General features: G+C 69.8%; 60 protein-coding genes and 2 tRNA genes (2 of these 62 cut by a window edge). 48 read left to right on the top strand and 14 right to left on the bottom strand.

Features of this window, described 5'->3' with window-relative positions; all coding sequences use genetic code 11:
* Positions 1–1,008, top strand: the 3' portion of a protein-coding gene (locus tag AC4NN1_RS09520; RefSeq protein ID WP_020097915.1) for an extracellular solute-binding protein. It extends 330 nt beyond the left edge of the window; the window shows 1,008 of its 1,338 coding nt (coding positions 331–1,338); its start codon lies beyond the left edge, outside the window; its stop codon occupies positions 1,006–1,008.
* A 98-nt stretch (positions 1,009–1,106) separates the two neighbouring features.
* On the opposite strand, the gene AC4NN1_RS09515 is transcribed toward AC4NN1_RS09520, so the two are convergent.
* On the bottom strand, positions 1,107–2,471 hold the full coding sequence (locus AC4NN1_RS09515) for a cryptochrome/photolyase family protein (RefSeq protein WP_116228076.1): 1,365 nt from the start codon (positions 2,469–2,471) through the stop codon (positions 1,107–1,109).
* Positions 2,472–2,549: 78 nt separating this feature from the next.
* The gene (locus AC4NN1_RS09510) at positions 2,550–3,719 is read right to left on the bottom strand and encodes a diacylglycerol/lipid kinase family protein (RefSeq protein WP_018185584.1); all 1,170 of its coding nucleotides are present in this window, start codon (positions 3,717–3,719) and stop codon (positions 2,550–2,552) included.
* Positions 3,720–3,822: 103 nt separating this feature from the next.
* Here AC4NN1_RS09510 and serS point away from each other — a divergent pair, with 103 nt between their 5' ends.
* The 5 genes from serS to AC4NN1_RS09485 all read left to right on the top strand — a co-directional run bounded on the left by serS (position 3,823) and on the right by AC4NN1_RS09485 (position 7,636).
* Entirely contained in the window at positions 3,823–5,088 is a 1,266-nt protein-coding gene (gene serS, locus AC4NN1_RS09505; protein WP_020097918.1) for a serine--tRNA ligase, read from the top strand.
* A complete protein-coding gene (locus AC4NN1_RS09500; RefSeq protein ID WP_363456667.1) occupies positions 5,085–5,954 on the top strand; it encodes an HAD-IIB family hydrolase in 870 nt (289 codons plus the stop codon). Before serS ends, AC4NN1_RS09500 begins: the two co-directional genes overlap by 4 nt.
* 100 nt (positions 5,955–6,054) lie before the next feature.
* Positions 6,055–6,139: transfer RNA gene (locus AC4NN1_RS09495), tRNA-Ser, on the top strand.
* 68 nt (positions 6,140–6,207) lie between these two features.
* The gene (locus tag AC4NN1_RS09490; protein ID WP_018185581.1) at positions 6,208–7,473 is read left to right on the top strand and encodes an LCP family protein; all 1,266 of its coding nucleotides are present in this window, start codon (positions 6,208–6,210) and stop codon (positions 7,471–7,473) included.
* A 74-nt stretch (positions 7,474–7,547) separates the two neighbouring features.
* Positions 7,548–7,636: transfer RNA gene (locus tag AC4NN1_RS09485), tRNA-Ser, on the top strand.
* A 50-nt stretch (positions 7,637–7,686) separates the two neighbouring features.
* Here AC4NN1_RS09485 and AC4NN1_RS09480 read toward each other — a convergent pair.
* Entirely contained in the window at positions 7,687–9,150 is a 1,464-nt protein-coding gene (locus tag AC4NN1_RS09480; RefSeq protein ID WP_491955129.1) for an MFS transporter, read from the bottom strand.
* A gap of 100 nt (positions 9,151–9,250) precedes the next feature.
* Here AC4NN1_RS09480 and AC4NN1_RS09475 point away from each other — a divergent pair, with 100 nt between their 5' ends.
* The gene (locus tag AC4NN1_RS09475) at positions 9,251–9,985 is read left to right on the top strand and encodes a TetR/AcrR family transcriptional regulator (RefSeq protein ID WP_018185579.1); all 735 of its coding nucleotides are present in this window, start codon (positions 9,251–9,253) and stop codon (positions 9,983–9,985) included.
* 18 nt (positions 9,986–10,003) lie between these two features.
* Here the strand turns inward: AC4NN1_RS09475 and AC4NN1_RS09470 are convergent, their stop codons facing one another.
* Positions 10,004–10,318 (bottom strand): DUF7882 family protein, encoded by a 315-nt coding sequence (locus AC4NN1_RS09470; protein ID WP_018185578.1) that lies wholly within the window; start codon positions 10,316–10,318, stop codon positions 10,004–10,006.
* A 68-nt stretch (positions 10,319–10,386) separates the two neighbouring features.
* On the opposite strand from AC4NN1_RS09470, the gene AC4NN1_RS09465 reads away from it, so the two are divergent.
* The 8 genes from AC4NN1_RS09465 (at position 10,387) to AC4NN1_RS09430 (ending at position 18,538) form a co-directional block, all read left to right on the top strand.
* On the top strand, positions 10,387–11,091 hold the full coding sequence (locus tag AC4NN1_RS09465) for a TetR/AcrR family transcriptional regulator C-terminal domain-containing protein (protein ID WP_491955128.1): 705 nt from the start codon (positions 10,387–10,389) through the stop codon (positions 11,089–11,091).
* Positions 11,092–11,282: 191 nt separating this feature from the next.
* Positions 11,283–12,269: a MetQ/NlpA family ABC transporter substrate-binding protein gene (locus tag AC4NN1_RS09460; protein ID WP_018185576.1), complete on the top strand. Its 987-nt coding sequence runs from the start codon at positions 11,283–11,285 to the stop codon at positions 12,267–12,269.
* Between the two features lie 42 nt (positions 12,270–12,311).
* On the top strand, positions 12,312–13,376 hold the full coding sequence (locus AC4NN1_RS09455) for a methionine ABC transporter ATP-binding protein (protein ID WP_336125902.1): 1,065 nt from the start codon (positions 12,312–12,314) through the stop codon (positions 13,374–13,376).
* Positions 13,369–14,034, top strand: a complete 666-nt coding sequence (locus AC4NN1_RS09450) for a methionine ABC transporter permease (RefSeq protein ID WP_018185574.1) — start codon at positions 13,369–13,371, stop codon at positions 14,032–14,034. Before AC4NN1_RS09455 ends, AC4NN1_RS09450 begins: the two co-directional genes overlap by 8 nt.
* A complete protein-coding gene (locus AC4NN1_RS09445; RefSeq protein WP_491955127.1) occupies positions 14,031–15,212 on the top strand; it encodes an acyl-CoA dehydrogenase family protein in 1,182 nt (393 codons plus the stop codon). Before AC4NN1_RS09450 ends, AC4NN1_RS09445 begins: the two co-directional genes overlap by 4 nt.
* Positions 15,209–16,402: an acyl-CoA dehydrogenase family protein gene (locus AC4NN1_RS09440; protein WP_491955126.1), complete on the top strand. Its 1,194-nt coding sequence runs from the start codon at positions 15,209–15,211 to the stop codon at positions 16,400–16,402. Before AC4NN1_RS09445 ends, AC4NN1_RS09440 begins: the two co-directional genes overlap by 4 nt.
* 37 nt (positions 16,403–16,439) lie before the next feature.
* Positions 16,440–17,828 (top strand): NtaA/DmoA family FMN-dependent monooxygenase, encoded by a 1,389-nt coding sequence (locus AC4NN1_RS09435; RefSeq protein ID WP_491955125.1) that lies wholly within the window; start codon positions 16,440–16,442, stop codon positions 17,826–17,828.
* 116 nt (positions 17,829–17,944) lie between these two features.
* The gene (locus AC4NN1_RS09430; RefSeq protein WP_491955124.1) at positions 17,945–18,538 is read left to right on the top strand and encodes a fasciclin domain-containing protein; all 594 of its coding nucleotides are present in this window, start codon (positions 17,945–17,947) and stop codon (positions 18,536–18,538) included.
* 75 nt (positions 18,539–18,613) lie between these two features.
* On the opposite strand, the gene AC4NN1_RS09425 is transcribed toward AC4NN1_RS09430, so the two are convergent.
* The gene (locus tag AC4NN1_RS09425) at positions 18,614–19,591 is read right to left on the bottom strand and encodes an alpha/beta hydrolase (RefSeq protein ID WP_491955123.1); all 978 of its coding nucleotides are present in this window, start codon (positions 19,589–19,591) and stop codon (positions 18,614–18,616) included.
* 84 nt (positions 19,592–19,675) lie between these two features.
* Positions 19,676–20,710: a LacI family DNA-binding transcriptional regulator gene (locus tag AC4NN1_RS09420; protein ID WP_414685567.1), complete on the bottom strand. Its 1,035-nt coding sequence runs from the start codon at positions 20,708–20,710 to the stop codon at positions 19,676–19,678.
* 248 nt (positions 20,711–20,958) lie between these two features.
* Between AC4NN1_RS09420 and AC4NN1_RS09415 the strand changes: the two genes are divergently transcribed.
* From AC4NN1_RS09415 to AC4NN1_RS09330, 18 genes are all read left to right on the top strand, one after another.
* Positions 20,959–22,323, top strand: coding sequence for an ABC transporter substrate-binding protein (locus tag AC4NN1_RS09415; protein ID WP_491955122.1), 1,365 nt, complete (start codon positions 20,959–20,961; stop codon positions 22,321–22,323).
* Between the two features lie 3 nt (positions 22,324–22,326).
* Positions 22,327–23,286, top strand: coding sequence for a carbohydrate ABC transporter permease (locus AC4NN1_RS09410; protein WP_116228090.1), 960 nt, complete (start codon positions 22,327–22,329; stop codon positions 23,284–23,286).
* Positions 23,283–24,107 carry a carbohydrate ABC transporter permease gene (locus AC4NN1_RS09405; protein ID WP_018185565.1) on the top strand — a complete coding sequence of 275 codons (825 nt, stop codon included), beginning with the start codon at positions 23,283–23,285 and terminating at the stop codon, positions 24,105–24,107. Before AC4NN1_RS09410 ends, AC4NN1_RS09405 begins: the two co-directional genes overlap by 4 nt.
* Before the next feature lies 1 nt (position 24,108).
* Positions 24,109–25,032, top strand: a complete 924-nt coding sequence (locus tag AC4NN1_RS09400; protein WP_491955121.1) for a glycoside hydrolase family 68 protein — start codon at positions 24,109–24,111, stop codon at positions 25,030–25,032.
* A gap of 7 nt (positions 25,033–25,039) precedes the next feature.
* Positions 25,040–25,426, top strand: a complete 387-nt coding sequence (locus AC4NN1_RS09395) for a DUF1304 domain-containing protein (protein WP_018185563.1) — start codon at positions 25,040–25,042, stop codon at positions 25,424–25,426.
* Between the two features lies 1 nt (position 25,427).
* On the top strand, positions 25,428–26,411 hold the full coding sequence (locus AC4NN1_RS09390; RefSeq protein ID WP_311858877.1) for a Gfo/Idh/MocA family protein: 984 nt from the start codon (positions 25,428–25,430) through the stop codon (positions 26,409–26,411).
* Between the two features lie 200 nt (positions 26,412–26,611).
* On the top strand, positions 26,612–27,613 hold the full coding sequence (locus AC4NN1_RS09385; RefSeq protein WP_491955120.1) for an acyltransferase family protein: 1,002 nt from the start codon (positions 26,612–26,614) through the stop codon (positions 27,611–27,613).
* 46 nt (positions 27,614–27,659) lie between these two features.
* Positions 27,660–28,259: a DUF1349 domain-containing protein gene (locus AC4NN1_RS09380; protein WP_020097935.1), complete on the top strand. Its 600-nt coding sequence runs from the start codon at positions 27,660–27,662 to the stop codon at positions 28,257–28,259.
* A 116-nt stretch (positions 28,260–28,375) separates the two neighbouring features.
* Positions 28,376–28,522 carry a hypothetical protein gene (locus tag AC4NN1_RS09375; RefSeq protein ID WP_018185559.1) on the top strand — a complete coding sequence of 49 codons (147 nt, stop codon included), beginning with the start codon at positions 28,376–28,378 and terminating at the stop codon, positions 28,520–28,522.
* Positions 28,519–28,608 (top strand): K(+)-transporting ATPase subunit F, encoded by a 90-nt coding sequence (kdpF, locus tag AC4NN1_RS09370; protein ID WP_018185558.1) that lies wholly within the window; start codon positions 28,519–28,521, stop codon positions 28,606–28,608. Before AC4NN1_RS09375 ends, kdpF begins: the two co-directional genes overlap by 4 nt.
* Complete coding sequence (gene kdpA, locus AC4NN1_RS09365; protein ID WP_116228094.1) at positions 28,608–30,281, top strand: potassium-transporting ATPase subunit KdpA; 1,674 nt, start codon at positions 28,608–28,610, stop codon at positions 30,279–30,281. Before kdpF ends, kdpA begins: the two co-directional genes overlap by 1 nt.
* A 3-nt stretch (positions 30,282–30,284) precedes the next feature.
* On the top strand, positions 30,285–32,450 hold the full coding sequence (gene kdpB, locus AC4NN1_RS09360; RefSeq protein ID WP_491955119.1) for a potassium-transporting ATPase subunit KdpB: 2,166 nt from the start codon (positions 30,285–30,287) through the stop codon (positions 32,448–32,450).
* A 19-nt stretch (positions 32,451–32,469) separates the two neighbouring features.
* Positions 32,470–33,084, top strand: a complete 615-nt coding sequence (gene kdpC / locus AC4NN1_RS09355; RefSeq protein WP_491955118.1) for a K(+)-transporting ATPase subunit C — start codon at positions 32,470–32,472, stop codon at positions 33,082–33,084.
* 2 nt (positions 33,085–33,086) lie between these two features.
* Complete coding sequence (locus tag AC4NN1_RS09350; protein ID WP_311858885.1) at positions 33,087–35,600, top strand: sensor histidine kinase; 2,514 nt, start codon at positions 33,087–33,089, stop codon at positions 35,598–35,600.
* Positions 35,597–36,298, top strand: coding sequence for a response regulator (locus AC4NN1_RS09345; RefSeq protein ID WP_336125932.1), 702 nt, complete (start codon positions 35,597–35,599; stop codon positions 36,296–36,298). The genes AC4NN1_RS09350 and AC4NN1_RS09345 overlap by 4 nt, the downstream gene beginning before the upstream one ends.
* A gap of 79 nt (positions 36,299–36,377) precedes the next feature.
* A complete protein-coding gene (locus tag AC4NN1_RS09340; protein WP_491955117.1) occupies positions 36,378–37,523 on the top strand; it encodes a zinc-dependent alcohol dehydrogenase in 1,146 nt (381 codons plus the stop codon).
* Between the two features lie 20 nt (positions 37,524–37,543).
* Complete coding sequence (locus AC4NN1_RS09335; RefSeq protein ID WP_491955116.1) at positions 37,544–38,119, top strand: hypothetical protein; 576 nt, start codon at positions 37,544–37,546, stop codon at positions 38,117–38,119.
* 114 nt (positions 38,120–38,233) lie between these two features.
* Complete coding sequence (locus tag AC4NN1_RS09330) at positions 38,234–39,040, top strand: lytic transglycosylase domain-containing protein (protein WP_363456735.1); 807 nt, start codon at positions 38,234–38,236, stop codon at positions 39,038–39,040.
* Positions 39,041–39,058: 18 nt separating this feature from the next.
* Here AC4NN1_RS09330 and AC4NN1_RS09325 read toward each other — a convergent pair whose 3' ends face one another.
* Positions 39,059–39,250, bottom strand: a complete 192-nt coding sequence (locus AC4NN1_RS09325; protein WP_311869013.1) for a hypothetical protein — start codon at positions 39,248–39,250, stop codon at positions 39,059–39,061.
* Positions 39,251–39,627: 377 nt separating this feature from the next.
* Between AC4NN1_RS09325 and AC4NN1_RS09320 the strand changes: the two genes are divergently transcribed.
* The 6 genes from AC4NN1_RS09320 to AC4NN1_RS09295 all read left to right on the top strand — a co-directional run bounded on the left by AC4NN1_RS09320 (position 39,628) and on the right by AC4NN1_RS09295 (position 41,878).
* Entirely contained in the window at positions 39,628–39,918 is a 291-nt protein-coding gene (locus tag AC4NN1_RS09320) for a hypothetical protein (RefSeq protein ID WP_018185548.1), read from the top strand.
* Positions 39,919–40,008: 90 nt separating this feature from the next.
* Positions 40,009–40,326: a hypothetical protein gene (locus AC4NN1_RS09315; RefSeq protein WP_018185547.1), complete on the top strand. Its 318-nt coding sequence runs from the start codon at positions 40,009–40,011 to the stop codon at positions 40,324–40,326.
* A gap of 68 nt (positions 40,327–40,394) precedes the next feature.
* A complete protein-coding gene (locus AC4NN1_RS09310; protein WP_363456742.1) occupies positions 40,395–40,634 on the top strand; it encodes a hypothetical protein in 240 nt (79 codons plus the stop codon).
* Between the two features lie 122 nt (positions 40,635–40,756).
* Positions 40,757–41,305 carry a Dps family protein gene (locus AC4NN1_RS09305; RefSeq protein ID WP_018185545.1) on the top strand — a complete coding sequence of 183 codons (549 nt, stop codon included), beginning with the start codon at positions 40,757–40,759 and terminating at the stop codon, positions 41,303–41,305.
* Between the two features lie 7 nt (positions 41,306–41,312).
* A complete protein-coding gene (locus AC4NN1_RS09300) occupies positions 41,313–41,636 on the top strand; it encodes a DUF7882 family protein (protein WP_491955115.1) in 324 nt (107 codons plus the stop codon).
* Entirely contained in the window at positions 41,630–41,878 is a 249-nt protein-coding gene (locus tag AC4NN1_RS09295) for a hypothetical protein (protein WP_491955114.1), read from the top strand. Before AC4NN1_RS09300 ends, AC4NN1_RS09295 begins: the two co-directional genes overlap by 7 nt.
* Here AC4NN1_RS09295 and AC4NN1_RS09290 read toward each other — a convergent pair.
* Positions 41,868–42,197 carry a DUF7882 family protein gene (locus AC4NN1_RS09290; protein WP_018185542.1) on the bottom strand — a complete coding sequence of 110 codons (330 nt, stop codon included), beginning with the start codon at positions 42,195–42,197 and terminating at the stop codon, positions 41,868–41,870. The two genes, AC4NN1_RS09295 and AC4NN1_RS09290, sit on opposite strands and share 11 nt — an antisense overlap.
* 61 nt (positions 42,198–42,258) lie before the next feature.
* On the opposite strand from AC4NN1_RS09290, the gene AC4NN1_RS09285 reads away from it, so the two are divergent.
* On the top strand, positions 42,259–42,582 hold the full coding sequence (locus AC4NN1_RS09285; protein ID WP_018185541.1) for a DUF7882 family protein: 324 nt from the start codon (positions 42,259–42,261) through the stop codon (positions 42,580–42,582).
* A 201-nt stretch (positions 42,583–42,783) separates the two neighbouring features.
* On the opposite strand, the gene AC4NN1_RS09280 is transcribed toward AC4NN1_RS09285, so the two are convergent.
* Both AC4NN1_RS09280 and AC4NN1_RS09275 read right to left on the bottom strand, forming a co-directional pair.
* Positions 42,784–43,137: a DUF7882 family protein gene (locus tag AC4NN1_RS09280; protein ID WP_018185539.1), complete on the bottom strand. Its 354-nt coding sequence runs from the start codon at positions 43,135–43,137 to the stop codon at positions 42,784–42,786.
* A gap of 32 nt (positions 43,138–43,169) precedes the next feature.
* On the bottom strand, positions 43,170–43,325 hold the full coding sequence (locus AC4NN1_RS09275; protein WP_336125949.1) for a hypothetical protein: 156 nt from the start codon (positions 43,323–43,325) through the stop codon (positions 43,170–43,172).
* Between the two features lie 110 nt (positions 43,326–43,435).
* On the opposite strand from AC4NN1_RS09275, the gene AC4NN1_RS09270 reads away from it, so the two are divergent.
* Together AC4NN1_RS09270 and AC4NN1_RS09265 are read left to right on the top strand one after the other, a co-directional pair.
* Positions 43,436–43,660, top strand: coding sequence for a ribonuclease H family protein (locus AC4NN1_RS09270; RefSeq protein WP_018185538.1), 225 nt, complete (start codon positions 43,436–43,438; stop codon positions 43,658–43,660).
* Between the two features lie 33 nt (positions 43,661–43,693).
* The gene (locus AC4NN1_RS09265; protein WP_018185537.1) at positions 43,694–44,200 is read left to right on the top strand and encodes a MarR family winged helix-turn-helix transcriptional regulator; all 507 of its coding nucleotides are present in this window, start codon (positions 43,694–43,696) and stop codon (positions 44,198–44,200) included.
* A gap of 19 nt (positions 44,201–44,219) precedes the next feature.
* Here the strand turns inward: AC4NN1_RS09265 and AC4NN1_RS09260 are convergent, their stop codons facing one another.
* Positions 44,220–44,765 (bottom strand): flavin reductase family protein, encoded by a 546-nt coding sequence (locus AC4NN1_RS09260; protein ID WP_018185536.1) that lies wholly within the window; start codon positions 44,763–44,765, stop codon positions 44,220–44,222.
* A gap of 222 nt (positions 44,766–44,987) precedes the next feature.
* Between AC4NN1_RS09260 and AC4NN1_RS09255 the strand changes: the two genes are divergently transcribed.
* The 3 genes from AC4NN1_RS09255 (at position 44,988) to AC4NN1_RS09245 (ending at position 48,232) form a co-directional block, all read left to right on the top strand.
* Positions 44,988–45,977 carry a pyridoxal-phosphate dependent enzyme gene (locus AC4NN1_RS09255; protein ID WP_116228105.1) on the top strand — a complete coding sequence of 330 codons (990 nt, stop codon included), beginning with the start codon at positions 44,988–44,990 and terminating at the stop codon, positions 45,975–45,977.
* Complete coding sequence (locus AC4NN1_RS09250; protein ID WP_018185534.1) at positions 45,974–47,131, top strand: cystathionine gamma-synthase; 1,158 nt, start codon at positions 45,974–45,976, stop codon at positions 47,129–47,131. The genes AC4NN1_RS09255 and AC4NN1_RS09250 overlap by 4 nt, the downstream gene beginning before the upstream one ends.
* Positions 47,132–47,248: 117 nt before the next feature.
* A complete protein-coding gene (locus AC4NN1_RS09245; protein WP_018185533.1) occupies positions 47,249–48,232 on the top strand; it encodes a Gfo/Idh/MocA family protein in 984 nt (327 codons plus the stop codon).
* A gap of 3 nt (positions 48,233–48,235) precedes the next feature.
* Here the strand turns inward: AC4NN1_RS09245 and AC4NN1_RS09240 are convergent, their stop codons facing one another.
* Positions 48,236–48,811, bottom strand: coding sequence for a DnaJ family domain-containing protein (locus AC4NN1_RS09240; RefSeq protein WP_491955113.1), 576 nt, complete (start codon positions 48,809–48,811; stop codon positions 48,236–48,238).
* A 93-nt stretch (positions 48,812–48,904) separates the two neighbouring features.
* Between AC4NN1_RS09240 and AC4NN1_RS09235 the strand changes: the two genes are divergently transcribed.
* Genes AC4NN1_RS09235 through AC4NN1_RS09225 form a run of 3 tightly spaced genes read left to right on the top strand, consistent with a single transcriptional unit; the run spans position 48,905 to position 53,084 of the window.
* A complete protein-coding gene (locus tag AC4NN1_RS09235; RefSeq protein ID WP_018185531.1) occupies positions 48,905–49,522 on the top strand; it encodes a PadR family transcriptional regulator in 618 nt (205 codons plus the stop codon).
* Complete coding sequence (locus tag AC4NN1_RS09230; RefSeq protein WP_018185530.1) at positions 49,519–50,238, top strand: ABC transporter ATP-binding protein; 720 nt, start codon at positions 49,519–49,521, stop codon at positions 50,236–50,238. The genes AC4NN1_RS09235 and AC4NN1_RS09230 overlap by 4 nt, the downstream gene beginning before the upstream one ends.
* Positions 50,235–53,084 carry an FtsX-like permease family protein gene (locus AC4NN1_RS09225; RefSeq protein WP_491955112.1) on the top strand — a complete coding sequence of 950 codons (2,850 nt, stop codon included), beginning with the start codon at positions 50,235–50,237 and terminating at the stop codon, positions 53,082–53,084. Before AC4NN1_RS09230 ends, AC4NN1_RS09225 begins: the two co-directional genes overlap by 4 nt.
* A 15-nt stretch (positions 53,085–53,099) precedes the next feature.
* On the opposite strand, the gene AC4NN1_RS09220 is transcribed toward AC4NN1_RS09225, so the two are convergent.
* Both AC4NN1_RS09220 and AC4NN1_RS09215 read right to left on the bottom strand, forming a co-directional pair.
* Complete coding sequence (locus AC4NN1_RS09220; RefSeq protein WP_116228109.1) at positions 53,100–54,461, bottom strand: aminotransferase class V-fold PLP-dependent enzyme; 1,362 nt, start codon at positions 54,459–54,461, stop codon at positions 53,100–53,102.
* Positions 54,458–54,814: the 3' end of an amidase gene (locus tag AC4NN1_RS09215; RefSeq protein ID WP_491955111.1), read on the bottom strand. Its footprint extends 1,356 nt past the window's final position; 357 of the gene's 1,713 nt are visible here — the last part of the coding sequence; its start codon lies beyond the right edge, outside the window — the gene reads right to left on this strand; the stop codon is at positions 54,458–54,460. The genes AC4NN1_RS09220 and AC4NN1_RS09215 overlap by 4 nt, the downstream gene beginning before the upstream one ends.

Below are 54,814 nucleotides of genomic sequence, written 5' to 3'. Positions count from 1 at the left end.
CTGTCGAGCTTCCGTGTGCAGGACGGTCTCGAGGACCTGTCCGCGTGCAAGGACGTCGTCGCCGCGAAGGACAAGTTCATCCCGTGGACCTGGAACCAGGTCACCCTCGGCACCGACGGCGTCTACGGCATCCCGCAGGACTCGGGCCCCATGGCGCTGTTCTACCGCTCGGACCTGTTCGAGAAGAACGGCATCAAGGTCCCCACCACGTGGGCCGAGTACAAGGAAGCCGCCAAGGAGGTCCGCAAGGCCGGGGGCTACATCACCAACTTCTCGACCGCTGACATCAACCAGTTCGCCGGTCTCGTCTGGCAGACCGGTGGCGACTGGTTCTCCAACGACGGCGACGCCTGGAAGGTCAACCTGACCGGCGACGAGTCCAAGACGGTCGCCGACTACTGGCAGGACCTCATCAAGGAAGACCTCGTCTCCACCTACCCGGCGTGGACCGAGGAGTGGAACAACGCCTACAACTCCGGCAAGGTCTGGAGCTGGAACTCCGCCGTCTGGGGTGCCAACTCGATCTCTTCGGGTGCTCCCGACACGTCGGGCAAGTGGTCGGTCGCTCCGTCGCCGCAGTGGAACGCGGGCGACAAGGCCGCCGGTAACTGGGGTGGATCCTCGGTCGCCGTCTTCAAGGGCAGCAAGCACCCCTACGAGGCCGCGAAGTTCGCGCTGTGGCTGAACACGTCGGATGAGGCACTCTCGGCCCTCAACAAGTCGGCGAACATCTATCCCGCCACCACCGAGGGACTCAAGCTCCCCTCGCTGCAGGAGGGCGTGGAGTTCTACGGCGGACAGAAGATCTACGACGTCTTCGCCGAGGCTGCCGCCGAGGTCAACCCCGACTTCGTGTGGGGCCCGACCATGACGCAGACCTACGCCGACGTCTCCGACGGCTTCCAGAAGGCCGCCAGCGGTCAGGGCACGCTGCTCGAGGCGCTGCAGTCCGCGCAGACCAAGACGGTCGACGCCCTCAAGGCGCAGTCCATCCCCGTCTCCGAGTGATCGCTCGCTGACACCCGTCATTCACTGACACCCACGCATCCGCGCCGCGGGTCGGGCCTTCGGGCTCCGATCCGCGGCGCGGTCGCGTGTACGGGGGATCACTCCTGTCGCGAGGCCTGCTTGACCTTCTCGTAGGCGGCGAGCGCGTTCTGCCGGGTCGCCTTCAGATCGACCATCGGCATCGGGGGCTGACCGGCGGCATCCGTGTACTCGGGCGCCCACCGCCCGATGTACTCGCGGCTCTTGTCGAACTTGTCGGCCTGCAGCTCGGGGTTGAAGACGCGGAAGTACGGTGCGGCGTCCGCGCCGGAGCCGGCGACCCACTGCCAGTTGAACGTGTTGCTCGCCCCGTCGGCGTCGACGAGGCAGTCCCAGAACCACTCCTCGCCGCGGCGCCAGTCGATCATCAGGTTCTTGATGAGGAAGGATGCCGTGATCATCCGCACGCGGTTGTGCATGTAGCCGGTCTCCCAGAGCTCCCGCATGCCGGCATCCACCATCGCGTACCCCGTCTGCCCCTTCTGCCAGGCACGGAGGGCGGTCGGCTTGAGACGCGGCCAGGGGAAGGCGTCGAACTCCGGCCGCAGGTTCTTCGTCGCGAGATCGGGGAAGTGGTACAGCGTGTGCCAGGCGAACTCGCGCCACCCGATCTCGGAGAGGAAGCCCGAGGCGCCCGGGGTCTCGACGGCGGCGTGCCACACCGTGTGCGGGCTCAGCTCGCCCCAGCGCAGCCGCGGCGACAGCAGCGAGGTCGCTCCCGCCGAGGGACGGTCCCTCGCGTCGTCATAGTGGCCCAGGTCCTCGTCGAGGAACTCCCTCAGCCGCGCCTGCGCCGCGGGTTCGCCCGGCTCCCACGTGTCGCGAAGGCCCTGCGCCCAGTCGGGCTCGGTCGGCAACAGGTCCCAGTCGTCCAGGTCGTCCGAGGCGGGATACCGCGACGGTCCCGGCACCTCGCGCGGCTCCGGCAGCGGAGCGCGGGGCGCCGGCTGCGCGAGGCACGCGCGCCAGAACGGGCTGTAGACCGAGAAGTGCTTCCCCGCTCCGGTGGTGATGGTCCACGGCTCGAAGAGGAGGGATGCCGCGAACGACGCGACCTCCACGTCACCCTCCCGCAGGTCCGACTTGAGCGCCGCGTCGATCTCGCGCTCGGGTCCGCCGTAGCGGCGGTTCCAGAAGACCGCCCCCGCACCGGCATCCTCCACCGCCGCGCGGACGACCCGGTGAGCCGGGCCACGGCGGAGGATGAGACGGGAGCCGCGCTCGGCGAGACGCTCGGCGAGGGAGGCGAGCGAATGGTGCAGCCACCAGCGTGCCGCGCCGCCGAGCGGACGGATGCCGTCGCTCTCCTCATCGAGCACGTAGAGCCCGATCACCGGCTCGCCCCTGTCGAGGGCGGCACGGAGGGCCGGGTGATCGGCGAGGCGGAGGTCGTCGCGGAACCAGACGATCGAAGGGGACGGCATCCCCTCATCCTGGCCGTCGGCGCCGGGCGATGCCGCCCCTTGCAATCCGGCGCCGGATCGCTCAGGGGGCCGGCTGGCTCAGACGGCGTCGACCGAGTGCCCGCGGGGGATGGCGAGGGTGAGCCCGCCGGCCACGACGCGCACCGCGATCCGCGTCGCCTCGCCGAATTCGTCGCCGTCGAGCTGCACGGGGTGCGCTTCTTCGGCGGCGAGGTCGATGCCCTTGCCGCGCGAGTACCGGACGGAGTTGTCGGCCGTCCGGACGGCGAGGATCTTGCGTCCGGCGCGGAACTTCCGCAGCACGCTGTTGTCCCACGCGAGGCGTCGCCAGACCAGCAGCCACCCCAGGGCCGTTCGCGGCTGCAGGATGGCGACGTCGAGCTCGCCGTCGGTGATGGATGCCTCGGGGATGAGCTCGAGCCCCGCCTGAAGCGAGCCGCAGTTGGCGAACAGGACGCTCTGCACGTCCGCGCGGTGGATGCGGTGACCCGGCACCTGGTAGACGACGGGGAACGGCTTGGCCTGCGCGATGGAGCGGGCCGCGCCGTCGACGTAGGCCACCCAGCCGACCTTCTTCTTGAGGTCGCTGTTCGTGTTCGCGATCATGGCGGCGTCGAGCCCCATGCCGCCCATCACGACGAACGCGTGCTCGGTGGTCTCGCCCTCGGGCCGCCGCAGCTGAGCGAGACCCACGTCGATCGCGAGGGTGTCGCCGTCGAAGGTCGCGGCGATCATGGCCGACGGGTCGGTGAGAGGGAGTCGCAGGTTGCGGGCGAGGAGGTTGCCGGTGCCGCTCGGGACGATCGTGAGGGGCACGCTCGAGCCGGTCATGGCCTCGCTGACGGCGCGGACGGTGCCGTCGCCTCCGGCGACCAGGACCGCGTCGACTCCTTCCGAGAGAGCCTGACGTGCGACGTCGTCGCCGAGGTCGTCGACCGTGGTCTCGTAGAAGAGGGGCTCGGACCAGCCGGCATCCTTCGCCGCCTGCGCCACCTGCTCACGGAGCTGATCACCGTCGACCTTGATCGGGTTGTAGACCAGCGCCGCCTTGGGGCTCGGGCGGCCGTCGACATCGGGCATCGGCTCGGTCGACCCGCTCCGGTCTACGCGACGCGCCTCTCCGGTGTCGCCGTCCTGCGTGTCGGGTGCGACGTCGTCGGGCTCGCGGATCACGCCGTCGGGTTCGGCCGCGGTCGCCGGATCGTGCGCGTCGTCGGAGCGGTGCGTCGTGCCGGGGTCGGTCGCCATGCGTACAGGATAGGGCCCCGCATCCGTCTGACAGGGCCCCCTTGCGCTCGCGCGTTCCCCGCACCAGGGCTGGGCCCGCAGGGGCCGCGACTAGACTCGTCGAGTGATCGATCTCGCCCTTCTCCGTGACGCCCCTGACCTCGTGAAGCGCTCGCAGGAAGCCCGCGGCGAGTCGCCTGACACCGTCGACGACGCCCTCGCGGCCGACAAGGAGCGCCGCACGGCGATCACCACCTTCGAGGAGCTCCGCGCCGAGCAGAACGCGCACGGCAAGCGTGTCGCGAAGGCGCCGAAGGACGAGAAGGCCGCACTGGTCGCCGAGGCTAAGGACCTCAGCGAGCGGGTGAAGGCCGCGCAGCAGGCCGTGACCGTGGCAGAGGATGCCGCATCCGCCGCGCTCGCGCGCATCGAGAACATCGTCATCGACGGCGTCCCGGCCGGTGGTGAGGACGACTTCGTCACCCTCCGCACGCACGGCGAGCCGGTCTCCTTCGACTTCGAGCCGCGCGACCACCTCGCCCTCGGCGAGATGCTCGGCGCGATCGACACCGAGCGCGGTGCGAAGGTGTCGGGTGCGCGCTTCGCCTTCCTCACCGGCGTCGGCGCGCGCCTCGAGCTCGCCATCATGAACCTCGGGATGCAGCGGGCCCTCGACGCCGGCTTCATCCCGGTCATCCCGCCGACCCTGGTCCGCGCCGAGGTCATGCGCGGCACCGGGTTCCTCGGTCAGCACGCCGACGAGGTCTATCGACTCGACGACGACGACCTCTACCTCGTCGGCACGAGCGAGGTGCCCCTCGCCGGGTACCACATGGACGAGATCCTCGACCTCGAGCGCGGCGCGAAGCGCTACGCGGGCTGGTCGACCTGCTACCGGCGCGAGGCCGGGTCGTACGGCAAGGACACCCGCGGCATCATCCGGCTGCACCAGTTCAACAAGCTCGAGATGTTCGTCTACACGACGCCCGAGGATGCCGAGGCGGAGCACCTGCGCCTCGTCGAGATGCAGGAGCGGATGCTGCAGGACCTCGGCCTCTCGTACCGGGTCATCGACGTCGCCGCCGGCGATCTGGGCTCGTCCGCCGCCCGCAAGTACGACGTGGAGGCGTGGGTCCCGACCCAGGGCGCGTACCGCGAGCTCACGTCGACGTCGAACTGCACGACGTATCAGGCCCGTCGCCTCGACATCCGTCACCGTCCGGAGGGCGGTCGCACCGCTCCCGTCGCGACGCTGAACGGCACGCTCGCCACGACCCGCTGGATCGTCGCGCTGCTCGAGACGCACCAGCGCGAAGACGGCTCGGTCGTCATCCCCGAGGTCCTCCGCCCGTACCTGGGCGGCCTCGAGGTGGCGGAGCCGATCGCGTGACCCTGTCTGCAGACGAGGCGGCCGAGGTCGTCGAGGAGATCGCGACGGATGCCGCCGAGCCCCCGCGCGAGCGGTTGCTCATCGCCCTCGACGTCGACGGCACGATCCTGCTCGAGGACGAGACCTACAGCCCCGGCGTCGTCGACGCGATCGCCGATGCGCAGCGCGCCGGGCACGAAGTCATGCTCGCGACGGGGAGGTCGTGGGAGAGCACGGGCAGGATCATCGAGCGCCTGGCGATCACGCCCGAGTACGTCGTCTGCTCCAACGGTGCGGTGATCCTGAAGCGCACGGGGTCCACCGACTCACCCGTGTACGACCGGTTCCACACCGAGCAGTTCGACGCCACCGAGGTGCTCACGCTTCTGCGCGACCACCTGCCGACGGCGCGCTACATGGTCGAGCTTCCCAGCGGTCGCCGCCTGTTCACGCACCACATGGATGACTGGAACCTCGCGAACGCCGACCGGGTGAGCTTCGAGGAGCTCTCGGCCGACCCCGTCTCGCGTGTCGTCGTCGTGTCGGAGCAGGACACCGATGAGGACTTCGTCGAGTTGGTCGCGCGCATCGGCCTCAACAAGGTCTCGTATGCCGTCGGCTGGTCGGCCTGGCTCGACATCGCCCCGCAGGGCGTCGACAAGGCGACCGGTCTCGAGCTCGTCCGCGGCTGGCTGGGCATCGAGCCCCAGAACGTCGTCGTCATCGGCGACGGGCGCAACGACATCGGCATGTTCCGGTGGGCGCGGGCCCATGGCGGACGCGCGATCGCGATGGGCCAAGGCCCCGAAGAGGTGCTGTCCGAGGCGTCGGAGCTCACGGCATCCGTTACCGAGGGCGGCGTCACGGCCGTGCTGAAGGCCCTCTGACCTGGCCGTTCAGGCGTCCCCCAGGCGTTCCCGCGAGAATGGACGGGTTCTGGGGTCGGCTAGACTCGGCCTGTTCGACCGCCGCCGTTCGGCGGGGTCGGGAGGGTTGTCCGAGCGGCCGAAGGATCCGGTCTTGAAAACCGGTGGGCAGCAATGTCCCGTGGGTTCGAATCCCACACCCTCCGCACTGTCCGAAAGGTGATCCGTGAGCGCTAGGCACGATGCGAAGGCGACGAAGTTCCGCCGCCAACCCGTGGCTCGTCACGGTGAGCTGACCTCCCCGCATCCGCTCCGTCAGGTCTTCACGATCCTGGCTGCCGTCGTCGCCGTCGTCCTCGTGAGTACGACGGCGATCGGCGGGTTCTACGTGTGGGACGCCGCGCGCAGCCTCAGCGACAACGGCGTCTCGATCGGCGACGAGGGTTCGGAGCTGCCGCCGCACATCGGTGAGATCGAGGGCGGCGTCAACATGCTCGTCGTCGGCACCGACTCGTGCGAGGGTCAGGATCTGAAACTGTTCCCGCGCTGCAAGCACGACGACGGCGGTGAGCGCAACGACGTCACGATGCTCGTGCACATCAGCGATGCGCCCCGCCGCGTGACGGTCGTCTCGTTCCCCCGCGACATGATCGTGCCCATCCCCTCGTGCCAGAACCCCGAGGGCGGCTCGTACCCGGCGATGAGCGCACAGATGATCAACGTCTCCTACAGCTACGGCGGACTGGGGTGCTCGGTCGCCACCGTCGAGGAGCTGACGGGCGTCGACATCCAGTTCGCGGCGGCGATCCGCTGGACGGGTGTCATCAACATGTCCGATGCCATCGGCGGCGTCGACGTGTGCCTCAGCGACGACATCAAGGACAAGCACACGGGACTGAACCTCAAGAAGGGCGAGCAGACTCTCGTCGGCGCGCAGGCGCTGCAGTTCCTCCGCATCCGTCACGGCATCGGCGACGGATCGGACCTCGGTCGCATCTCCAACCAGCAGCAGTTCATGAGCTCGCTGGTCCGCAAGCTGCAGTCGGGTGCGGTCCTCTCGAACTACCCGGCACTCCTGAACCTCGCGAACACCGCGATCCGTCAGGTGAACGAGAAGCAGCTCGTCCTGAGTGAATCGCTCACCAACCCGCAGCGCATGGTGCAGATCGCCATGGCCGTCGCCGACGTCCCGTACAAGGACATCGTCTTCGTCCAGTACCCCACGGTGTACGCGCCCGGGGGCGCGCGCGTCCTGCCGGTCTCGTCGGCCGCGGACGTGCTGTTCACGGCGCTGTCCGAGAACAAGCCCATCAGGGTGACCGGTTCGGCCAGCGGCGGCAACGGCGTCGAGGTCGTCGGCGAGGCTGAGGGCGACGGCGGCACGCCGGGCGCAACCGGCACGCCCGGCGCGACCGACACGCCGACTCCGGGTGCAACCGGGGAGGCCACCCCGGGCGCCGACGACGGCACCGTCGAGCTGCCCGGCGAGATCACGGGGCAGTCGGCGAACGAAGTGACCTGCACGGTCGCGCAGCGCTGACGGCCGGTTCGGTACCGGTCCGCGGAACCGTTATGCTTGCGGGGTGCATTCGCGCCGTTCGCGGTCGGATGCCTGGAGACGTCGCATAGTCAGGCCTAGTGCACCACCCTGCTAAGGTGGAGTCCCCTTACGGGGACCGAGGGTTCAAATCCCTCCGTCTCCGCAGTGAAAAGCCCCGGTATACCGGGGCTTTTCTGTTTCTGCACGTCCGTCTCACGGGGCGTCGACGCGCTCGTGCTCGTCTGTCGTCCTCGCACTGCTCAGGGTGAGCGCCCCGATGAGGGAGATCGCACCGACGGCGATGGCGACCGCGATGAAGGCGATCTGCTCGCCGTGGAAGTACGTGGACGTCAGGGCCGGGCTCCAGGTGCCGTCGGGAAGCGTCGCGGCCACCAGTACCGCGATCACCGTGCCCACGAAGGCCGTTCCGATGCTCGACCCGACCTCCTGTGCGGTGTCGTTGAGTGCGGCGCCCATCGATGTGCGGTCCTCGGGCACGGCCCCGATGAGGGCGACCGCGCAGATGCTCATGACGGTGCGCAGGCCCGCCGTCATGACGACCATGGCGACCGCGATGGCGAGGTAATCCTGCTCGACGGCCCAGGCCATGGCTCCCAGGCCGGCTGTCAGCAGCACGGCACCGATGACGCAGGCGATGCGGTGTCCGAATCGGCGGATCAGCGCCTCGGTGAGCGGGGCGGCGAGGATCATGGTCAGGATGAGGGGCAGATTGGCGAGCCCCGCGGCCATCGGGCTCCATCCCCAGGCGTACTGGAAGTGCAGAATGAGCGCGAACATCACGCTCGCCATGGCCACGGAGGTGCCGATCTGCGCGAGCGCCGCACCGCGGATCGTGCCCACGGAGAAGAGGGAGAGGTCGATCATCGGGGCCGAGGATCGGCGTTCGTTCACGATGAAGAGAACGATGGATGCCGCGGCGCCGATCCCGACGAGCAGTGTGACCGGAGCGAACCATCCGAACTGGACTCCGCTCGTCAGTGCGTAGCAGGAGAGCCCGACGGCCATCACGCTCAACGCCGCCCCGGTCAGATCGAGGCGGTCTCGCGTCAGTCCGCGCGGGTCGTCGGCGGGGACGCCCAGGCGCACTCCGACTCCGGCGAGGAGGGCGATCGGAGCGTTGATCAGCAACAGCCACTGCCAGGGCAGGTGCGTGAGGATGGTGCCGCCGAGCAGGGGGCCCACGACGAAGCCCGACATGCCGACGACCATCATGAGGGTGATCGCCCGCATCCGCAGGGCGGCGTCGTCGAAGAGGCGGAACACGAGCGAGTTCGTGATCGGGGCCATCGCGGCGGCGGCGACGCCGAGCGCGGCGCGGACCGCGATGAGCCCGCCGATGCTGTTCACGAGGAGGACGGCCAGGCTGACCACGCCGAATGTCGCGAGGCCGATCTGCAGGACCCGCCGCCGGCCGAAGCGATCGGCGATGGAGCCGGCGGTGAGCAGCAGCCCGCCGAACGTCAGCGAGTACGCCCCGGTGATCCACTGCAATCCCGTCGTGTCCCCGCCGAGGTCTCGGCCGATGGTCGGGAGGGCGATGGACAGCAGGGTGTTGTCGACCATCTCCACGAAGAAGGCGAGACAGAGCGCAGCGAGCGGAACCCACGCGGCTCTGAGCGAGGTGTAGACGCGGGGGGAGGTGGTGGTCACCGTCATGAGAGCTCTTTCCATCGAACAGCGTTCGACTATCGAGCGCCGTTCGATACGATAGAACGATGTTCGATAGATCACAACACTCGGTTTCCCGTGTGATGTGATGGCTGTCATGACCGAGCAGGCGCAACCACCCCGCCGACGCGCCCGCGCTCCGCGCGAGCGCTCTCGAACGTCGCATTCCATCGACGCCGTCATCGCCGGCGCGATCGAGATCCTCGACGAGTCGGGATCGCAGGGGCTGACGACGCGGGCGCTGGCGACCCGGCTCGGCGGCGGGCCCGCGAGCATCTACTGGTACGTCTCGGGACGGGAAGAGCTCCTCGACCTGGCCGCCGATTCCGTGCTCGGGGGCGTCCTGGCCGCCGTATCAGACGTGGGTCGCGAGGGGAGCGGCGATCCGATCGAGAACGTGAGGACGATCGCCGTCGCGATGTTCGATGTCATCGTCGATCGCCCCTGGCTCGGGGCGTATGCCATGCGCAACACGGCGCGACAGGTCCATTCGCTACAGCTGTACGAGAAGCTGGGCGAGCAGATCATGCGCCTGGGGCTCTCGCCGCGGGACTGCTTCCATGCGACATCGGCGATCGTGGGGTTCGTCATCGGCACCGCCGCCGACATGGGGCAGCAGCTCCCTCCGGAGGTCGCGTCCGGCGACGTGGGCCGCGACGAGTACCTCGCCGGAGCCGTCCACCAGTGGCGGGCCCTCGATCCCGAGGAGTACCCGTTCATCCACCACATCGTGGACGAATTCGCCGGTCACGATGATCGTGACCAGTTCCGGGCAGGGCTCGATCTTCTCCTCGACGGACTCCACCTCAGCGCAGGTCGCTGATCGGAGGCGGCGTCGGTGTCAGCCGGCGACCGCTTCGTCCTGATCGGGCTCGGGGACGACCCGCAGCCCGCCGGGCGAGTTCGCCGTCGACATCAGCGCGTCGATCCAGGCCGGGTTGATCGGCCCGATGGCGCGCGAGTGGTAGCGGATGTCCCAGCTCGTCGACACCCCGACCCAGCGCGAGACTCGCCCGCTGCCCAGGCTGGGGTCGACGGTCCACGTGAGGATGAACGGCTCGCGGCGTCGGAGCTTAGCCACCATCACGACCTCGAGATGACCGAGGAGACGGTCATCGAATGTGACCGTCTCGCTGCCGAAGGCCAAGCGTCCCATTTCACCAAGCTTACGGCGTAAGCAGACAAACGAGTGCGAGAAGAGAGAGGATCAGGAAGGAGGCTCCCATGAGCAATCAGTCCGAGCGGTCATCCGGTGCGAGGTTGAGTCGCGCCGCCATCATCGATGCAGCGCTGAGCCTCGTCGACCTCAAGGGTCCGGCGGGCCTGTCGATGCGCGCTCTGGGGGCGGAGCTGGGCGTCGAGGCGATGTCGCTCTACCGTCATGTGCACGGCAAAGAGGATCTTCTCGAAGGCGTCGTCGACGAACTGACGGCCGAACTCGTCGTGGTCATGGAGCGCGAGGCCGCGGGGCATTGGCAGACCTTCCTCCAGAACGTCGCGCACGCGGTGCGGGACATCGCCGTCGCTCACCCCCGCGCATTCCCGCTGATCGCGACCCGGCATCCCGCCGCGCCCTGGCTCAGGCCGCCGCTGCGGAGCATCGAGGCGGTGGACATCTTCCTCCGGGTGCTGCTCCAGCACGGCTTCACGGACGAGCAGGCCGTCGGGGCGTACCGGGGGTTCAGCAGCTTCCTCATCGGTCAGCTGCTGCTGGAGGCAGCCGTGCGCGGTGCCGACGTCGGAGGGACGCTCGCCGGCCAGGGGGAGACCGGGCCGGTTTCCACCGGCGAGGCGCAGGTCGCCTCCCTGGATGATGCCCCCGAGGTGCTGCGCCTGCGGCCGCTGCTGAGCGAGGACCACAGCAAAGAGGAGTTCGACACCGCCCTCGAGATCCTCCTCGACCGGCTCGAGGTCGACCTCTCGCTGTAGCAGCGATGGTGCGCGCACGCGCGATTAGCACGATCTGCGGGCAGATGTCGATCCGCGATGCGCGCGAACGTCAAGGACGGTAACGACCGGTCACGGAGCGTCTCGCAAGTCGTCCTCGAGGTCGCGGCGGGCTAGGAATGTCGCAGTCACAGCGAACATCCACGCCCGGCGCACCACGAGGAGACCATCCCATGTCAGACCAGAACCAGACCCCGCAGAGCGACCTCCGCGCCGCCGTCGCGGGAGACAAGAAGCGCACCCGGATCGGCATCGCGATCGCGATCGCCGTCGTCGCGGTCGGCGCGATCGTCGGCGGAGTCGCCCTTGCGCTCCCGGCGCTCCGGCCCGCCGATGCCGCCGCGGCCGGCGGTGCAAGCCCAGCTGAGCCGATCAGCGTCAAGATCGCCGTGTCGGAGGACAGCCCGTTCCAAGATGCGGTCAAGGAGGTCGCCGCCGAGAAGGGCCTGAACATCGAGTGGGTCAACGTCCAGGACTGGGTCCTGCCCAACACCGAGCTCGCCGCCGGCACGGTCGACGCCAACGCCTTCCAGCACATCCTGTACCTCAGCGCCTTCAACACCGAGAACGGTTCAGACCTCACCCCCGTCTTCTCGACGCTCATCACGCAGTGGGGGATCTTCTCCGCGACCGCGAAATCCCTCGACGACATCGGGGACGGCGCGAAGATCGCCATCCCCGACGACCCCTCCAACGGAGGTCGCGCGCTCAACATCCTCGAGGCCGCCGGCCTCATCACCCTCTCGGCCGACAAGGGCGACTTCCCCGCCGTCGAGGACATCACGGCGAACCCGAAGAAGCTCCAGTTCACCGAGATCCCCGCGACGTCGATCGCTCAGCAGTTCACCGACCCGAGCCTGGCTGCGGTCGTCGTGGGCACGTCGTACTTCGACCCGAGCCAGAACATCGGCTCCGACGATGCGCTCTTCCTCGACAAGGCGCTCTCCGAGCAGAACCTGCCGTACGTCAACGTCATCGCCACCCGTGAGGACAACAAGGACAACCCCGCGTGGAAGATCCTCAAGGACGTCTACGCCGACAAGCGCGTCGCGGCGGCCAACGAGAAGGAGAACCAGGGCTCCGTGGTGCTCGTCGACGTCCCGGTCGAGCAGCTCCGGACCAAGCTCGCCGACCTCGAGAAGCAGGCCGCGAAGAACTGACGGCTGCCGCTCGCGACCGCACCCGGCTGAGATGAGGAACCCATGAGCACCGCCATCGCCTTCGAGAACGTCTCCAAATCCTTCACGTCGAAGGGACGCACGGTCGACGCCCTCCGCGACGTCAGCCTGACGGTCGAGAAGGGCGAGATCTTCGGGATCGTCGGCTTCTCGGGCGCCGGCAAATCGACCCTGCTGCGCACGGTCAATGCGCTCGAGCGGCCGACGAGCGGAAGGGTCGTCGTCGACGGTCGCGAGATCTCAGCCCTCCAGGGCCGTGCCCTGTACGCCGCGCGGCAGCGCATCGGCATGGTGTTCCAGCAGTTCAATCTGCTCGAGTCGCGGAACGTCTACAAGAACATCGCCTACCCGCTGCGGCTGGCGGGCCTGTCCGAGGCCGAGACCCTCGACCGCGTCGAGGAGCTGCTGCGGTTCGTCGGGCTCACCGACAAGGCGCTCGCGTACCCGTCGCAGCTGTCGGGCGGCCAGAAGCAACGCGTGGGCATCGCTCGCGCGCTGGCCACCCGGCCCGACGTCCTCATCTCGGATGAGGCGACGAGCGCACTCGACCCGCAGACGACGGGTGAGGTCCTGGCCCTCCTCCGGCGGGTGAATGAGGAGTACGGCGTCACCATCCTGCTCGTCACCCACGAGATCGACGTGGTCCGCGAGCTCGCTCACAAGGTCGCGGTCATGGAGGACGGCGCGGTCGTCGAGCACGGCAGCATCTACGACGTCTTCTCCTCGCCGCGGCATCCGACCACACGACGATTCGTGTCGTCGGTGCTGCACCACATCCCGTCCGCCGAGGCGCTCGCGAAGATCCGCGCCGTCCATCGCGGACGCCTCGTCCAGCTGCACGTCGAGGACCGTGACACCAACCACCCGTTCCTCTCGCAGGTCTCCCGCGCGCACGACGTCGACGTCAACGTCGTCTTCGGGGGCGTCGACGAGCTGCAGGGGCGGTTGTTCGGCAGCTTGACGGTGGAGCTCCTCGGAACGGATGCCGCCGTGGATGCCGCCATCGAGGGTCTCCGCGAGACGACCACCGTCTCCGAGCTGCCGGAACCGGACGCCCGGGTGATCGCGAAGGAGGCCGTTCATGCGTGACTTCGACCCGAACGCCTTCTTCCCCCGCTTCTGGGTCGCCGTCGGCGAGACCGGGCTCATGGTGGTCGTCGCCTTCGCGGGAGCCGCCGTCATCGGCGTACTGCTCGGGCTGCTGCTCTACGCGAGCCGCCCCGGCAACCTCCTGCAGAACCGGGCGATCTTCGCGGTGCTGAACCTCGTCATCAACGTGGTCCGTCCGATCCCGTTCCTGATCGTGGCGATCGCCCTCATCCCGCTCACGAGGTCCCTCTTCGGCACCGGGCTCGGCCCCCTGCCGCAGACGATCCCACTCATCATCGTCGCGTGCGTCGCCATCGCCCGCGTCTCGGAATCGAACCTCGTCGCGGTGAGCCCCGGGTCGATCGAGGCGGGGGCTGCGATGGGCGCGAGTCCCGCCCGGGTGCTCTTCACCATCGTCGTCCCCGAGGCCCTCGGCCCGCTCACCCTGGGGCTGACCTACATCCTGGTCGCGCTCGTCGACGCGACGGCGGTCGCGGGAGTGCTCGGCGGCGGCGGACTCGGGTCGCTCGCCATGAACTACGGATACCAGCGCTTCGACTGGATCTCGGTCGGCATCGTCGTCCTCGCCCTCATCGTGCTCGTCCAGCTCGCCCAGTTCCTCGGCAACGCCGTGGCGCGGAAGGTGATGCACCGGTGACCGGGCGGTTCGAGGACCTCCTCGCCCGCGTCGCAGTCGACGCGCCGCAGCGCGAGCGCGAGCGGCGCCTGCTGACCGCGGAGCTCGCCGAGCTGCGCGAGATCGGCTTCGGCACGTGGCGGGTGCCTGCGGCATCCGGGGGTTCCCCGATCTCGCTGGAGGAGCAGTTCGCCCGCCTCATCCGGCTGTCCGCCGCGGATGCCAGCCTCGGCCACGTCTGGCGCGGTCACCTCGCGTTCGTCGAGTCGCTCCGGCTGCAGCCGATCGAGCTGGCGCAGCCGTGGTTCGAGCGGATCCTCGCGGGGGATTTCGTGGGCAACGCGCAGTCCGAACGGCACGACACGGCGCACCTCGAGACGCGGATCGACCGCACGAGCGGCGAGCCGCTGCTGTCGGGGACGAAGTACTACACGACCGGCAGCATCTACGCGGACTGGATCCACCTCGCGGCCCTCGACGGGGACGAGCGGGTCGCGGTCACGGTGTCGGCCCACCACCCGGGGGTCCGGTCGACCGACGACTGGGACGGGTTCGGGCAGCTGCTCACGGGAAGCGGGACGACGGTGTTCGATCGCGCGCCGGTGGCGGAGGACGGCATCCTCGTGGCGCCCGCCGAAGGCGCTGAGGCGCGCGGACACCACCTGGGGGCGATCCTCCAGCTCACCCTCCTCGCCGTCATCGCCGGCATCGCCCAGCGCGCCCTCGACGACACCGTCGAGTTCGTGACCCCGCGGCGGCGGACCTTCGGGTTCGCGGGCGAGACGCTTCCGCGCGAGGACCCGCTCGTGCAGCTCGTGGTGGGGGAGCTCGACGTCGTCGCGGCGACGACCCGTCGGCTCGTGCTATCGGTCGCCGCTGACCTGGGCGCAGCATCCGATCGGGGAGCGAGCGCGACGGAGATGCGCGAGATCCAGTTCGAGGTCTTCCGACTCCAGGAGCTCGTGCCTCGTCTGGTCCTCGACGCGACGACGCGCTTGTTCGAGGTGGGCGGCGCATCGGCGGTCGGCACGGGGCGAGCGCTCGACCGTCATTGGCGCAATGTCCGCACGATCGCCTCGCACAATCCGGTCATCCAGCGCACGCGTGCGCTCGGTCAGGTCACCCTCACCGGCACGCTGCCGGCGTGGCAGGCGCCGGGAGCGCAGGCGCCCCGTCCTGCGGAGGTCGCGCTCGCATGACTCGGGTCGCCGATGCGGTGGAACGCTTCGCCCCCGTCTTCGACGAGGTGGGGCGGGATGCCGTCGCCCGCGAACTCGCGCGGAGACTGCCGCACGACGAGGTCGCTCTTCTGCGGCGCGCCGGGTTCACCCGGGTGACGGTGCCCGAGGAGTTCGGCGGCGGCGGTGAGCCGCCATCGGTGCTGTTCGCCCTCCTCGCCGAGCTCGGCCGTCGTGATCCGAATCTCGCGCAGCTGCTCCGTTCGCATTTCTCCTTCGTCGATCGGACGATCCTGTCGCCCGATTCCGAGGAGCGCTCCCGCAGGCTCGCCCTGGTGGCAGGCGGCGCCATCATCGGCAACGCGACCCACGAGCGATCGTCGGCGAAGGTCGGCGCGCTGTCGACGACGTTGACGGGGTCGCCCGACGGGCTCCGCCTCGACGGCACGAAGTACTACAGCACCGGGACGCTGTTCGCCGATCTCGTCTCCGTCGCCGCGCAGGACGACGACGGGGCTCTCGTCGCGGCACTCGTGCCGACCGCGGCGGCCGGGGTCGACGTCGTCGACGACTGGCGCGGCTTCGGTCAGCGCCTCACCGGGAGCGGGACGACCGTCTTCCGCTCGGTCGTCGTCGACGAGGATGCCGTCGCCCGCCGCGTCGTCGGCGGCCCGTCGCACGGCGGGGCCTTCGTCCAGCTCGTCCTCCTGGCCGCCGCCGCGGGGATCGGGCGCGCGATCGTCGACGACGCGGTCGCGTTCGTGCAGAAGCGCACGCGGACCTACAGTCATGCCTCGGCCGCGACGGCCCGTGAGGACCCACTCGTGCAGGAGACCGTCGGTCGGCTGTCGGCGCTGTCGTTCACGGCGGATGCCGCGCTCACGGCCGCGGTCGCGGGACTCGACGCGTCGGTCGCCGCCCAGTCCGCCGGTGTCTCGGGTGATGCGCTGCGCGACGTGATCGCCCCCGTCGAGGCGGCGACGGCCCGCGCGCAGCTCGTCGTCCTCCCCGCCGTGCTCGAGGCGGCCACTCTGCTCTTCGAGGTCGGTGGGGCCAGTGCGGTCGACACCGACCTCGCCCTGGACCGACACTGGCGTAACGCCCGAACCCTGGCATCCCACAATCCCCTCGCCTTCAAGGCGCGCGCACTCGGCGACCTGCTGCTCAACGACACCCCCGTGCCCGGGTGGTGGAGCACCGGCGAAGCCTGATCCGCAGCGACGCCCGAAACCTCCAGAAAGGACCCGCATGGCGGAGCGCAAGAAGCTCATCCTGAACCTGTTCGAGATGAACACGGTCAGTCACATCACCCACGGGCTGTGGTCGTTGCCGGGGAACAACCGGCACCGGATCAACGACATCTCGTACTGGATCGAGCTCGCGCAGATCCTCGAGCACGGCGGATTCGACGGGGTCTTCCTCGCTGACGTCGTCGGTGCGTACGACGTGTTCCGGGGCGGCCCCGAGACCGCTATCCGCGAGGGGCTGCAGATCCCCTCGAACGATCCGCTGCTCGTCATCCCCGCCATGGCGGCCGTGACCGAGCGCCTGGGCTTCGGCGTCACGTTCTCGACCAGCTACGAGCCGCCGTTCTCGTTCGCCCGCCGCATGTCGACTCTCGATCACCTCACCCGGGGACGGGTGGGGTGGAACATCGTCACCTCGTACCTGCCGAACGCGGCCCGGAACTTCGGGCTGGCCGATGAGATCCCGCATGATCGCCGCTACGCGATCGCGGACGAGTTCCTCGACGTCGTCTACAAGCTGTGGGAGGGCTCGTGGGACGACGATGCGGTCATCGCGGATGCCGCGACCCGGACCTACACGGACCCGTCCAAGGTCCGCTACGTCGATCACGTGGGGGAGAACTTCCGCGTCGCGGGTCCCCACCTGAGCCAGCCCTCGCCGCAGCGCACGCCCGTCCTCTACCAGGCGACCGGATCGCCCGCCGGCATCGAGTTCGCCGGACGCCACGCGGAGCTCGTCTTCACGGGAGGGCGCTCGACGGCGGACTTCATCCGCAACGTCGAGCAGATGCGGGCGGCGGCCGCCCGCCAGGGGCGCGGCGCAGACGACCTCCGCTTCATCGTGCAGGCGGGCGTCGTCGTCGGTCGCACCGAGGACGAAGCGGCCGACAAGTGGCGGACGTACCGCGAGAACACGAGCGTCGACGGCATCCTCGCCCACGCCGGGTTCCCCTTCGACCCGACGGCCTTCCCCCGCGAGACCCTCGTCCGCGACGCCCTCGCGCAGGCGGGAGTCGCAGCGGATGCGGCGCCGCCGACCGGCCCCGACGCGACGATCGGGGAACTCCTCGACGGGATCGCCACGGGTCGTGAGGGCCGCTTCTTCGTTGCGGGGAATCCCACCGTCGTCGCCGATGAGATCGAACGGTGGCTCGACGAGGACGGCATCGACGGCATCAATCTGCGGCAGTACCACTCCTTCGACACCGCCCGCGATTTCGCCGAGCTCGTCGTGCCCGAGCTGCGCAAGCGCGGTCGCCTCCTCGAGGGCGGTCCGACCCTGCGCGAGCGTCTGTTCGGGCGCGGACCGCGCCTGCCCGAGAACCACATCGCGGCGCGCTACCGGGGCGGCGCGAACCTCGACGTCCCGGTGGCGCCGCTGTTCGGGTGAGCGCCGGCTGAAAAAACTTCTCTCGTGCTGCATCCGAGGCGGCCTGTCCGGCGGAACACCTAGTAGCGCCCGACATGTCCGCCGGGCGTGACTCTTCTCATCGAAGGAGCAACATGATGAACAAGAAGCTCGGAATCGCCCTCGCCACGGTGGTCGCGGGCGCGCTCGCCCTGACCGCATCCCCTGCCTCGGCCCATCAGGCGACCGCGCCGAAGGGGACCATCGTCGACGTCGCGGTCGCCGCTTCCGGCGGCGGCACCCCCGACGCGAACGGATCGGACTACGACATCCTCGTCCAGGCGCTCGTCGCGACCGGTCTCGACAAGACCCTCGACGACCCGAACGCCACCTTCACCGTGTTCGCTCCGAACGACCGTGCGTTCGAGCGTCTCGTGACCGACCTGACGGGCACGGCGCCGACCTCCGAGAAGGCGGCGCTCACGGCGATCACCTCGACGTTCACGACCGACGAGATCAGCGACATCCTGCTGTACCACGTGGTCGCGGGCAAGAAGCTCTCGCCCCTCAAGGTCCTCTTCTCGCGCTCGATCGAGATGGCGAACAGCGGCACGATCGAGCCGCGCGGCATCGTCCTGCGCGACGAGACGCCCGAGCTGAAGAACCCCAAGCTCGTCCTCCGCGCCATCAACATCCAGGCGTCGAACGGCGTCATCCACACGATCGACCGGGTCCTCGTCCCCGGCGCCTGACCGCTATCCTCGAACGGCCCGTCCTCGGTGGCACCCACCGGTGGCGGGCCGTTCGCGTGCGACGGATGCCGGGGGTCAGCGCCCGAGCACGCGCCGCAGCCACCGCACCCGCGCGTCGCGCGCGTCGCGGGAGAGCGCGGCGTCGGGGGCGAGCGCGTCGAAGGCGTGGGCGCCGCCCGGCCAGACGTGGAGTTCGGCGTCACCGCCGGCGGCCCAGATGCGGCGCGCGTAGTCGACGTCCTCGTCGCGGAAGGTCTCGGCCGACCCGACCTCGATGAAGGTCGCGGGCAGGCCGCCCAGGTCGGCGGCGAGGGCGGGGGAGGCGTAGGCGGGCACCGCGTCGGCGTCGAGCGCGCCGAGATATGCCGCCCAGCCGGTCGCGTTGGCGCGGCGGTCCCATGCGCCGAGACCCTCCATCTGACGAGCGGATGCCGAGTCGTTGCGGTGGTCGAGCATCGGATACACGAGCATCTGGCCGAGGGCGGCCGGGCCGCCGTGGTCGCGCGCGCGCAGCACCGCACCGGCAGCCAGTCCGCCGCCCGCGCTCACCCCGTGCACGATGACGCGGGCGGGGTCGAGTCCCCACGCGGACCCCTCCCGCGCGACCCACTCCCAGCCGGCGTAGACGTCGTCGAGCGGGGCGGGGTAAGGGTTCTCGGGCGCGAGCCGGTACTCGACCGAGACGATCGCACAGCCGAGGTCGAGCGCCGTCGGTCCCAGGTCGGGGAGGACGTCGTGCGCACCGCCGACGACCATCCCGCCGCCGTGGATGTGGAACACCACGGGGAAGGGCCCCGGCTGGTCGCGAGGGGTGAGGACGGTCAGACGCACCTCGGTGCCGTCGCCGGCGACCGTCCGGGCCGCGCGGTCCGCGAAGCGTCCGCCGAGCGTGTAGGCCTCGCGCGTCGGCGGGACGGCTCCGGCGCGGAGCGCGGTGATCTCGCTCGCGGCGAGACCGACGACGACGTCGTCGCCCTCCTCGAGCGCCCGGCGGACGTCGGGATCGAACGGGGGGTGCGGGATGCCGTGTGCGCTGGGGCTCCGTTGCTCCATGCTGATCCTCTCCACGCGGCGGGTGAGCCACGTGCTAAATCGCGTTAGCTCAGAGAGTAGCGGATGCCTCGCACCGGTTCTCGTTCAGTGCGCGTCGGCGACCGCGCGCACCGAGCCGCGGCTGCGGAGCGGCATCGGGAGGCGCTCGACCGACGCTGGGGACTCCGCGGGCGTGGTGAGCAGCATCTCGACGGCGCGCAGCCCGAGGTCGAAGTGCGGGATCGCGAAGGTCGTCAGGCCGGGGTGCACCCAGCTCGCGAGCTGGTGGTCGTCGAACGAGACGATCGAGAAGTCGCCGGGCACGGTCAACCCCGCCTCGGACACGGCCTGGTACGCGCCGAATGCGATGCGGTCGTTGAAGGCGATGATGGCGCCAGAGCGCACGCCGGACGCGATGAGGTCCGCGGTCGCCTTCCAGCCGTCGGCGGGCAGCCAGATGCTCAGCTTGCGGCCGGAGGCGGGGGAGAGTCCCGCGCCCGTCAGTTCGTCGAGGATCCCCTCGAGGCGTTCCCGCCCGGCGATGGTGCTGCGGGGCACATCCGCCGGCGTCGGCCCCGCTCCGATGAGGTGGATGTCCCGGTGTCCGCGCTCGAGCAGCAGCCGCGCGGCGCGACGCCCGGCATCCAGCTCATCCGGGAGGATCGCGTGCGCGTTCTTCGCCGGACCCTCGGGCAACGTGTTGAGCAGGACGACGTTCCGTCCGGCGAGGGCAGCGGGGACCGGACGCTCCCGGGTGAACATCGAGGCGAGGATGACGCCGTCGACCTGACGGTCGAGCATCGCGTCGATCAGGCGTTCGCGTTCGGTGTCGTCGCCCTCGTACTCGCCGATGAACAGCATGTGCCCGTGGCGACGGGCACCCTCGAGGGCGCCCTTGATCATGTCGCCGGCCAGCTGAGACGTCGCGACCGAGTCCGAGATGAACCCGAGCGTCCGGCTCGTGCCGCTGCGCAGCCCCGCAGAGATCATGTTCGGCCGGTAGCCGAGTTCGGCGGCCACGAGGCGCACGCGTTCCTGCGACGCCTCGGCGATCCGCATCTCATCGCCTCGGCCCGACAGGACGAGTGACGCCGTCGTACGCGACATGCCCGCTGCGCGGGCGACGTCGGCGAGTGTCACCCGATTCCTCGTCACGGAGTCCTCCTGTCTCCCGCGATCCTAACGGCGGTGGGGGAGGCGCCGCGGCGCGGGGTCGCAAGCGGATCCCGCCGGCGTATCTCGCGGACACGTCTCGGTCACGACACGGCTCCTGCCCATTGACACGTCGGGGATCGGTGGCGCATCATGACCTTGCTAACGCGATTTAGCACCGACTCACGTCGACGCTTTTCCTCCCGAACACCGTGGTTCTCTGAAAGGAGACAGTGATGTCTCGACTCACACAGCGCCCCCTCCGCCCGCTCATCCTCGCCGGTGTCCTCACCTCGCTCGCCGTGGCCGTCACCGCGTGCGCCCCTCCCGGAGGGACCGCGGCACCGCAGGCATCCTCGACCGCCGACTTCGGGGCGAACGGCCCCACGTGCGGTGACGAGGACGTCGTCCTCAGCGGCTACTTCGAGACCGGCTTCCCGCTGCCGAAGGACCTCACCGACGAGTTCACGAAGCAGTACCCGAACGTGACCTTCGACATCCGTGAGGACCAGTTCGCCGTCATCACGCAGAACGCACCGCGCGTCCTGCAGGACTCGCCGCCGGACCTCATGCGCCTGCCGCAGATGTCCGAGCTCGCCACCGACGGGCTCCTCCTCGACCTCGACCCGTACGCCGAGGCGTTCGGATGGACCAAGTGGCCCGAGTCGCAGCTCCAGCAGTTGCGGGTCGACGAGAACGGTCGTCGCGGCAGCGGCCCGCTCTACGCGCTCGGCCTCAACTACTCGATGACCGGCGTCTTCTACAACAAGAGCCTCGCCGAGAAGATCGGCATGACCGAGGCTCCGAAGACCCTCGACGAGTTCGACGCAGATTTGAAGGCGGCGAAGGATGCCGGCATCACGCCGATCACACAGTTCAACGGCGGCGCGACCGGTGGTCTGGCCTTCCCGCTGCAGGCGCTCATGGCGTCCTATGGCGACCCGGCCAAGATCAACGACTGGATCTTCCAGCAGCCCGGCGCTTCCATCGACACCCCCGAGAACCTCGAGGCGACGAAGCACCTCAAGAAGTGGATCGACGCGGGCTACTTCGCCGACGACATCAACTCGCTCGACTACTCGCAGATGATGAGCCGCTTCATCGGCGGCCAGTCGCTGTTCATGTTCGACGGCGACTGGGAGTCGGGCAACCTCGACACCCAGATGCCCGGTGAAGCAGGCTTCTTCCTGATGCCCCCGCGTGAAGAGGGTGGCCAGATCGGCGCCATGTCGGCGCCGCTGACCTTCGGCGTCGCCGCCACGGCGAAGCACGCCGACTGCGCGGCGTTCTTCCTCAATTGGACGGCAACCAACGAGAAGGCCCGCACGATCGGCGTCGAGGTCGGCGGTTCGCACCCGATGGGTCCGGCGGACGCGTTCATGCCTCCCGTCAAGGAGGGCTCGACCACGGCTGCGACGCTCGCCGCCGGTGCTCAGCTGTCCGAGGCGAACGGCGCCATGGACTTCATCGCCAACGCGACCGGCGCGATCTACGCCCAGAGCTGGACGCCCAACCTGCAGAAGCTCGTCGCCGGCGAGCAGACCCCCGAGGGCCTGCTGTCGTCGGTGCAGTCCGACTACGAAAGCCAAATCGGGAACTGAGTGATGGTCTCTGCTCCTCCCGCTGCTGCGCCGGTGGTCTCCACCGGCGCAGCAGCGCTCGACTCGGCGGCGGCACAGCGCCGACGCCGGCGGAAGTTCCGCGCCAGCCTCGCGGCGTACCTGCTGGTACTCCCCGCCGCGGGCTTCTACGTCTTCTTCGTGCTGCGTCCCATCGCCCTGTCGGCGCAGTACTCGTTCTACGAGTGGAACGGCATCGGTCCGGCGACGTGGGTCGGCTTCGCCAACTACGTCGAGGTCTTCAGCAACCCGAAGTTGACGGGCGCGATCGGCAACGCGTTCGAGCTGATCATCTACTTCAGCATCATCCCCGTCGGCATCGCCCTCGTCGCCGCGAACATGATCCGCGCGATCGCCGCGAGCCGACTGGCCGCCATCTCGCGGACCGTCCTCTTCCTGCCGCAGGTGATCCCGCTCGTCGCCGCCGGCATCATGTGGAGCTGGCAGCTGTCGACCAACGGGCTGGTCAACCAGCTCCTCGGTCTGTTCGGCCTCGGCGGGGTGACCCGCGCGTGGCTCGGTGATTTCTCGACCGCTCTTCCCGCCGTCGGCGTGATCGGCGCGTGGGTGCAGGTCGGGCTCTGCCTCGTGCTCATCCTCGCGGGCATGACCAAGATCGACCCCGCGCTGTACGAGGCCGCCCGCATCGACGGCGCCGGCCCCGTCCGCGAGTTCTTCAGCATCACGCTCCCGGGCGTCCGCCAGGAGGTCGCGGTGTGCGTCACGGTCACCGTCATCGCCGCGCTCGCGAGCTTCGACATCATCTACATCGCCACGCAGGGTGGCCCCGGCGACAGCACTCTCGTCCCGGGCCTCCAGATCTTCTATCTCGCGTTCTACCAGCGCGAGGTCGGAACGGCGTCGGCGTTCGCCATCGTCCTCATGGCCCTCGTCCTCCTCATCGTCCTGCCGCTGCAGCGCATCCTCCGAGGGAAAGAATCGTGATCGTCCGCGCACGCGAGAAGTGGCTCGGCCGCGTCTTGCTGATCATCCTGATGCTCGTCACGATCATGCCGTTCATCAGCCTCTTCGTGACCGCGCTCCACGCGCCGGGCACGTACCCCAGCGGACTCGAATGGCCGCCCGAGCCCCGGTGGGACAACTTCGTCACGGCGTTCCAGTCCGCGAACATGGCGGCGCTGCTCGGATCGAGCTTCCTCATCGAGATCGCCGTCGTCCCGGCGGCCGTGCTGTTCGCGACCCTCGCCGGGTTCGCGCTCGGCCACCTCCGTCCCGCCGGCGGGCGCATCGTGTTCGTCGCGTTCATCCTCGGCCTGACGCTCCCGTTCGAGGGCATCATCACGCCGCTGTACTTCCAGATCCGCGAGATGGGCCTGCTGAACACCCGGTGGGCGATCATCCTGCCGCTCATCGGTCTGTTCATGCCGTTCGCCGTCATGTGGATGCGGGCGCACTTCATCACGATGCCGGCCGACCTCTCGGAGGCCGCCCGCATGGACGGCGCGACGACGTGGCAGCTCTTCTGGCGCATCCACATCCCGCTGTCGGTTCCCGCGCTGTCGTCGCTGGCGATCCTGCTGTTCCTGTGGACCTGGAACCAGTTCCTGCTCGCGATCGTGCTCGTCAACGATCCCGAGAAGCGCACGATGGCCGGTGCGCTGGGAGCATTCCAGGGGCAGTACGGCACCGACATCCCGCTCTTGTGCGCCGGGTCGCTGCTCATCCTCACCCCGACGCTGATCATCTTCCTGATCTTCCAGCGTCACTTCGTCTCCGCCCTGATGCAGGGGTCGCTGAAGGGCTGACGTGGCGTTCGCTCTCGACGGGCACTGGGTGTGGGACTTCTGGGTCGCTGACGACGGCGAGACGTTCCACCTGTACTACCTGCACGCGCCGACCTCGCTCGGCGACCCGGACCTCCGCCACCGGAATGCGCGGATCGGGCATGCGACCTCAACGGATCTGACCGACTGGGCCGATCACGGCGAGGTGCTCGGCCCGGGGATCGCCGGCGCGTTCGACGAGACGGCGACCTGGACCGGATGCGTCGTCCACGGCGACGACGGGCTGTGGCGCATGTTCTACACGGGGGCATCCTTCGTCGACGGATCGTCGCCTCGCAACGTCGAGGCGATCGGCATGGCGACCTCGGTCGACCTGCACACGTGGGACAAGCGCGACGGGTTCGTCCTCCGCGCCGCGGGGGAGTACTACGAGAAGCTCGGCGACACCTCGTGGCCCGACGAGGCGTGGCGCGATCCGTGGGTGTTCCGCGATCCCGCCGGCGACGGCTGGCACATGCTGATCACCGCCCGCGGCGCGGGCGGGTCGACCACCGGCGGGGGCGTCGTCGGGCACGCCTGGTCGCCTGATCTCGACACGTGGACGGTGCAGCCGCCCCTCACCGATCCGGCGCCGGCGTTCCCGCACCTCGAGGTGCTGCAGCTCGCTGAGCTCGACGGCACCCCCGTGCTCCTCTTCTGCGCCACGCGCTCCGACGGGGCCGACGGCGTGTGGGCGGTGCCCGCCGCGGCCGTGCCTACCGGCATCCGGATCGATGACGCACGGCTGATCCTGCCGGCGCCCGCCTACGCGGGGAGGATCGTCACCGACCGGGCGGGCATCCCCGTCCTCCTCGCCTTCACGCGCGACGAGACCGGAGCGCCCGTCGGCATCACCGACCCGGTCGCCGCCGATCCCCTCTGGCGCGCGTCGCGCAGTCTGGGATGATGGCGGCATGATCATCGCCGGTTTGGTGTTCGCGGCGCTCGGCGCCCTCATCCACGTCTACATCTTCTATCTCGAGTCCATCGCGTGGACCGGGGCCGCCGCGCGGCGCACTTTCGGGACGACCGACGCGACCGTCGAGATCACCAAGCCCTTCGCCTACAACCAGGGCTTCTACAACCTCTTCCTCGCGATCGCGGTCTTCCTCGGCATCGTCTTCGTCGCCACGGGCTCCACGGCGATCGGTGCGACGCTCGTGTTCGTCGGAGCCGGGTCGATGGTCGCGGCAGGGCTCGTGCTGCTGCTCTCGGACCGCTCGAAGGCGCGCGCGGCGCTCATCCAGCTCGCCGCTCCGCTCGTCGGCGTGATCCTGCTCGCGATCGGGCTGGCCCTCTGAGGTGAAGCTCGCCGTTGTCGGCGCGGGCAAGATCGTCGCCGAGTTCCTCCCGCACGCCCACGAGGTCCCCGGGCTCACCATCGCGGCCATCGTCGGACGGGCGGCCAGCCGTGACAAGGCCGACGCCCTGGCGGCGGCCCACGGCATCCCGTTCGTCTACACCGATCTCGACGCCTGTCTCGCGGACCCACGCGTCGACACCGTGTGGGTCGCCGTGCCGAACGTGCTGCACGCGGATGTCGCCCGCCGCGCCCTTCTCGCCGGAAAGCACGTCGTCTGCGAGAAGCCGTTCGTGCTGCGCACGGCCGAACTCGCCGAGCTGCGCGTCCTCGCGGAAGATCGAGGCCTGATCCTCGTCGAGGCCATCAGCAACCAGTACCTCGCGAACGTCGCGTGGATGCGGGACAACCTCCACCGCCTCGGCGAGCTGCGGCTCGTGCAGTGCGAGTACTCGCAGTACTCGTCCCGCTACGACGCCTTCCGCTCCGGCGAGGTCCCGCCCGCGTTCGACCCGGCCGCGGGCGGCGGGGCCCTGATGGACCTCGGCGTGTACGCCCTGCATCTCGTCGTCGGTCTGCTGGGCGCCCCCGAGACGGTGTCGTACACGCCGCGGATGGAGCGGGGTGTCGACACGTCGGGTGTCGCCGTCCTCGGCTACGGCTACGGCGACGCCACAGCGGTCTGCGTGTGCGCGAAGGACTCGCCCGGGCCTTCCCGGACGAAGATCCAGGGAACGGAGGGCGCGATGGTGTTCGACGGCCCGCCGAACGAGATCCCCGTCGTCGAGCTGCATCTGCGCGACGGAACTCACGAGCGGATCGCGCTCGACCACGACCCGCACCGAATGACGGCCGAGTTCCGGGCGTTCGTCCGCATGATCGCCGAGGCGGACCTCGCCGAGCGCGATCGCCGCCTCGACCACAGCGCCGCCGTGCTCGACACCGCGGTGCGTGCGCTCGAGTCCGCCGGCATCCGCCTGGGCTGACGGCGGCCGCGCAGTCCCGCGCCTGTGCGCTCATCGGATCGGACGAGCGCGCGAGCGCCGTGATCGGTAGAGTGACGCCAGTCGTCACAGCCGAATGGGATCGGCGGACCGGGCTGGGGAGCCGAGCGATGCGCACGACACGGGGACTTTCGGTGGACGGATCACGCTCAGTCGACGCGCCTCAGGGTCGGGTCGACTGGGTGGACGCCGCGAAGGCGATCGCGATCATCATGGTCGTGTTCCTGCACACGGTGTTCAACCACGCGGGAAGCGGGGTCTCCGGCCACTGGGGTCAATTCGTCGGATTGCTCGACACGTTCCGCCTGCCGCTCTTCTTCTTCACCGCCGGCCTGTTCGCCGGCAGAGCCATCCGCTTGCCTCTCGTTGACCTCTTGCGTACCCGGATCTCGCACCTCGCCTGGGTCTACGTCCTCTGGTCGATCATCGCGGTCGTCGCCGTGCTGGTCCTGCCGCTGACCGGTGCCACGGACAGGCCGGTGGTGTTCTCGCTCCTGCTGATCCCGGTCATTCCGACGCCGGCGACCTGGTTCATCTGGGCACTGATCGTCCACTTCGCCGTCGCGTGGTTCGCCGTCCGCATCCCGGCAGCGGCCGCGCTCGGCATCGCCGTGGCGGTGAGTGTCGTGTTCGGGATGGGGCTCCTGACCACCGGATCCATCGAGATAGACAAGACCCTCTACAACCTCATCTTCTTCCTGCTCGCGGTGCAGACATCGACGCGGCTTCGGCCGATGATCGCGTCCGTGAGCATCTGGTGGGCGGCGGTCGCTGTCGCCGCATTCGCCGCCGCTGCCGCCTTTGTGGCGAAGTTCGCTCTCCTGGAGGTCGTGGGGGTCAGGCTCGCCCTGGGAGTCTTGGCCGTGGCGGCGGGGTGCCTCGCCGCGCGAGCGATGTCGGGACTGCGTGTCTTCGCGTGGATGTCCGTGCTGGGGAGGAACACGCTGCCGATCTACCTGCTGCACTGGTACGTCCTGCTGGTCGTGTATGCCGTCGTCAACCTCGCCTTCGCCGACGGAGCGGGCGCCCTGACGGACCTCCTTGCCCCCGTGATGACAGCGGTGACCATCGCCGGGTGCCTCGCCGTGCACCGTGTCACCCGCTGGATTCCGGGCGTCTACGCTCGACCGGCGTGGCTCGTCCGAGTGCTGGAGCCCCGGAAAGGCCCGGCGCGGACGCGCTGATCCGCCGGCATCCGCCTGGGCTGACGACGGCCGCTAGCCTGGCGGCATGAGCGAACCCGTCCGAGCCGTGGCATCCATCGACTGGTCCGAGGGCACCTGGACCACGCCTCCGCGAGCCACGGAAGAACGTGAGGGGATGCTGCTGGTCACCGCCGAGGAGGGCAGCGACGCCTGGCGGCTCACCTCCTACGGGTTCGTGCACGACACCGAGCACGCGCTCCTCGCTCCGCTGCCCGACGACGCCGCGATGGAGGTCGAGTTCGACATCCCGTTCGAGGCGCAGTTCGACCAGGCGGGGCTCTTCGTCCGCGTCGACGAGACGCGGTGGGTCAAAGCCGGCATCGAGTTCGCAGACGGGGAGCTGAACCTCGGCGCCGTCGTCACGGACGGCATGTCGGACTGGTCCCTCGCCCCCGTCCCGCACTGGCGGTCAAGGCGGATCACCGTGCGCATCAGTCGACAGGGCACCGCGCTGACCGTCCGGGCGGCCGCCGACGGCGAGCCGCTGCGGCTCGTGCGGGTCATCCCGTTCGCGGCGGACCTGGATGCCGCGGCGGGGCCGTTCGTCTGCGCGCCGAGTCGCGCCGGGCTCACCGTGCCGTTCACGGCCTGGCGCCGCGGCGCCGCCGACGCCGACCTGCACTGAGCCCGCCGGCAGGGGGAACGAGGGCCCCCGTGAGGATCCCGTGAGGACGCCGCCGCCGGGCGTATGGATTCCGTGAGGAGGCCCGGCGGCGCCCGCGCGGAGGTGTTCCATCAGGGATGCGCCCCACCGGCGTGCCGGCCCGATCAGGGCCCGCATCCCTCGAAATCGGAGCCTCACTCGTGCTCGACATCGTCTACGTCCTGGGCGTCCTCGCCCTGTTCGTGATCATCGGTCTGTTCGCGAAGGCGGTGGACCGACTGTGATCGTCTTCGATCTGATCGCCGCCGTCCTCGGCGTCGCCGTCGTCGTCTACCTGTTCGTCGCACTCGTGAAGCCGGAGAAGTTCTGATGGAGTGGCTTCCCGCTGTCCTCACCCTCGCCACTCTCGCCCTCATCCTCGGGGTCGCCTACCGGCCCCTCGGCGACTACATGGCCTGGGTCTACTCGTCGCCGAAGGATGCCCGGGCCGAACGCGGTCTGTACCGGCTGATCGGCGTCGACCCGGCATCCGCCCAGACCTGGCAGGCGTACGCCCGCAGCGTCCTCGCCTTCTCGGCCGTCGGCGTCCTCATCGTCTACGCGCTGCAGCGCACCCAGCAGTGGCTGCCCTGGTCCCTCGGTCTCCCCGCGCCCAGTGAGCACCTGTCGTTCAACACGGCCGTCTCGTTCGTGACGAACACCAACTGGCAGTCGTACTCTCCCGAGCTGACCCTCGGCTACACGGTGCAGTTCGCCGGCCTCGCCGTGCAGAACTTCGTCTCGGGGGCCGTCGGCCTCGCCGTCGCCGTCGCCCTCGTCCGCGGCCTCGCCTTCCGCCGCAGCGGCACGATCGGCAACTTCTGGGTCGACCTGACCCGCGGGACGTTCCGCCTCCTGCTGCCGCTCGCGGTCATCGCGGCGATCGTGCTGCTGGCCGGCGGCGTCATCCAGAACGTCACCGGATTCAGCGACGTCGCGACCGTCGTCGGTGGGGCGCAGAACATCCCCGGAGGCCCCGTCGCCTCCCAGGAGGCGATCAAGCTCCTGGGCACCAACGGCGGCGGATTCTTCAACGCCAACTCCGCGCACCCCTTCGAGAACCCGACCGGCTGGACGAACCTGTTCGAGGTCGTCCTCATGCTGATCATCCCGTTCTCGCTGCCGCGCACCTTCGGCACGATGCTCGGCGACAAGCGACAGGGCTATGCGATCCTCGGCGCCATGGGCGTCCTGTTCCTCGCCTCGACGCTCGCCCTGACGGCGTTCGAGCTCGCCGGTCGCGGCACCGCCCCCGCTCTCGCCGGTGCGGCGATGGAGGGCAAGGAGATGCGCTTCGGCATCGTCGGCTCGACGATCTTCGGGTCGACGAGCACGCTCACCTCTACCGGTGCGGTCGACTCGATGCACGACTCGTTCACCGCGCTCGGCGGGATGATGCCGATGCTCAACATGATGCTCGGCGAGCTCGCCCCCGGCGGCGTCGGATCGGGCCTCTACGGCATCCTCGTGATGGCGGTCATCGCGGTGTTCATTGCGGGCCTGCTCGTCGGGCGGACGCCCGAGTACCTGGGCAAGAAGATCGGTCCCCGCGAGATCAAGCTCGCGAGCATCTACATCCTGGTGACCCCGATCCTCGTACTCGTCGGCACGGCGCTCAGCTTCGCCATCCCGGCTGTCCGCGACGACGTCACGACGACGTCGATCTGGAACCCCGGCATCCACGGCTTCAGCGAAGTGCTCTACGCGTTCACCTCGGCCGCCAACAACAACGGTTCCGCGTTCGCGGGTATCACGGCCAACACACCGTGGCTCAACACGGCGCTCGCCGTCGCGATGCTGCTCGGGCGCTTCGTCCCGATCGTGCTGGTCCTCGCCCTCGCGGGCTCGTTCGCCGCGCAGGACAGGATCCCCGCGACGGCGGGCACGCTCCCGACGCACCGACCGCTGTTCGTCGGTCTCCTCGTCGGCGTGATCCTCATCGTGACCGCTCTCACCTACTTCCCCGTACTCGCGCTGGGTCCCCTGGCAGAAGGACTGATCTGACCCATGTCCACACCTCTCCGCTCCGAAGCCCCGGCTTCCTCCGCTCCTGCCGCCGCGTCCGCGTCGGCGACCCGGCGCGGCATCGACGGCGCCGCGATCGCGGCCGCCCTCCCCGGCGCGTTCCGCAAGCTCGACCCGCGTGCCCAGTGGCGCAACCCCGTCATGTTCATCGTGTGGCTCGGCGCCGCGCTGACCACCGCCCTCGCCATCGCCGAGCCGTTCACGGGCGGGCCGTCGGATTCCGGAGGCACCCCCGTCCCCGTCCCGTTCACGGCGGTCATCGCGGTGTGGCTGTGGCTGACGGTGCTCTTCGCGAACGTCGCCGAATCGGTCGCCGAAGGCCGTGGCAAGGCGCAGGCCGAGACGCTCCGAAAGACCCGCACGAGCACGGTGGCGCACCGCGTGGCCGGCTACGACGCGCAGTCGGATGTCGCCGCTGAGCGCGTCACGATCGATGACGTCTCGTCGGCCGACCTCACACTCGGCGATGTCGTCGTCGTCGCGGCCGGCGACCTGATCCCCGGCGACGGCGACGTGGTCCACGGCATCGCCTCGGTCGACGAGTCGGCCATCACGGGCGAATCGGCCCCCGTCATCCGCGAGTCCGGTGGTGATCGCAGCGCGGTCACGGGCGGTACCCGCGTGCTGTCGGACCGGATCGTCGTACGGATCACGTCCAAGCCCGGCGAGACCTTCGTCGACCGGATGATCGCCCTCGTCGAGGGCGCCGCCCGGCAGAAGACCCCGAACGAGATCGCGCTCAACATCCTGCTCGCGAGCCTGTCGATCATCTTCGTGGTGGTGGCCCTCATCCTGAACCCCGTCGCCTCGTACGCGGCGGCACCGGTCAGCATCCCCGTCCTCGTCGCCCTCCTCGTCTGCCTCATCCCGACGACGATCGGCGCGCTCCTGTCGGCCATCGGCATCGCCGGCATGGACCGCCTCGTGCAGCGGAACGTCCTCGCGATGTCGGGTCGTGCCGTCGAGGCAGCCGGCGACGTGACGACGCTGCTGCTCGACAAGACCGGCACGATCACGTACGGCAACCGCCAGGCATCCGAGTTCGTCCCGCTCGATGGGATGGCGCAGGCCGAGCTCACCCGCGCCGCCGCGCTGTCGTCGCTGGCCGACCCCACCCCCGAGGGCAGCTCGATCGTCGACCTCGCGGTCCGCCGCGGCGTCGACGTGACGGGTGAATCCCAGGGCGTCATCGTGCCCTTCACGGCGCAGACCCGCATGAGCGGTCTCGACCTGCCCGATGGCTCGTCCATCCGCAAGGGCGCCGGTTCGGCGATCATCGGGTGGCTCGAGCAGGACGGCTCGCCGTTGTCTGCTGATGTGCGGACCGGCCTCACGGCGCGCACCGAGGAGATCTCGCAGTCCGGCGGCACTCCGCTAGTCGTCGCGACGAAGGATGCCACCGGCACCGGTCGCGTGCTCGGCGTCGTCCACCTGAAGGACGTCGTGAAGGACGGCCTCAGCGAACGCTTCGCCGAGCTCCGCTCGATGGGCATCCGGACGGTCATGATCACGGGCGACAACCCGCTGACGGCGGCCGTCATCGCCAAGGAAGCCGGCGTCGACGACTTCCTCGCCGAGGCGACCCCCGAGGACAAGCTCGCCTACATCCGCAAGGAGCAGGAGGGCGGCAACCTCGTCGCGATGACCGGTGACGGCACCAACGACGCGCCCGCCCTCGCGCAGGCCGACGTGGGTGTCGCGATGAACTCGGGAACATCGGCCGCGAAGGAGGCCGGCAACATGGTCGACCTCGATTCCGACCCGACGAAGCTCATCGACATCGTCCGCATCGGCAAGCAGCTGCTCATCACGCGCGGCGCGCTCACGACGTTCTCGATCGCGAACGACATCGCCAAGTACTTCGCCATCATCCCGGCGATGTTCATGGGCGTGTTCCCGCAGCTGGGGGCCCTGAACATCATGGGGCTGCACTCGCCGGCATCCGCTGTCCTGTCGGCCATCGTGTTCAATGCGCTCGTCATCATCGCCCTCATCCCGCTGGCCCTCCGCGGTGTGCGGTACCGGCCGGGCGGTGCCTCATCGATCCTCGGCCGCAACCTCGCCGTCTACGGCCTGGGCGGTGTCGTCGCCCCCTTCATCGGGATCTGGCTGATCGACCTGCTCGTCCGCCTCATCCCCGGCTTCTGATCCGAAGGACATCCCCGTCATGAACAGCTCGTCCCGCGCCACCGGGCGCACCGTCCTCGTCTCGATCCGCGCGATGGTGGTCCTCACCCTCGTCCTCGGCCTCGGGTACACCGCCCTCATCACCCTGGTCGGACAGGTCGCCCTGCCCGCCCAGGCGAACGGCTCCCTCGTCCGGGACGCGTCGGGTGAGGTCGTCGGTTCGTCCCTCATCGGCCAGTCCTTCACGGATGCCGACGGTGCCGCACTCCCCGAGTACTTCCAATCCCGCCCGTCCGCTGCGGGCGACGGCTACGACGGCGGCGCCTCGTCGGGCTCGAACCTCGGCCCCGAGAACACCGACCTCATCTCGTCGATCACCGAGCGGAAGACCGCGATCGCCGAGCGTGAGGGCGTCGCCGAGTCGGAGGTGCCCGCCGATGCGGTGACCGCCTCCGGCTCCGGACTCGACCCGCACATCAGCCCCGCGTACGCTTCGATCCAGGTCGACCGCGTCGCCCGGGCCCGGAACCTCCCGGTCGACGAGGTGCGCACGCTCGTCGCCGAGCACACCCAGGGTCCCGACCTCGGGTACCTCGGCGGGTCGACCGTCAACGTGGTGGAACTCAATCTGGCGCTCGACCGGCTAGGAGGCTGACAGTGGCGGGACGCGGACGGTTGCGCGTCCTGCTGGGCGCGGCTCCCGGCGTGGGCAAGACGTACGCGATGCTCGAGGAGGGCCGGCGCCTGGCAGGCGAGGGCTCGGACGTCGTCATCGCGGTCGTAGAGACCCACGGCCGGGCCGCGACCCTGCGTATGACCGACGGACTCGAGGAAGTGCCGCGCCGAGAGATCACCCATCGGGGTGTCACGCTCACCGAGATGGACCTCGACGCCGTGATCGCGCGGCATCCGGATGTCGCCCTCGTCGATGAACTCGCCCACACCAACGCGCCGGGTTCGGCGAACGAGAAGCGCTGGCAGGATGTGCGGCAGCTGCTGGATGCCGGGATCTCCGTCATCTCGACCGTCAACATCCAGCACATCGAGTCCCTCAACGACGTCGTCCACCAGATCACCGGGGCGCCCCAGCGCGAGACGGTCCCCGATGAGGTCCTGCGCACGGCGGACCAGGTCGAGGTCATCGACCTGGCACCGCAGGCCCTCCGGGACCGTCTCGCCGGCGGGCTCGTGTACCCGGCCGAACGGGTGGATGCCGCCCTGTCGAACTATTTCCGGCTCGGCAACCTCACGGCGCTGCGCGAACTCGCCCTCCTGTGGCTGGCGGACGAGGTCGATCAGGCCCTCACGTCCTACCGCGCCGAGCACGGCATCGACAGCAGGTGGGAGGCGCGCGAGCGGGTCGTCGTCACCCTGACGGGTGGGCCCGAGGGTGAGACCCTGCTGCGGCGCGGGGCCCGTATCGCCGCCCGTTCGGCCGGCGGTCAGCTCCTCGCCGTCCACGTCACGAGCAACGACGGATTGCGCGGCGGAGATCCCGGAGCGCTCGCGGAGCAGCGGACGCTCGTCGAGAAGCTCGGCGGCACGTTCCACCAGGTCGTCGGCGACGACGTGCCGACGGCGCTCGTCGAGTTCGCCCGGTCGGTGAACGCGACGCAGCTCGTCCTCGGCGTGAGTCGTCGCAGCAGGCTCGCCGCGGTCTTCGCCGGCCCCGGCATCGGCGCCACCGTCATCCGCGAATCCGGCGACATCGACGTCCACATCGTCACCCACTCCGCCGCGGGCGGCAGGTTCGCGCTGCCGCGGCTGGGCGGTGCGCTCTCGATGAAGCGCCGGCTCGCGGGGTTCGCGGTCGCCTTCCTCGGGGGGCCGCTCCTCACGTGGCTGCTGTTCGTCACCCGCACGGACGAGTCGATCACGAGCGACGTGCTGAGCTACCAGCTGCTGGTCGTCGTCGTCGCGCTCGTCGGCGGCATCTGGCCGGCCCTCTGGGCGGCGCTGCTCAGCGGGATCACGCTGGACTTCTTCTTCGTCGAGCCGCTGTTCACCGTTCATGTGCACGAGCCGCAGCATCTGTTGGCCCTCTCCCTCTACGTCGTCATCGCGATCCTCGTCAGCGTCGTCGTCGACCGCGCCGCCCGCCAGACGCGTGCGGCCCGACGGGCGGCGGCGGAGTCCGAGCTCCTCCAGACCGTGGCAGGAAGCGTGCTCCGCGGTGCGGGCGCCGTCGAGGCCCTCGTCGAACGGACCCGCGAGGCGTTCCGTCTCGCGGGCGTGCGTCTCGTTGCGGGCACGACCTCGAGCGGGGGGACGTCCGGTGACGAGACCATCCTGGCGGCGAGCGGCGAGCCCCTCCGCGGCGGCCGGTTCACCGCCGTGCCGGTGGGGGAGCGCGCCGTCCTCGAGCTCCACGGTCACGACCTGCGGGCGTCGGAGCGCCGCCTCCTGTCGGCCATCGTCGCCCAGATGGATGCCGCCCTGCAGCAGCAGGACCTCGCCGAGGTCGCGAGCGGGCTCGCTCCCCTCGAGGCATCCGATCGGGTCCGCAGCGCACTCCTGTCGGCCCTCAGTCACGACCTCCGCCGCCCGCTCGCCGCGGCGACGGCGGCCGTGGGCGGGCTCCGCAACGGCACCTACAGCGAGGGCGATCGGAACGAGCTGCTGCAGACGGCCGACGAGTCGCTCGGCATGCTGGCCGCGCTCGTCACCGACCTCCTCGACGTCAGCCGGCTGCAGGCCGGGGCCCTCGCGGTCTCGCTCCTCACGATCGACCCGGCGGACGTCATCCTCCCCGCCCTCGAAGAGCTCGGTGCCGGACCGGCATCCGTCGACATCCACCTCGAGCCGGATGTGGAGCTCCGAGCCGACCCCGTCCTGCTGCAGCGCGTGGTGGTCAACCTGCTCGCGAACGCGCTGCGCCACTCGCCCGAGGGGCGCAAGGTGCGCGTCGCGACGAGCAGTTTCGGTGCGGTTGCCGAGATCCGGATCATCGACCACGGACCGGGGATCCCCGCCGAACGCCGCGACGACGTGTTCGTGCCGTTCCAGCGGCTCGGCGACACCGACAACAGCACCGGTCTCGGTCTCGGCCTCGCGCTGTCGAAGGGATTCGTCGAAGGCATGGGCGGTGCTCTCACCCCCGAGGACACCCCCGGCGGCGGGCTGACGATGGTCGTGTCGCTGCCGGTCGCCGACGAGGAGGCATCCGCATGAAGATCCTCATCGCCGATGACGATCCGCAGATCGTCCGAGCGCTCCGCATCACCCTGTCGGCGCGCGGATACGAGGTGTTCACCGCCGCCGACGGCGCGCAGGCCATCTCGGCGGCCGTCGATCACCACCCCGACATCTTCCTGCTCGACCTCGGGATGCCGCAGCTCGACGGAATCGAGGTGATCCACGCGATCCGCGGCTGGTCCGATGCGCCCATCCTCGTCGTGTCGGGACGCACGGGCGCGGCCGACAAGGTCGACGCGCTCGACGCCGGTGCGGACGACTACGTCACGAAGCCGTTCTCGATCGACGAGCTCCTGGCGCGCATCCGCGCCCTGACCCGTCGCGCCCCGCAGCAGGAGCCCGATCCGGTGACGGAGTTCGGATCGATCTCCGTCGACCTGGCGGCGCGGAGCGTCATGAAGACCACCGGTGGTCAGACCGAGCGCGTGCGGCTCACGCCGACCGAATGGCAGCTGCTCGAGATCCTGCTGCGCAACCCCGGCAAGCTCGTCACCCGCCAGACGATCCTGACCTCGATCTGGGGGAGCGAGCACGTGAGCGACACCGGGTACCTGCGCCTGTACGTGTCGCAGCTGCGCCGCAAGCTCGAGGAGGATCCGGCGCATCCACGTCACATCCTCACCGAGGCGGGCATGGGGTATCGCTTCGAGCTCGGCGGGCCCGCCGCGGGCTGACACGTCGGCGCGGGCGGCGCAACCCCCTCCCTCCTCGCGTTCCCGGCGACCAGGCTCGCCCGGAACCTGAGGAGGACCGATGAAGGCGATGACCTATCGCGGACCGTACAAGATCCGCGTCGACCGCAAGCCCGATCCCGTGATCGCGCACCCGAACGACGCCATCGTGCGCGTCGAACTGGCGTCGATCTGTGGTTCCGACCTGCACCTGTACCACGGCATGATGCCCGACACGCGGATCGGGCACACCTTCGGGCACGAGTTCATCGGCCGGGTGGAGGAGGTCGGGTCGTCGGTACAGAACCTGAAGCCGGGCGACCGGGTCATGGTTCCTTTCAACATCTACTGCGGCTCGTGCTTCTTCTGTGCGCGCGGGCTGTATTCGAACTGCCACAACGTCAACGCGAACGCCACGGCGATCGGTGGCATCTACGGCTACTCGCACTCGACCGGCGGATTCGACGGCGGTCAGGCCGAGCTCGTCCGGGTGCCCTTCGCCGACGTCGGCCCCCAGGTGATCCCCGATGACATCGCCTCCGAGGATGCGCTCCTGCTGACCGACGCCTTCTCGACCGGCTACTTCGGTTCGCAGCTCGCCGACATCGTCGAGGGCGACACCGTCGTGGTGCTGGGTGCGGGACCCGTCGGCCTCGCCGCCGCTCGCTCGTGCTGGCTGATGGGAGCCGGACGCGTCATCGTCGTCGACCACCTCGACTACCGCCTCGAGAAGGCGCGCGCCTTCGCGTTCGCCGAGACCGTGCACTTCGGTCAGGTCGATGACATCGTCCTGACCCTCAAGAAGATGACCGACGGACTCGGCGCCGACTCGGTCATCGATGCCGTGGGCGCCGAGGCCGACGGGCACGTCGTCCAGCACGTGACCGCCGCCAAGCTGAAACTGCAGGGCGGTTCTCCCGTCGCCCTCAACTGGGCGATCGACGCCGTCCGCAAGGGCGGCACCATCTCGGTGATGGGTGCGTACGGCCCGCTGTTCAGCGCCGTCAAGGTCGGCGACGCCATGAACAAGGGGCTCACCATCCGTGCCAACCAGGCGCCGGTCAAGCGTCAGTGGCCGCGGTTGCTCGAACACATCCGAGCGGGACGCATCGCTCCTCGCGAGTTGATCACCCACCGCTTCGACCTCGACGACATCGCCGAGGGGTACCACGTGTTCTCATCCAAGCTCGACGGCATCGTCAAGCCCGTCATCACGTTCGGCGCCTGACCCGCATCCGAGGAGGAATCATGCCGTACACCGCAGACAAGCCCGGCCAGACCCCCGATCCCGACGACCTGCGTCGCCACATCCCGGGGTGGGGTGCAGATCTCGACCCGGCGGATCGTCCCGCGTTCCCCCGCGAGCAACCCGGGATCGACACCGGTGCGCACTGGCGCGTCCCCGAGCAACAGCCGCACGGCGCCGGTCGCGAGCGATCGCTCGAGCACGAACGCCTCACGCCCGTGTTCGGCACCGCGCAGCCCCTCCACGGGCTCTCGGGCCTCATCCGGCGGGTCGCCTATACGCGCTACAGCGAGGGGCAGACTCCGCACTGGATGCTGCTGATCCTGGGAGACCGCGTGGAGTCGGCCGGCGCGCACGTGAGGTCGCTGTTCTCGCGGCGTCCCGACGATCCGGTGACACAGTCGGGGGTGTTCGGCGAACGCGGACGGCATCCGATCGCGTCGAGGTTCGGACGAGGCCGCGTCGACGTGAAGCATGCCTGGCTCGACCCCGTCCTGGTCGTGGGGCCGTGGGTCGCGGCGGCCGTGGTCGTGTTCCGGATCGCGCGCGCGGCGGCCGTCCCGGCATCCCGTCGCTGACGCGACGCCTCGCTCCTCGGCATCCCTCACCGGGTCGGGTGCGGCTTCGGCCCCAGCGGATCTCCACCGGCGCGGGTTAGCGTGGTGCGGGCAGTCGACCGGGGGAGGACGCAGATGGCGGCACGTCGCAAGGCTCCGGCTGCGCGCGCGCGACGACGTTCCGCAGCGCTCGCCGTCGGGCTGGGCGTCGCCCCTGCGGCGGTCGTGGTGCTCCTCGCCGCTTGCCTGCCCTCCACGCCCCCGCAGGCCGCCGAGCCCGCTGAGCCGCCCCTGCCGCCCGTGTCGTCCCGCTGGGCGGTGGCACCCCCGCCTGCTGTCGCTGTGGCCGGGGCGAACCCCTCACGGGCTGCCGCCGTCGATCTCGTCGACGGAGCGTGGGCCGACGAGGTGGCGGCGGCCACCGGCATCCCGCGTCGTGCGGTCATCGCCTACGCGGCGGCCGACCTGACCGTCGCGCACGAGCAGCCATCATGCGACATCGCCTGGAACACCCTCGCGGGGATCGGCTGGGTGGAGTCCCGGCACGGTTCTTACGGCGGGGCGACGCTGACCAAGCGCGGCCTCGTCGCGCCTCGCATCCTCGGGCCGCGGCTCACTGGTGACGGCGTCGCTGCGATCGAGGACACCGACGGCGGCGCTCTCGACGGCGACGACCAGTGGGACCGTGCCGTCGGCCCGCTGCAGTTCATCCCCGAGACGTGGCGGCGCTGGGGCGCGGACGGCGACGCGGACGGCGTCCGCGACCCCAACAACATCGACGACGCCGCCCTCGCCGCTGCCCGGTATCTGTGCCGGTCCGGGCCGCTCGGCACCGAGAGGGCCTGGCGGGACGCCGTCTTCACCTACAACCCGCTGACGCGATACATCAACGACGTCGCCACCCGCGCCAACGAGTACGCGCAACGCGTCGAGCTGGGCTGACGCGTCGGGCTGGCGAACTCAGTCGCCCGTGCGGTTGAGCGATCGACTGGAATCGGCCGAGTCGGGGTCCACCCCGGGCTCGATCTGTTCGATGGGAACCGGCTCGTCGTTGCGGGCAGCCTTGGATACGGCCTCGATGGGGTCCTCGTCCGGCAGATTCCCGCCGGGGAGCGAGGAATCGGACTCGGGGGCGGCCTCGTGCTCGGTCATGGGTGCTCCTCTCGTTCGTGTCAACGTAGGCCGCGGATGCCATCGAGCCGGGGGCCTTGCAAAGGTCGGGCCCCGGCGATAAGCCCGATCGCCGGGGCCCCTCATAAGCGTGGGAAAGGATCGGTGACCCGAACACCTCTCGTCTCGACCATCCGCCTACTTACCTTGCGGTGATCACGGTAATCGGGGTGCCGGTTCCGGAAGGGGGGCATTGACTCGCGAGGCGTCGTTCTGCTACCCGCTCCAGCTAACTTGGGGTCCTCTCGGTGTCAAGCCCCTCACCCGTCCGACGAGCGCGAGTGAGGGTGAGGGGCGAGTGAAGACCTCACCCCCGGCGATCAGCGACGATCGCGGACACCACACCTCGGAGGTGCGCCATGAGTGCCGATCCCGTCCATCAGCTGATCCTGCAGCCGCTGTCGCCGACGGCGTGGCGCCTCTGCGACTCCCGCGTCGACAGCTCCGACGCCGCCAGCGTCATCGCCTACGTCGAGGCGGCGGACCCCGCCGGGTTCGACGTGACCTGGGTCCACGGCGGCTCGGGGAGCGCGTGGTTCGCGGACATGGACCAGCTTCTGATCGGTGCAGCCCGACACGTCGCGGCCTGCGCTCCGCGCCGCGCCAAGCCGAAGCCGATCGCGCACCGCCCGCCCCTGGCGGCGCTCTAAACGGCGGCACCCGAACATGTCAAGGACGTGACACGCGCGACGCCACGACAGATGGTGGATGTCGAGACCGATCGCAGCCGAGGAGAACCGATGGGACGCATCGACATCTCGTACGGCGGGCAGTGGTACAGCGTCGCGAACCGGACGCTCGACGACGTCCATCGCGAGATCCAAGAGGGCGCCCGCGACGGCCAGCACTGGCTGGCCGTCAATGACGGCGTCGGAAGCGCGAGCCCCGCCTACCTCTTCATCACGCCGGGTGTCCCTATCGCGCTGATCCCGGTGCCCGAACCACGGGACCCTCCCACCGAAGCCGTCGCGGCGGCGTACGACGATTTCGAGGTCGAGGGGTTCTCCCCGAAGTGGCGCGGGCCCACGATCCATCCGGAGCGCTCACCGCATTCCTGAGACCTATCCGGGTCGTCGCGCCCGGTCAAGGGGATGACCGCGCCCGCGAAGACGAGCACACTGACGCCATGAGTGATGCACAGGATGCCGGCCGCGCCGGCGACGCCGTACAGGCAGAGCCCGCCATGTCGGTGAACCCCGCGGATGCCGGGCAGAAGCTCGACGGCATCATCGCCCAGACCCGAGCCGATCTGCAGGGGCACGACAGCGTCGATCCGCGGAACGTCCTCGCACAGCGGCTCACGGACGCGGGTCTGTCACTGTCCGACGACGAGATGGCCGCTGCTCTCGCTCGCATCGAGGAGTGAGCCGGGAGCGTGAGCTCCGGGGATATCACCGCCTCCCGGGCCGCGCAACCCGATGACCTCGGGATCGCCTTCGTCCTAGCGTGGGAGGCATCCACGTTCCGCGACAGAAGGGGAGCCGTCCCATGACGACCACTCAGACGAAGCCCGCCACCCGCAACAAGCGCCGCCCCGGCAAGTCGGGCGCACAGCTGACCGAAGAGCAGAACGCCGAGCGCGGGTTCACCGCCTCCCAGAAGCTCAGCGACAACCTGCAGGCCGTTCTCGTCGACCTCCTCGAGCTGTCGATCCAGGGCAAGCAGGCGCACTGGAACGTCGTCGGGAAGAACTTCCGCGACACGCACCTCCAGCTCGACGAGATCATCGACGCCGCGCGGGAGTTCAGCGACACGATCGCGGAGCGCATGCGCGCCCTGCACGCCGTTCCCGACGGCCGGAGCGACACGGTGGCCGAGACCACGACGCTTCCCGAGTTCCCGCACGGCGAGGTCCTGACCTCCGACGTCATCGACCTCGTCACCGAGCGTCTCGAGGCCGTCATCGGCACCTGCCGCGACGTCCACGACGACGTCGACGACGAGGACCCGACGAGCGCCGACATCCTCCACAGCATCCTCGAGAGCCTCGAGCAGTTCGCGTGGATGATCAGCGCCGAGAACCGTTCGCCCCGGTGACCCCCCGGTGGGGAAGTTCATCTACGATGGCACGCTGAAGGTCGACTTCGACGACCGTGCGCTTGCCCACCTCCAGGTGGTCATCATGTCGAAGCTCCGTCGCGGCGAGTCCTTCCGCTTCACGTGGAAGGACGACGCCGCGATCGGCGACGGCCGCACCAGCATCTGGCTGCACCCGCGGTGCACGCTCGTCTTCAAGTTCTACAGAGGTCAGCGCGCGCCGCTGAACCTCGCATGGGTGGACGCGCTCGCCTCCGTCGCGAACTCCCCGTCCGGTCTCTACATCGTCCCGGAACCCGCAGAGGCGGAACAGGAGAGCGTGGCATGGTGAAGCGCATCGACGTGCACTACGGGGGGACCCTGTACAGCATCGGCGAGGAGTCCTTCGAGACCTTCTCGGCACAGGTGGCTGCGGCGCTCGACGCGGGCCACGGATGGATCGTGGTGAACGACGGCGAGGGCGCTCCTCGTCCGGCTCACCTGCTCATCTCGCCCGGCGTCCCCATCGCTCTCATCCCGATCCCGGACGAGTCCGAGCCCGAGGCCGCCGCCGGGGGGCACCTCACTCCGTGACGTCGGGCCCGCTGTCCTCATCGAACATCCGCGCCGGCAGCTGAATCCCGCCCGAGGAATTGGCGGATGCCGCGAGCTCCTCGATCCATTCGCGGTTCAGCGTCGGCGGTTCCGCGTGGTCGAAGACGAACCTGAGCGGGATCGCGGGATGCAACCAGATCGTCGTCCGCCCTCGCGGGGAATCGTCCGGATGCTGCCACGACACGGTGAAGCTCTCCGAACGGCGGAGCTTGGTCGCGACCACCACCTTGAGGTGAGCGAGTGCGCGGTCCTCGATGCGGATGGGCATCGCCGAGCCGCCGTAGTAGATCAGGCCCATGGGGACACCATAATGGGGAGACGTCGTTTCGATACCGAGATGACACGACGAGGGGGCTGCCGTGGGCAAGTTCATCTATGAGGACTCCATCAAGGTGGACTTCGAGGACCGCACGCTGGCGCACCTGCAGCAGGTGATCGGCAACAAACTCCGTCGTGGCGAGTCCTTCCACTTCACGTGGCGCGACGACAAAAGCATCGGCGAGGGACGGACCTCCGTGTGGCTTCACCCGCACGCATCCCTGGTCTTCAAGTACTACGGAAGCCGACAGTCGCGCATCAACCGCGCGTGGTCGGAGGCCCTCATGTACGCGGCGAACTCGCCGGCGGGTCTGCACCTGGTTCCGGAGCCTGCCGATGCGGGCGAGGGCGACCCCAGCGCCTGACGCGAGGGTCCCCGCGTCGCCTCCCGTAACGAAACATGCCGCCCCGTCGACGCCGTGGGGGGGGAACGGCGGAGGGGCGGCACGAGTTCGTGTGCTCGGAGAACGGTCAGACCAACAGCGGAGGGGTCCCGAAGCGCTCGGTGAAATCGGCGGCGAGGGCGTCCTCGTAGGCGTCGGCCTCGTCGCTGAGATCGGGGTGGCTCACGCGGCGACCACCGGCCGACGCGCCTCGGTGCGTGCGGCACCGATCTCGGGGATGTCCAGATCTGCGTCGAGGACGAGGCCCCCGTTCGACGTGGCCTGGTCGGCCATCTCCCGCAGGGTGGCGGGGTTCAGCGCGACAGCAGCCGACTGGTCGTAGACGAAGCGCAGCGGGATCGCCGGCTGGAACCACAGGGTCGTGCGGCCCTCGCCGTTGTCGCCGGTTCCCTTCCAGGAGACGACGAAGCTCTCGCTCCGGCGCAGCTTGGTCGTCGCGATCGCGGCGAGGTGGGCGAGGATGCGGTCGGGCATGACGATGGGGGATTCGACGTTCCCGTAGTAGAGGCTTCCCATGACGTTCTCCTGGTTGGTTCGGGGTGCTGTGGTCAGTGGTGTGCGGGCTGCGCCGTCGTGCGGTGCGCTCGCGGGCGTGAAAGAGAGGTGATGAGGGGAACCCACCAGCCCGTGCGCTGCTCGGGGATGAGAGCGACACCGATCGAGGCGAAGGGCGCCGGGATGGGGTGTGCGGGTGAGGGTGTCATCTGTCCGTTCCTGAATTACTAGCTAAACAATAGATCTAGTGTATTTCACAACTCATGTCTATCATTGATTTCGAGAAGGACAATAACTGTCACAGATTCAGACATGTAAGGTGGTGAAGTCGATGGAGGTGCTCGACTCGTACGGCTCCGTGGACGTCAGCGAGAAGATCGCGACGTGGCACGAGGTCGAGGCGGGCTTCTGGGTCGGCAACACCGACGGGCGGTTCCTCGGAACCGTCGAGCAGAGCCCCGCAGGCTGGATCACCCGAGATCACGCCGGAGGGTTCGTCGGGAAGTATCCGGATGCGGCTGAGGCTCGGGCGGCGATCGGATGATGTTCGACACCCGTCACGAGCCGAGGAGTTGACATGCCTCAGTCCATCGTTCGACATGAGCACACGCACCTGTATGCATCGCAGCCCCACACCGAGGCCGGACGCCTACTCAGTAGCGCCATCCTCGAGCTCCGCCATGCCGAGCAGGTCCAAGCGGACCGCTCGCAGCGGATCTCCGGACTCGGCGGGATCGACCTCGCCGCTCTTCGCTACCTCGTCCAGGCGCGACGGGAAGAGCGGGAGATCAGTCCCAAGGACCTGATCGTCATGCTCGGTACCTCCAGTGCGACCGTCACGAACGTGATCGAGCGCCTAGTGGGCAAAGGGTATGTGACGCGCGAGCAGCACCCCACGGACCGACGTGCCCACTACCTGATGCCGTCGGAGTCGGCCAACGACCTCGTCGACGAGGTCTACGGTGCGCACCATGCGGCCGTGGTGTCGGTCATCGACAGCCTGGATGAAGGCGAAGCGAAGACCACCGCCGAGACGATCCGCCGGATCGCTGCCGCACTGGACGACCTCGCGCGACGTTCCTGATCCCGCGCGAGCCGCTCCCTCAGAGAGCGGTGTCAGGACCCAACCGGTGCCAGGTCCGGTTGTGATAGACGAGCGGTGCCTCGGAGTCGCGGGTGATGTTCGCCTGCACGGCGTGCGCGGCGATGACGGTCGAGCCCCCGGCATCCATCCGGTCGATGACGGCGCACCGGACCCACGCGCGAACCCCGTGATACACGGGCTCACCGGTGACCAGGCGTGACCAGGGCAGCTCCGCGAAGCGGTCGATCCCACTCGTCGCCCCCACCTCGGCGACCCGCAGGTCGTCGGCGTCCAGCAGGTGGACGACGATGGTCTCGGCGGCGGCCAGGACGGGAGCGGCCGACGACTGCGCCGACACCGAGAAGATCAGCAGCGGCGGGTCTGCGCTGACGGACGACACCGAGGTCGCCGTGAGCGCGACCGGTCCGTTCCCCGCATCAGCCGTGATGACGGCGACGCCGCCGGGATGCCCGCGGAAGACGGCTTTGAACTCCTCGGGCGAGAGCGACTCCGTGAATCCGGAGGCGGCCCGGTCGTTCGATGCGGCGTGAGCGGGAGACGTCATACAACGAACCTACGTTCGCGCGGGCGGGACGAGGGTCGTGTGTCCGAAGCTTTCGTTCTGTTGCGTCAGATGACGCCCGCCGCGGATGCCGGGCGTCCGCTACTCTGGTCGGGTGCTGACCCTTCGCTGTTGTCGTCTCTGACCGCCGGTTCCCCGGCGACATCCGCGACCCCACACAGCGACCGCACCTCTGCGAGTGCGGCATCCCGTCAGGAAGAACACGTGCGTTACGCCACCTCCATCGCCGATCTGGTCGGCAACACCCCGCTCGTCCGCTTGAACAAGGTCACCGAAGGCATCGAAGCCACGGTCCTCGCCAAGGTCGAGTACTTCAATCCGGGCAGCTCCGCCAAGGACCGCATCGCGCGGAACATCATCGACGCGGCGGAGCGCGACGGCCACCTCAAGCCCGGCGCCACGATCGTCGAGCCGACCAGTGGCAACACCGGGGTCGGCCTCGCCCTCATCGCCCAGCAGCGCGGGTACCGGATGATCTTCGTCGTCCCCGACAAGTTCGCGGGTGAGAAGGTTGCGGTCCTCAAGGCCTACGGCGCCGAGGTCGTCATGACCGCGACGAGCGTGCCGCCCGAGCACCCCGACTCTTACTACAGCGTGTCGGATCGGCTCGCGGCATCCATCCCCGGCGCGTTCAAGCCGAACCAGTTCGCCAACCTCAACGGACCGCGCGGACACTACGAGACGACCGGGCCCGAGATCTGGCGCGATACCGACGGAACCGTCACCCACTTCGTCGCGGGTGTCGGCACGGGCGGGACGATCAGCGGCACCGGGCGGTTCCTCAAAGAGGCGTCGTCGGGACGTGTCACCGTCGTGGGCGCCGATCCGGAGGGATCGATCTACTCCGGCGGCGACATCCACGGCTATCTCGTCGAAGGCGTCGGCGAGGACTTCATGCCCGCGACCTTCGACCCGACCGTCGTCGACGGCTACGAGCGGGTGAGCGATGCCGAGGCGTTCGCGATGACGCGTCGGCTGGCCCGCGAAGAAGGGCTCATGGTCGGCGGTTCGTCGGGCATGGCGGTGGTGGCGGCCCTCCGCGTCGCCCGCGACCTGCCCGCAGACGCCGTCCTGGTCGTGCTCCTGCCCGACCACGGCCGCGGCTACCTCAGCAAGATCTACGACGACGACTGGATGACCGCCCACGGCTTCTCCGTCACCACCGATTCCGAGACCACCGGGAGCCTCGCATGAGTGCACAGTCCTCCGCTCGCGGCTTCGCGAGCCTCGCCGTCCACGCCGGTCAGGAGCCCGACGAGGCGACCGGCGCCGTCATCCCTCCCGTCCACTTCTCGACCACCTACGCCCAGGACGGCATAGGCGGGCTCCGCGGCGGGTACGAGTACGGCCGCAGCGGCAACCCGACCCGCACCGCGCTGCAGACGCAGCTCGCCGCGATCGAGGGCGGCGCGCACGCGCTGTCGTTCGCATCGGGCCTCGCGGCCGAGGACGCGCTGCTCCGCGCGGTGCTGCGTCCGGGCGACGAGGTACTCCTCGGCAACGACGTGTACGGCGGGACCTTCCGCCTCATCTCCCGCGTGCTCGGCGACTGGGGCGTGACCCTTCGCGTCGTCGACATGAGCGACCTCGACGCCGTCCGCGCCGCCGTCGCCGAGAAGGCGCCCCGCATCCTCTGGGTCGAGACGCCGTCCAACCCGCTGCTGCGCATCACCGACATCGCCGGCCTCGCCGAGGTCGGACACTCCGTCGATGCGCTGGTCGTCGTCGACAACACCTTCGCGACGCCCGCACTGCAGCGCCCCCTCTCGCACGGCGCCGATGTCGTCGTGCACTCGACCACCAAGTACCTCGGCGGGCACTCCGACGTCGTCGGCGGTGCGCTCGTCATGAACGACGATGAGCTGGCCGAGAAGGTCGGCTTCATCCAGTTCGCCGTCGGCGCCGTGTCGGGCCCGCTCGACGCGTGGCTCACCACGCGCGGGATCAAGACGCTCGCGGTGCGCATGCAGCGGCACAGTGAGAACGGCATGGCCGTGGCATCCTTCCTCGACGGACACGACCGCGTCGCCCGGGTCTACTACCCGGGACTCGGGTCGCACCCGGGGCACGAGCTCGCGGCGCGGCAGATGTCCGGCTTCGGCGGCATCGTGTCGCTCGCCCTCGAATCGGGCGAGGCGGCGCGGCGCTTCGCCGAGTCGCTGCGGTTGTTCACGCTGGCCGAGTCGCTCGGCGGCGTCGAGTCGCTCGTGAACTACCCCGACGCGATGACGCACGCCTCGGTGCGCGGCACCGAGGCGGCCGTGCCGGTCGAGGTCGTCCGGCTGTCGGTCGGCATCGAGGACATCGACGACCTGCTCGCCGACATCCAGCAGGCGCTCGACGCCTGACGCCGGCGGCGCTGCGCATGCCGAGTGCAGGGAGAACGGTGCGATCGGGCCCCATCCGGCATCCGATGCGCTGCTGAACCTGCATCCGGGCCGCGGCGCGGGCGATAGCGTGGCCGGATGACACACGCACGTTGGGCCATCCTCGGTGCCGGAGCGATCAGCGGCGACTTCGCCCACGCGCTCCCGGACTCGGAGCTCGGACGCCTCCACGCGGTCGGCGCGCGCGACGTGTCGCGTGCGGAGGAGTTCGCCGCGGCCCACGGCGCAGCCGTCGTCGGCACGTACGACGAGATCCTCGACCGCGACGACATCGACGCGGTGTACATCGGCACGGTCCACACGACGCACACCGAGCTCGTCCACCGCGCCCTCGCCGCGGGCAAGGCCGTCCTCTGCGAGAAGCCGCTCGGCGTCTCGCCGGCCGAGACGGATGCCGCGGTCCGCGCCGCGCGCGAGGCGGGACTCCCGCTCGTCGAGGCCTTCAAGTACCGCTTCGGTCCCTTCGCCGACCGCCTGCGGGAGATCGTCGGCGGCGGCGCGCTGGGCGACCTCGTCGAGATCGAGTCGTCGCTCGGCTTCGCCGCCGGCTCGCACACCGGCAGGCTGTTCGACCCCGCGACGGCGGGCGGCGCGATCCTCGACGTCGGCTGCTACCCGCTGTCGCTCGTCGTCGGTGTCGCGGCCTGGGCCGGCCACGACCTGTCGGGGCTGGCCGTGCAGGCGGCGGCGGGCACGATCGGCGAGACCGGCGTCGATGTGAGCGCGGCGGCATCCATCGATCTGGGCGGTGCGTCGGCGAACATCCGCACCGCGATCGTGCACGACCTGCCTCGGCTGACGCGCATCGTCGGGCGGGATGCGACGCTCGAGATCCCGAACGTGTGGGGGAGTCGCACCGACAGCACCGAGGCGGCGACCCTCATCCGCACCGACGGCACGCGCGAGGAGATCGAGGTGCCGACGGTGCAGCCGATGGCGGCCGAGGCGGATGCCACGATCCGTGCGCTCCGCGACGGGCGCACCGAGGCGCCCGAGGTGCCGTGGGACGAGACCCGCACCATCGCGCGGCTCCTGGCCGAGTGGCGCGCCGCCATCGGCTGAGCCTTACCGCCGCCACCAGCGACGGCGCGGCTTCGCGGGAGCTTCGGGAGGGGCGGATGCCGCGGCCCGCGCCGCGCGCCGTTCCCGCCAGGCCGCGACCTCGGCGTCGGGGTCGCGGGTCGGGGTGACGACGGGCGGTCCGCCCTGCAGCTGCCTGCGCGCCTCGACGACGCGGCGCGAGAAGTCGGCGGTGTACTCGCGGACGTCCTCCTCGCGGTGGAAGGCGTCGACGCGGTCTTCGAACTCGGCGTGCTCGATCCGCAGTCGCAGAGCGGGCGGGCCGAGGCCGGAGAGCTGCTCGGTGCGGATCTTCCGCTTGATCCACCAGTCCGGATCGTGCGAGCCGCCCAGGCCTTCGAGGGGCTTGCCGGCGCCAGGGAGGTCGTCGAAGTCGCCACGCCGGATGGCCTGCTGGATCGCGGTCTCGACGTACATCGCGCGCTCCGTGCCGGTGGGCGTCCCGGAGTGACGCTCCGGTTCGGCGGGCGGTTCCTCGCCGTTCTCCTGCGCCGCCTTTTCGACGCGATAGCGCGCCGCAGTGAGGCGGGGGTCGTCGTTCGCGGCTCGGTCGTCGGCCATTCCTCCAGCGTAAGACGGGTGGGCGTTGTGTGGATGTTGCCCGGTATGCATATACTCAGAAAACACATACCCGGTATGCAGCGAGGAGTCCGGATGTCGGTACGACAGAGCCTGCTGGCGATCCTGGATCAGGGTCCCTGCTACGGCTATCAGCTGCGCGCGGAGTTCGACCGCCGCACCGGGTCGACCTGGCCCCTCAACGTGGGTCAGATCTACAACACGCTCGACAGGCTCGAGCGCGACGGGCTCGTCGAGAAGGGCGACGTCGACGAGCAGGGTCACGTCTACTGGCAGATCACGGATGCCGGATCCGCCGAGGTGCAGGCCTGGCTCGACGCTCCCGTCGAGCGCACGCAGGGGACGCGCGACGAGCTGGCCATCAAGCTCGCCGTCGCCGCGACCCTGCCGGGCGTCGACCTCGGCGCCGTCATCCAGCGACAGCGTTCCGCGTCGCTGCGCCAGCTCCAGGAGCTCAACCGTGCGAAGTACGCCGGTTCGAACCCGGACGGTCCCGAAGAACTTGCGTGGTCTCTCGTCGTGGATTCGATGATCTTCGCGGCAGAGGCCGAGACCCGATGGCTCGATCACACCGAGCAGCGCCTCGCGCGGCATCCGCACCGCACGATGGGGCTCGAGCTGTCCACAGAGACTCCCAAACGGGGGAGGCCCGCCAAATCCGAGGCGAGCGACACCGAGGCGGTCGTCGGATGAGCGCCGCCGTCCTGCAGCTGGTGGGGGTCACGCAGCAGTACGGCGAGGGCGAGACGAGCGTCTCAGCACTGTCGGGCGTCGATCTGACGGTCGACAAGGGTGAGCTCGTCGCGATCATGGGAGCGTCCGGTTCGGGCAAATCCACGCTCCTGTCGATCGCGGGCGGGTTGCAGAAGCCCACCAGCGGCGAAGTCGTCGTCGAGGGGACCTACCTCTCGACGGCGACACGTCGCGATCTCGCGCAGCTCCGGCGGCGCTCCCTGGGGTTCGTCTTCCAGGACTTCAATCTCATCCCGACCCTCACGGCCGTCGAGAACGTGACGCTGCCACTCGAGCTCGACGGCTTCCGGGCCCGGGTGGCGCGCCGTGCGGGTCGGGATGCACTCGCCTCGGTCGGACTCGAGGACAAGCTCGACTCCTACCCCGACGACCTCTCAGGAGGTCAGCAGCAGCGCGTCGCGATCGCCCGTGCCGTCGTCGGCGGGCGCCGGCTGATCCTCGCCGACGAACCGACGGGCGCGCTCGACTCGGTGACCGGTGAAGCGGTGATGAAGATGATTCGCCACCGCGTCGACCAGGGGGCCGCCGGCATCCTCGTCACGCATGAGCCGCGCCACGCGGCGTGGGCCGACCGCATCGTGTTCCTCCGTGACGGCCGCATCATCGACGAGACCCAGCGTCACGGCGCCGACGCGCTGTTGTCGGACGCGCGATGACGACCTTGCGGGACCGGCCCCGCGCGGATGCCGGGGCGCGGCGTCGCGCCGAGCGGCCGAAGCCCTCGCGCACGGCGCGGATGCGGGTCGCCGTGCGTATCGCGCGGCGCCAGGTGCGCCGCGCGTGGGTGTCGTCGCTGCTGATCATGTCGCTCATCGCCCTGCCGATCGCCGGGATGGCGGGGGTGGCAGTGTTCGTGAACAGTTCGATGTCGACGGCCGCCGAGCGTGTGTCGGTCGACCTCGGTCGGATGGAGGCGTGGGTCGCGCCCCTCGGCGCTGCGGATGCCGGGTTCTGGCAGGTCCCGACCGACCCGTACTCGTCCGGATACGGCAGCGGGTGGCCGACCGGGGAGGAACAGATCACCGACGTCGAGCCGCCCTCGTCGCTGCCCGCCGGCACGGAGATCGTCAAAGTCTCGGAAGGGCGCGAACGCGTCACGACGGTCACGGGGCTCGCCGCCGTGCCCGCATGGGCGGGCGACATCGGCGACCCTCGGTTCGCCGGGCGCTTCGAGGTGACCTCCGGCAGGGCGCCGACGACGGCGGACGAGGTCATGGTCACCCCCGCGACACTCGAGCGGGTCGGGGTGTCGCTGGGCGGTCGACTCGAACTCGTCGACTCGGCGACGTCGTTCACCATCGTCGGAACGTTCGACGACGCGACGCGCCCCGACGCCGACAGTGCGGTGGCGTTCGCCGACGCCGACCGTTACGACGAAGCGAAGTGGTATCTCCCCGAGACCCCGATCTCGTGGTCGCAGATCCAGGCGCTCAACACGGACGGTCTGGGCGTCTACTCGCGCGAGGTCGTGCTCGATCCGCCGAGCTTCACCTATCCCGACGGCAGCGAGCCGTGGACCGCTGAGACCAGCGAGACGCAAGGGCTCCTCGCGCTCGCCAGTGCGCTCGCTGCGGGCGGCCTCGCGGCGGGATACATGGTCGTGATGCTGGCGGGCGCGGCATTCGCGGTGAGCGCGCGGCGTCAGCAGCGTGCGCTTGCGATCGCCGCGAGCGTCGGGGCGGAGCCGCGTGATCTGCGCAGCGTCGTCCTGCTCCAAGGCACGGTCCTCGGGCTGGTCGGCGGGCTCGTCGGCATGTTCGCCGGCATCGGACTCGCCGCCGTGGTCATGCGGATCGCCGACAACGGTTCCGCCACGCAGTTCTGGGGGTTCCATGTTCCCTGGGTCCTGCTGGTCGGCATCCTCGTCTTCGCGATGCTGGTCGGCACCGCGTCCGCCTTCGTCCCGGCGCGCTCGGTGGGCCGGTCCGACACGATCAGCGCGCTCCGCGGAGCGCGGCGCCCGCAGCGGGTGGGCGCGTCTCGTCCCCTCTGGGGTTCGCTCCTCATCCTCATCGGCGCGGCCGTCACAGTGCTCTGCGGCCTGGCTGCCGCAGCGGTCGCTACCGACATCAGTCTGGCCTGGGACTCGCCGTTGCGCTGGCTGCCCACGATCGGGATCATCGCAGGCCCCGTGCTCGCGCAGGTCGGCATCCTCATCTCGGGCCGGTGGCTGCTCTGGCTCGCCTCGCGTCTGCTGTCGCGTCTCGGGATCGCGGCGCGCCTCGCCGCGAGGGACGCGGTGGCCAACGGCGCGCGGACCGTGCCGGCCTTCGCGGCGATCGGTGCGACGGTCTTCGTCGGGGTCTTCGCCGTCGGCCTTGGAATGATGGCGGCGGGTCAATCGGAGCGGACCTACTCCTACACCGCCCCGCTCGGGACGGCCTACGCCGACATCTCCTCCTCGACCGAAACGCCGCTCACCCCGGATGAGGTGGCGTCCGCAACCGACGAGATCGAGAGCGCGCTCCGCACATCGGGTGCGACCGAGACCGCCCTGGTCCAACGACAGACGGCGGTGTGGGCGGAGAACGAGAACGACATCCCCGCGGACGCCGAGCGAGCCGTTGCCGTCACGCCGAACTCTTTCCTCATCGGGCAGAACGACCTGCAGGGCGGCTGGACTCGCTTCGGCGACCCGAGCAACAACCTTCAGATCATCGCCCCGGATGACCTCCCGATCGTGATGGGGATCAGTCTGTCCGCATCCGATCGGGCGGCGTACCTCGACGGCGCCGCTCTCGTCGCCGACGAACGGCTCATCGTCGACGGTGCGATTGAGGTCGCATCCTGGTCGGAGCGGGCCTGGCAGTCCGGTCGCGCCCCGGACAATGCTTATGTACCGGCCTCGGGGCAGGACCTGGACGAGCCGTCGTGGCGACGGCAGGTCCCCGCGATCGGCGTCGACGCACGTGAGCAGGGAGTCGCCGTCGCGATCGCGCCGGCCACCGCCGGGGAGTTGGGGCTGCGCGTCGCCGTCTCCGGCGTCTACGCCGCGTTCCCCGGTGACGTCGACGTCGCGACCAGCGACCGACTCAACGCGCTCTCGGAGTCGATGAGCACTGAGACGTACAGCGTCTGGATCTATCGCGAGACCGGTCCCGCCGACCCGTCCATCTGGCTCGTCCCCCTCCTAGCCGCCGTCGCCGTCCTCGTCCTCGGCGCGAGCGCCGTCGCCCTCGGTCTCGCCCGTTTCGAGAGGCGGCCCGACGACGCGACGCTCGCCGCGGTCGGCGGCACGCCCGGCCTCCGGCGCCGCATCGGACTCTGGCAGGGTCTCGTGATCGCGGGGTTCGGGACCTTCGCGGGCGCCACGGCCGGCATCCTGCCGCCCACCGGCTTCTGGCTGCAGTCGCAGACGTCTCATGAGCCGATGAGCCTCGCCGACATTCCGTGGTGGCTGCTCGCCGTGCTCGCTGTGGCTCTGCCGGTCGGCATCGCCGCCGTCAACTGGCTCGTCCCACCGCGGGAGCCCGAGCTCACGCGACGCAACGTCATCGCCTGAGCCGGGGCGACCCGCTCAGCGCATCGTGTTCAGGATGCCGACGAGGTCCTCGAACGTCGTGCGGGGGTTCAGGATCGCGAAACGGGCGTTGGTGCGGCCGGCGTGGCTCGACGGCGTGACGAAGGCGTGCTGGTCGTCGAGCAGACGGTTCGACCAGGCGGTGTAGTCGTCCTTGGTCCACCCGCGCCGCTCGAAGACGACGACGCTCAGCTGCGGATGCCGCACGAGCTCGAACTCGTCGCGCGACTCGATCTCGGCGGCGATCCGTTCGGCGAGGGTGATCGACGACGTGATCGCCTCGCGATAGACCTCGGCTCCGTAGGTCGCGAGCGAGAACCACAGCGGCAGGCCGCGTGCTCGGCGCGTGAGGTGCGCGGCGAAGTCCGACGGGCTCCAGTCGCTCGTCTCGGTGAGGGTGTCGAGGTACTCGGCGTGCTGCGTGTGCGCGCGACGGCCGAGTTCGGGGTCGCGGTAGAGCAGGGCGCACGCGTCGAACGGTGCGAACAGCCACTTGTGCGGGTCGACGATGAGCGAGTCCGCATGCTCGAGCCCGGCGAAGTAGTGCCGCGCCTCGGGCGACAGCGCTGCCGCGAGTCCGTAGGCGCCGTCGACGTGCAGCCACACACCGAACTCCCGGGTCGCCTCGGCGACCGACGCGATGTCGTCGACGATCCCGAAGTTCGTCGACCCGGCGGTCGCGACCACGGCGAACACGCTGTCGCCGTGCTCCTCGAGCGCCGCGCGCACCGCATCTCCGCGCAGCACACCCCCGGCATCCGGAGCGACGGGGACGACCTCGACATCCATGACGCGGGCCGCCGACGCGATCGAGGAGTGCGCCTCGGCCGAGCAGACCACGCGCCAGCGGTCGGGACGGATGCCGCGTTCCCGGGCGGTCTCCCGTGCGGCCACGAGGGCCGACAGGTTGCCGAGCGTCCCGCCCTGCACGAACACACCGCCGGCGGTCGCGGGCAAGCCGAACTCGTTCGCGAGCCAGCGGAGCACCTCGTTCTCGGCGTGGACGGCGCCCGCGCCTTCGAGCCAGGACCCGCCGTAGAGCGCGCTCGCCGAGACGACGAGGTCGAACGCCGCGGCTGCCTTCGACGGCGCACTGGGGATGAACGACAGGTACCGCGGGTCGTCGGTCGTGATGCAGGCCGGCGCCAGGACGTGCTCGAAGACGCCCAGCGCCTTGCGCGCGCCGATGCCCTGCTCGCTGATCGTCACACCGGCGAGGCGGGCGAGTTCGGCCGGGGGCAGCGGCTTGTCGAGCGGGTTGTCGTCGGTGAGGAGCCGCTGCCGCGAATAGTCGAGGACGAGGTCGACGATCTGACGGGTCTCGTCGGTCACATCGTGCATGCGTGCGGGCTGGGTCATCGGGTCTCCGAGGTGGTGCGGGGGAGCGCGGGTGTGCGCGGCGGCGGCGTCCGGCGGGTACCCAGACGTTCGAAGGCTACGCCGAGGCGGAGCAGGGTGGAATCGTCGTAGGCGCGCCCGGCGAAGGTGAGGCCCACCGGCATCCGGATATCGGTCATCGTGCCCATCGGGACGGTGACGGTGGGGATGCCGAGGTGTCGGATCGCGAGGTTGCCGTTGGCGATCCACACACCGTTGCGCCACCCGAGGTCGGCCGAGGCGGCATTCACGTCCATGTCGGCGGGGCCGACGTCGGCGACGGCGGGGAAGACGACGGCGTCGAGGCCGGAGGTATCCATCCACTCCTCCAGGTC

This window comes from Microbacterium sp. MDV22-iso44, from assembly GCF_058629135.1.
Note: the sequence above shows the minus strand (reverse complement) of the source record. Positions and strands in the feature narration are given on the sequence as shown.

Bases quoted from the DNA above. Each gene is read 5' to 3' on its own strand.
- AC4NN1_RS09415 (WP_491955122.1), top strand. From the start codon at position 20,959: ATGTCTCGACTCACACAGCGCCCCCTCCGCCCGCTCATCCTCGCCGGT.
- AC4NN1_RS09425 (WP_491955123.1), bottom strand. From the start codon at position 19,591: ATGGAGCAACGGAGCCCCAGCGCACACGGCATCCCGCACCCCCCGTTC.
- AC4NN1_RS09305 (WP_018185545.1), top strand. From the start codon at position 40,757: ATGACGACCACTCAGACGAAGCCCGCCACCCGCAACAAGCGCCGCCCC.
- AC4NN1_RS09455 (WP_336125902.1), top strand. From the start codon at position 12,312: ATGAGCACCGCCATCGCCTTCGAGAACGTCTCCAAATCCTTCACGTCG.
- AC4NN1_RS09250 (WP_018185534.1), top strand. From the start codon at position 45,974: ATGAGTGCACAGTCCTCCGCTCGCGGCTTCGCGAGCCTCGCCGTCCAC.
- AC4NN1_RS09440 (WP_491955126.1), top strand. From the start codon at position 15,209: ATGACTCGGGTCGCCGATGCGGTGGAACGCTTCGCCCCCGTCTTCGAC.
- AC4NN1_RS09345 (WP_336125932.1), top strand. From the start codon at position 35,597: ATGAAGATCCTCATCGCCGATGACGATCCGCAGATCGTCCGAGCGCTC.
- AC4NN1_RS09480 (WP_491955129.1), bottom strand. From the start codon at position 9,150: ATGACGGTGACCACCACCTCCCCCCGCGTCTACACCTCGCTCAGAGCC.
- AC4NN1_RS09510 (WP_018185584.1), bottom strand. From the start codon at position 3,719: ATGGCGACCGACCCCGGCACGACGCACCGCTCCGACGACGCGCACGAT.
- kdpB (WP_491955119.1), top strand. From the start codon at position 30,285: ATGTCCACACCTCTCCGCTCCGAAGCCCCGGCTTCCTCCGCTCCTGCC.
- AC4NN1_RS09260 (WP_018185536.1), bottom strand. From the start codon at position 44,765: ATGACGTCTCCCGCTCACGCCGCATCGAACGACCGGGCCGCCTCCGGA.
- AC4NN1_RS09460 (WP_018185576.1), top strand. From the start codon at position 11,283: ATGTCAGACCAGAACCAGACCCCGCAGAGCGACCTCCGCGCCGCCGTC.
- kdpA (WP_116228094.1), top strand. From the start codon at position 28,608: ATGGAGTGGCTTCCCGCTGTCCTCACCCTCGCCACTCTCGCCCTCATC.
- AC4NN1_RS09475 (WP_018185579.1), top strand. From the start codon at position 9,251: ATGGCTGTCATGACCGAGCAGGCGCAACCACCCCGCCGACGCGCCCGC.
- AC4NN1_RS09280 (WP_018185539.1), bottom strand. From the start codon at position 43,137: ATGGGAAGCCTCTACTACGGGAACGTCGAATCCCCCATCGTCATGCCC.
- AC4NN1_RS09265 (WP_018185537.1), top strand. From the start codon at position 43,694: ATGCCTCAGTCCATCGTTCGACATGAGCACACGCACCTGTATGCATCG.
- AC4NN1_RS09380 (WP_020097935.1), top strand. From the start codon at position 27,660: ATGAGCGAACCCGTCCGAGCCGTGGCATCCATCGACTGGTCCGAGGGC.
- AC4NN1_RS09220 (WP_116228109.1), bottom strand. From the start codon at position 54,461: ATGACCCAGCCCGCACGCATGCACGATGTGACCGACGAGACCCGTCAG.
- AC4NN1_RS09320 (WP_018185548.1), top strand. From the start codon at position 39,628: ATGAGTGCCGATCCCGTCCATCAGCTGATCCTGCAGCCGCTGTCGCCG.
- AC4NN1_RS09240 (WP_491955113.1), bottom strand. From the start codon at position 48,811: ATGGCCGACGACCGAGCCGCGAACGACGACCCCCGCCTCACTGCGGCG.
- AC4NN1_RS09470 (WP_018185578.1), bottom strand. From the start codon at position 10,318: ATGGGACGCTTGGCCTTCGGCAGCGAGACGGTCACATTCGATGACCGT.
- AC4NN1_RS09295 (WP_491955114.1), top strand. From the start codon at position 41,630: ATGGTGAAGCGCATCGACGTGCACTACGGGGGGACCCTGTACAGCATC.
- AC4NN1_RS09230 (WP_018185530.1), top strand. From the start codon at position 49,519: ATGAGCGCCGCCGTCCTGCAGCTGGTGGGGGTCACGCAGCAGTACGGC.
- AC4NN1_RS09395 (WP_018185563.1), top strand. From the start codon at position 25,040: ATGATCATCGCCGGTTTGGTGTTCGCGGCGCTCGGCGCCCTCATCCAC.
- AC4NN1_RS09245 (WP_018185533.1), top strand. From the start codon at position 47,249: ATGACACACGCACGTTGGGCCATCCTCGGTGCCGGAGCGATCAGCGGC.
- AC4NN1_RS09465 (WP_491955128.1), top strand. From the start codon at position 10,387: ATGAGCAATCAGTCCGAGCGGTCATCCGGTGCGAGGTTGAGTCGCGCC.
- AC4NN1_RS09235 (WP_018185531.1), top strand. From the start codon at position 48,905: ATGTCGGTACGACAGAGCCTGCTGGCGATCCTGGATCAGGGTCCCTGC.
- AC4NN1_RS09430 (WP_491955124.1), top strand. From the start codon at position 17,945: ATGAACAAGAAGCTCGGAATCGCCCTCGCCACGGTGGTCGCGGGCGCG.
- AC4NN1_RS09340 (WP_491955117.1), top strand. From the start codon at position 36,378: ATGAAGGCGATGACCTATCGCGGACCGTACAAGATCCGCGTCGACCGC.
- AC4NN1_RS09515 (WP_116228076.1), bottom strand. From the start codon at position 2,471: ATGCCGTCCCCTTCGATCGTCTGGTTCCGCGACGACCTCCGCCTCGCC.
- AC4NN1_RS09410 (WP_116228090.1), top strand. From the start codon at position 22,327: ATGGTCTCTGCTCCTCCCGCTGCTGCGCCGGTGGTCTCCACCGGCGCA.
- AC4NN1_RS09375 (WP_018185559.1), top strand. From the start codon at position 28,376: ATGCGCCCCACCGGCGTGCCGGCCCGATCAGGGCCCGCATCCCTCGAA.
- AC4NN1_RS09325 (WP_311869013.1), bottom strand. From the start codon at position 39,250: ATGACCGAGCACGAGGCCGCCCCCGAGTCCGATTCCTCGCTCCCCGGC.
- AC4NN1_RS09310 (WP_363456742.1), top strand. From the start codon at position 40,395: ATGAGTGATGCACAGGATGCCGGCCGCGCCGGCGACGCCGTACAGGCA.
- AC4NN1_RS09290 (WP_018185542.1), bottom strand. From the start codon at position 42,197: ATGGGCCTGATCTACTACGGCGGCTCGGCGATGCCCATCCGCATCGAG.
- AC4NN1_RS09275 (WP_336125949.1), bottom strand. From the start codon at position 43,325: ATGACACCCTCACCCGCACACCCCATCCCGGCGCCCTTCGCCTCGATC.
- kdpC (WP_491955118.1), top strand. From the start codon at position 32,470: ATGAACAGCTCGTCCCGCGCCACCGGGCGCACCGTCCTCGTCTCGATC.
- AC4NN1_RS09315 (WP_018185547.1), top strand. From the start codon at position 40,009: ATGGGACGCATCGACATCTCGTACGGCGGGCAGTGGTACAGCGTCGCG.
- AC4NN1_RS09335 (WP_491955116.1), top strand. From the start codon at position 37,544: ATGCCGTACACCGCAGACAAGCCCGGCCAGACCCCCGATCCCGACGAC.
- AC4NN1_RS09225 (WP_491955112.1), top strand. From the start codon at position 50,235: ATGACGACCTTGCGGGACCGGCCCCGCGCGGATGCCGGGGCGCGGCGT.
- AC4NN1_RS09435 (WP_491955125.1), top strand. From the start codon at position 16,440: ATGGCGGAGCGCAAGAAGCTCATCCTGAACCTGTTCGAGATGAACACG.
- AC4NN1_RS09330 (WP_363456735.1), top strand. From the start codon at position 38,234: ATGGCGGCACGTCGCAAGGCTCCGGCTGCGCGCGCGCGACGACGTTCC.
- AC4NN1_RS09450 (WP_018185574.1), top strand. From the start codon at position 13,369: ATGCGTGACTTCGACCCGAACGCCTTCTTCCCCCGCTTCTGGGTCGCC.